Source organism: Candidatus Aramenus sp. CH1 (assembly GCA_022678445.1).
GTDB lineage: Archaea > Thermoproteota > Thermoprotei_A > Sulfolobales > Sulfolobaceae > Aramenus.
In genome coordinates this window covers 1-54,450 of sequence record JALBWU010000006.1, presented here as the reverse complement: position 1 = coordinate 54,450, position 54,450 = coordinate 1, and the positions used below count along the sequence as shown (strand labels likewise).

Annotated in this window: 67 protein-coding genes, 7 tRNA genes and 1 pseudogene (1 of these 75 only partly in view); 22 read left to right on the top strand and 53 right to left on the bottom strand. The window is 48.1% G+C overall.

Features of this window, described 5'->3' with window-relative positions; all coding sequences use genetic code 11:
- The 6 genes in view from MPF33_04970 to MPF33_04945 are tightly spaced (at most 42 nt apart) and all read right to left on the bottom strand, a layout consistent with a single transcriptional unit that may run on beyond the window.
- Positions 1–545: the 5' portion of an RNA methyltransferase gene (locus MPF33_04970; GenBank protein ID MCI2414589.1), read on the bottom strand. 163 nt of this gene lie to the left of the window's left edge; 545 of the gene's 708 nt are visible here — the first part of the coding sequence; the start codon lies at positions 543–545; its stop codon lies beyond the left edge, outside the window.
- Positions 517–1,116, bottom strand: a complete 600-nt coding sequence (locus MPF33_04965) for a class I SAM-dependent methyltransferase (GenBank protein MCI2414588.1) — start codon at positions 1,114–1,116, stop codon at positions 517–519. Before MPF33_04965 ends, MPF33_04970 begins: the two co-directional genes overlap by 29 nt.
- Positions 1,068–1,733 (bottom strand): 16S ribosomal RNA methyltransferase A, encoded by a 666-nt coding sequence (locus MPF33_04960; protein ID MCI2414587.1) that lies wholly within the window; start codon positions 1,731–1,733, stop codon positions 1,068–1,070. The genes MPF33_04965 and MPF33_04960 overlap by 49 nt, the downstream gene beginning before the upstream one ends.
- The gene (locus MPF33_04955; protein ID MCI2414586.1) at positions 1,726–2,367 is read right to left on the bottom strand and encodes a DUF655 domain-containing protein; all 642 of its coding nucleotides are present in this window, start codon (positions 2,365–2,367) and stop codon (positions 1,726–1,728) included. The genes MPF33_04960 and MPF33_04955 overlap by 8 nt, the downstream gene beginning before the upstream one ends.
- Before the next feature lie 42 nt (positions 2,368–2,409).
- Positions 2,410–2,748 carry an RNA polymerase Rpb4 family protein gene (locus MPF33_04950; GenBank protein MCI2414585.1) on the bottom strand — a complete coding sequence of 113 codons (339 nt, stop codon included), beginning with the start codon at positions 2,746–2,748 and terminating at the stop codon, positions 2,410–2,412.
- Positions 2,749–2,751: 3 nt separating this feature from the next.
- Positions 2,752–3,054 (bottom strand): 50S ribosomal protein L21e, encoded by a 303-nt coding sequence (locus tag MPF33_04945; GenBank protein MCI2414584.1) that lies wholly within the window; start codon positions 3,052–3,054, stop codon positions 2,752–2,754.
- A 91-nt stretch (positions 3,055–3,145) separates the two neighbouring features.
- Between MPF33_04945 and MPF33_04940 the strand changes: the two genes are divergently transcribed.
- Positions 3,146–3,246, top strand: a tRNA-Leu gene (locus MPF33_04940).
- 220 nt (positions 3,247–3,466) lie between these two features.
- A tRNA-Val gene (locus tag MPF33_04935) sits at positions 3,467–3,541 on the top strand.
- A gap of 22 nt (positions 3,542–3,563) precedes the next feature.
- Here MPF33_04935 and MPF33_04930 read toward each other — a convergent pair.
- The 8 genes from MPF33_04930 to MPF33_04895 all read right to left on the bottom strand — a co-directional run bounded on the left by MPF33_04930 (position 3,564) and on the right by MPF33_04895 (position 7,933).
- Entirely contained in the window at positions 3,564–3,617 is a 54-nt protein-coding gene (locus tag MPF33_04930; GenBank protein ID MCI2414583.1) for a hypothetical protein, read from the bottom strand.
- A 235-nt stretch (positions 3,618–3,852) separates the two neighbouring features.
- Positions 3,853–3,937: transfer RNA gene (locus MPF33_04925), tRNA-Leu, on the bottom strand.
- A 4-nt stretch (positions 3,938–3,941) separates the two neighbouring features.
- A tRNA-Ser gene (locus tag MPF33_04920) sits at positions 3,942–4,041 on the bottom strand.
- 39 nt (positions 4,042–4,080) lie between these two features.
- Positions 4,081–4,992, bottom strand: a complete 912-nt coding sequence (gene speE, locus MPF33_04915) for a polyamine aminopropyltransferase (protein MCI2414582.1) — start codon at positions 4,990–4,992, stop codon at positions 4,081–4,083.
- Positions 4,992–5,177 carry a 50S ribosomal protein L37e gene (locus tag MPF33_04910; GenBank protein MCI2414581.1) on the bottom strand — a complete coding sequence of 62 codons (186 nt, stop codon included), beginning with the start codon at positions 5,175–5,177 and terminating at the stop codon, positions 4,992–4,994. The genes speE and MPF33_04910 overlap by 1 nt, the downstream gene beginning before the upstream one ends.
- 16 nt (positions 5,178–5,193) lie before the next feature.
- Positions 5,194–5,418 (bottom strand): RNA-binding protein, encoded by a 225-nt coding sequence (locus tag MPF33_04905; protein ID MCI2414580.1) that lies wholly within the window; start codon positions 5,416–5,418, stop codon positions 5,194–5,196.
- A gap of 57 nt (positions 5,419–5,475) precedes the next feature.
- A tRNA-Tyr gene (locus tag MPF33_04900) sits at positions 5,476–5,565 on the bottom strand.
- Positions 5,566–6,013: 448 nt separating this feature from the next.
- Positions 6,014–7,933, bottom strand: a complete 1,920-nt coding sequence (locus MPF33_04895) for a beta-CASP ribonuclease aCPSF1 (GenBank protein MCI2414579.1) — start codon at positions 7,931–7,933, stop codon at positions 6,014–6,016.
- Between the two features lie 73 nt (positions 7,934–8,006).
- On the opposite strand from MPF33_04895, the gene MPF33_04890 reads away from it, so the two are divergent.
- Positions 8,007–9,059, top strand: a complete 1,053-nt coding sequence (locus MPF33_04890) for an NAD(P)-dependent glycerol-1-phosphate dehydrogenase (protein MCI2414578.1) — start codon at positions 8,007–8,009, stop codon at positions 9,057–9,059.
- On the opposite strand, the gene MPF33_04885 is transcribed toward MPF33_04890, so the two are convergent.
- From MPF33_04885 to MPF33_04855, 7 genes are all read right to left on the bottom strand, one after another.
- Positions 9,060–9,752 (bottom strand): peptidylprolyl isomerase, encoded by a 693-nt coding sequence (locus MPF33_04885; protein MCI2414577.1) that lies wholly within the window; start codon positions 9,750–9,752, stop codon positions 9,060–9,062.
- 49 nt (positions 9,753–9,801) lie between these two features.
- A tRNA-Ile gene (locus tag MPF33_04880) sits at positions 9,802–9,889 on the bottom strand.
- A 48-nt stretch (positions 9,890–9,937) separates the two neighbouring features.
- Entirely contained in the window at positions 9,938–11,188 is a 1,251-nt protein-coding gene (gene ahcY / locus MPF33_04875; GenBank protein ID MCI2414576.1) for an adenosylhomocysteinase, read from the bottom strand.
- Between the two features lie 251 nt (positions 11,189–11,439).
- Positions 11,440–11,628 carry a transposase gene (locus tag MPF33_04870; protein ID MCI2414575.1) on the bottom strand — a complete coding sequence of 63 codons (189 nt, stop codon included), beginning with the start codon at positions 11,626–11,628 and terminating at the stop codon, positions 11,440–11,442.
- Between the two features lie 55 nt (positions 11,629–11,683).
- Complete coding sequence (locus MPF33_04865; protein ID MCI2414574.1) at positions 11,684–11,950, bottom strand: hypothetical protein; 267 nt, start codon at positions 11,948–11,950, stop codon at positions 11,684–11,686.
- Between the two features lie 523 nt (positions 11,951–12,473).
- Complete coding sequence (locus MPF33_04860) at positions 12,474–13,106, bottom strand: hypothetical protein (GenBank protein MCI2414573.1); 633 nt, start codon at positions 13,104–13,106, stop codon at positions 12,474–12,476.
- 20 nt (positions 13,107–13,126) lie between these two features.
- Positions 13,127–13,936 (bottom strand): hypothetical protein, encoded by an 810-nt coding sequence (locus MPF33_04855; protein ID MCI2414572.1) that lies wholly within the window; start codon positions 13,934–13,936, stop codon positions 13,127–13,129.
- Between the two features lie 487 nt (positions 13,937–14,423).
- Between MPF33_04855 and MPF33_04850 the strand changes: the two genes are divergently transcribed.
- The 5 genes from MPF33_04850 (at position 14,424) to MPF33_04830 (ending at position 18,802) form a co-directional block, all read left to right on the top strand.
- Positions 14,424–14,783, top strand: coding sequence for a hypothetical protein (locus MPF33_04850; GenBank protein MCI2414571.1), 360 nt, complete (start codon positions 14,424–14,426; stop codon positions 14,781–14,783).
- 435 nt (positions 14,784–15,218) lie between these two features.
- On the top strand, positions 15,219–15,482 hold the full coding sequence (locus tag MPF33_04845; protein MCI2414570.1) for a hypothetical protein: 264 nt from the start codon (positions 15,219–15,221) through the stop codon (positions 15,480–15,482).
- 661 nt (positions 15,483–16,143) lie between these two features.
- On the top strand, positions 16,144–17,364 hold the full coding sequence (locus MPF33_04840; GenBank protein MCI2414569.1) for a phosphoglycerate kinase: 1,221 nt from the start codon (positions 16,144–16,146) through the stop codon (positions 17,362–17,364).
- Positions 17,365–17,375: 11 nt separating this feature from the next.
- Positions 17,376–18,395: a phosphorylating glyceraldehyde-3-phosphate dehydrogenase gene (locus MPF33_04835; protein ID MCI2414568.1), complete on the top strand. Its 1,020-nt coding sequence runs from the start codon at positions 17,376–17,378 to the stop codon at positions 18,393–18,395.
- Positions 18,392–18,802, top strand: a complete 411-nt coding sequence (locus tag MPF33_04830; protein ID MCI2414567.1) for a universal stress protein — start codon at positions 18,392–18,394, stop codon at positions 18,800–18,802. Before MPF33_04835 ends, MPF33_04830 begins: the two co-directional genes overlap by 4 nt.
- Here the strand turns inward: MPF33_04830 and MPF33_04825 are convergent.
- From MPF33_04825 to MPF33_04715, 23 genes and pseudogenes are all read right to left on the bottom strand, one after another.
- A complete protein-coding gene (locus MPF33_04825; GenBank protein ID MCI2414566.1) occupies positions 18,795–20,081 on the bottom strand; it encodes a serine hydroxymethyltransferase in 1,287 nt (428 codons plus the stop codon). The genes MPF33_04830 and MPF33_04825 overlap by 8 nt on opposite strands.
- 24 nt (positions 20,082–20,105) lie before the next feature.
- Positions 20,106–21,339: pseudogene (hmgA, locus tag MPF33_04820) on the bottom strand (hydroxymethylglutaryl-CoA reductase (NADPH)).
- On the bottom strand, positions 21,323–21,733 hold the full coding sequence (locus MPF33_04815; GenBank protein MCI2414565.1) for a Zn-ribbon domain-containing OB-fold protein: 411 nt from the start codon (positions 21,731–21,733) through the stop codon (positions 21,323–21,325). Before MPF33_04815 ends, hmgA begins: the two are co-directional and overlap by 17 nt.
- 6 nt (positions 21,734–21,739) lie before the next feature.
- Positions 21,740–22,825 (bottom strand): thiolase family protein, encoded by a 1,086-nt coding sequence (locus MPF33_04810; protein ID MCI2414564.1) that lies wholly within the window; start codon positions 22,823–22,825, stop codon positions 21,740–21,742.
- Entirely contained in the window at positions 22,825–23,871 is a 1,047-nt protein-coding gene (locus MPF33_04805; protein ID MCI2414563.1) for a hydroxymethylglutaryl-CoA synthase, read from the bottom strand. The genes MPF33_04810 and MPF33_04805 overlap by 1 nt, the downstream gene beginning before the upstream one ends.
- 144 nt (positions 23,872–24,015) lie before the next feature.
- On the bottom strand, positions 24,016–24,411 hold the full coding sequence (speD, locus tag MPF33_04800; GenBank protein MCI2414562.1) for an adenosylmethionine decarboxylase: 396 nt from the start codon (positions 24,409–24,411) through the stop codon (positions 24,016–24,018).
- Positions 24,412–24,581: 170 nt separating this feature from the next.
- Positions 24,582–24,671: transfer RNA gene (locus MPF33_04795), tRNA-Arg, on the bottom strand.
- Between the two features lie 28 nt (positions 24,672–24,699).
- Positions 24,700–25,338 carry a DUF434 domain-containing protein gene (locus MPF33_04790; GenBank protein ID MCI2414561.1) on the bottom strand — a complete coding sequence of 213 codons (639 nt, stop codon included), beginning with the start codon at positions 25,336–25,338 and terminating at the stop codon, positions 24,700–24,702.
- The gene (gene alaS / locus MPF33_04785; protein MCI2414560.1) at positions 25,301–28,009 is read right to left on the bottom strand and encodes an alanine--tRNA ligase; all 2,709 of its coding nucleotides are present in this window, start codon (positions 28,007–28,009) and stop codon (positions 25,301–25,303) included. The genes MPF33_04790 and alaS overlap by 38 nt, the downstream gene beginning before the upstream one ends.
- A 58-nt stretch (positions 28,010–28,067) precedes the next feature.
- Positions 28,068–28,382 (bottom strand): 50S ribosomal protein P1, encoded by a 315-nt coding sequence (rpl12p, locus tag MPF33_04780; GenBank protein ID MCI2414559.1) that lies wholly within the window; start codon positions 28,380–28,382, stop codon positions 28,068–28,070.
- 44 nt (positions 28,383–28,426) lie between these two features.
- Entirely contained in the window at positions 28,427–29,425 is a 999-nt protein-coding gene (locus MPF33_04775) for a 50S ribosomal protein L10 (GenBank protein ID MCI2414558.1), read from the bottom strand.
- A 6-nt stretch (positions 29,426–29,431) separates the two neighbouring features.
- Complete coding sequence (locus MPF33_04770; GenBank protein MCI2414557.1) at positions 29,432–30,088, bottom strand: 50S ribosomal protein L1; 657 nt, start codon at positions 30,086–30,088, stop codon at positions 29,432–29,434.
- A 12-nt stretch (positions 30,089–30,100) separates the two neighbouring features.
- Positions 30,101–30,607: a 50S ribosomal protein L11 gene (locus MPF33_04765; GenBank protein ID MCI2414556.1), complete on the bottom strand. Its 507-nt coding sequence runs from the start codon at positions 30,605–30,607 to the stop codon at positions 30,101–30,103.
- 11 nt (positions 30,608–30,618) lie between these two features.
- The gene (locus MPF33_04760; protein ID MCI2414555.1) at positions 30,619–31,077 is read right to left on the bottom strand and encodes a transcription elongation factor Spt5; all 459 of its coding nucleotides are present in this window, start codon (positions 31,075–31,077) and stop codon (positions 30,619–30,621) included.
- A gap of 6 nt (positions 31,078–31,083) precedes the next feature.
- On the bottom strand, positions 31,084–31,263 hold the full coding sequence (locus tag MPF33_04755; GenBank protein ID MCI2414554.1) for a protein translocase SEC61 complex subunit gamma: 180 nt from the start codon (positions 31,261–31,263) through the stop codon (positions 31,084–31,086).
- Positions 31,264–31,294: 31 nt separating this feature from the next.
- Positions 31,295–32,218 (bottom strand): signal recognition particle-docking protein FtsY, encoded by a 924-nt coding sequence (gene ftsY, locus MPF33_04750; GenBank protein MCI2414553.1) that lies wholly within the window; start codon positions 32,216–32,218, stop codon positions 31,295–31,297.
- Between the two features lie 252 nt (positions 32,219–32,470).
- Positions 32,471–32,911: a prefoldin subunit alpha gene (gene pfdA, locus MPF33_04745; protein ID MCI2414552.1), complete on the bottom strand. Its 441-nt coding sequence runs from the start codon at positions 32,909–32,911 to the stop codon at positions 32,471–32,473.
- Between the two features lie 6 nt (positions 32,912–32,917).
- Positions 32,918–33,178: a 50S ribosomal protein L18Ae gene (gene rpl18a, locus MPF33_04740; GenBank protein ID MCI2414551.1), complete on the bottom strand. Its 261-nt coding sequence runs from the start codon at positions 33,176–33,178 to the stop codon at positions 32,918–32,920.
- A 1-nt stretch (position 33,179) separates the two neighbouring features.
- A complete protein-coding gene (locus tag MPF33_04735) occupies positions 33,180–33,851 on the bottom strand; it encodes a translation initiation factor IF-6 (protein MCI2414550.1) in 672 nt (223 codons plus the stop codon).
- The gene (locus MPF33_04730) at positions 33,848–34,111 is read right to left on the bottom strand and encodes a 50S ribosomal protein L31e (protein ID MCI2414549.1); all 264 of its coding nucleotides are present in this window, start codon (positions 34,109–34,111) and stop codon (positions 33,848–33,850) included. Before MPF33_04730 ends, MPF33_04735 begins: the two co-directional genes overlap by 4 nt.
- Before the next feature lie 4 nt (positions 34,112–34,115).
- On the bottom strand, positions 34,116–34,271 hold the full coding sequence (locus MPF33_04725) for a 50S ribosomal protein L39e (protein ID MCI2414548.1): 156 nt from the start codon (positions 34,269–34,271) through the stop codon (positions 34,116–34,118).
- Complete coding sequence (locus MPF33_04720) at positions 34,268–34,624, bottom strand: DNA-binding protein (protein MCI2414547.1); 357 nt, start codon at positions 34,622–34,624, stop codon at positions 34,268–34,270. Before MPF33_04720 ends, MPF33_04725 begins: the two co-directional genes overlap by 4 nt.
- A 6-nt stretch (positions 34,625–34,630) precedes the next feature.
- The gene (locus tag MPF33_04715) at positions 34,631–35,092 is read right to left on the bottom strand and encodes a 30S ribosomal protein S19e (protein ID MCI2414546.1); all 462 of its coding nucleotides are present in this window, start codon (positions 35,090–35,092) and stop codon (positions 34,631–34,633) included.
- A gap of 60 nt (positions 35,093–35,152) precedes the next feature.
- Between MPF33_04715 and MPF33_04710 the strand changes: the two genes are divergently transcribed.
- On the top strand, positions 35,153–36,316 hold the full coding sequence (locus tag MPF33_04710) for a nicotinate phosphoribosyltransferase (GenBank protein MCI2414545.1): 1,164 nt from the start codon (positions 35,153–35,155) through the stop codon (positions 36,314–36,316).
- On the opposite strand, the gene MPF33_04705 is transcribed toward MPF33_04710, so the two are convergent.
- Both MPF33_04705 and MPF33_04700 read right to left on the bottom strand, forming a co-directional pair.
- A complete protein-coding gene (locus MPF33_04705) occupies positions 36,306–37,355 on the bottom strand; it encodes a phosphate uptake regulator PhoU (GenBank protein ID MCI2414544.1) in 1,050 nt (349 codons plus the stop codon). The genes MPF33_04710 and MPF33_04705 overlap by 11 nt on opposite strands.
- Positions 37,356–37,405: 50 nt before the next feature.
- Positions 37,406–38,395, bottom strand: coding sequence for a DUF711 family protein (locus MPF33_04700; protein ID MCI2414543.1), 990 nt, complete (start codon positions 38,393–38,395; stop codon positions 37,406–37,408).
- 103 nt (positions 38,396–38,498) lie between these two features.
- Here MPF33_04700 and MPF33_04695 point away from each other — a divergent pair, with 103 nt between their 5' ends.
- From MPF33_04695 to MPF33_04680, 4 genes are read left to right on the top strand one after another with little or no spacing between them, the layout of a single operon-like run.
- On the top strand, positions 38,499–38,900 hold the full coding sequence (locus MPF33_04695) for a DsrE/DsrF/DrsH-like family protein (protein MCI2414542.1): 402 nt from the start codon (positions 38,499–38,501) through the stop codon (positions 38,898–38,900).
- 33 nt (positions 38,901–38,933) lie between these two features.
- On the top strand, positions 38,934–39,155 hold the full coding sequence (locus MPF33_04690; GenBank protein ID MCI2414541.1) for a sulfurtransferase TusA family protein: 222 nt from the start codon (positions 38,934–38,936) through the stop codon (positions 39,153–39,155).
- A 46-nt stretch (positions 39,156–39,201) separates the two neighbouring features.
- Positions 39,202–40,086, top strand: coding sequence for a PLP-dependent cysteine synthase family protein (locus MPF33_04685; protein ID MCI2414540.1), 885 nt, complete (start codon positions 39,202–39,204; stop codon positions 40,084–40,086).
- 28 nt (positions 40,087–40,114) lie between these two features.
- Positions 40,115–40,780 carry a serine/threonine protein kinase gene (locus MPF33_04680; protein MCI2414539.1) on the top strand — a complete coding sequence of 222 codons (666 nt, stop codon included), beginning with the start codon at positions 40,115–40,117 and terminating at the stop codon, positions 40,778–40,780.
- Here the strand turns inward: MPF33_04680 and MPF33_04675 are convergent.
- Entirely contained in the window at positions 40,761–40,946 is a 186-nt protein-coding gene (locus tag MPF33_04675) for a hypothetical protein (protein ID MCI2414538.1), read from the bottom strand. The two genes, MPF33_04680 and MPF33_04675, sit on opposite strands and share 20 nt — an antisense overlap.
- Positions 40,947–40,991: 45 nt before the next feature.
- Between MPF33_04675 and moaA the strand changes: the two genes are divergently transcribed.
- Genes moaA through MPF33_04655 form a run of 4 tightly spaced genes read left to right on the top strand, consistent with a single transcriptional unit; the run spans position 40,992 to position 44,566 of the window.
- Entirely contained in the window at positions 40,992–41,939 is a 948-nt protein-coding gene (gene moaA, locus MPF33_04670) for a GTP 3',8-cyclase MoaA (GenBank protein MCI2414537.1), read from the top strand.
- The gene (locus tag MPF33_04665) at positions 41,917–42,966 is read left to right on the top strand and encodes an aminopeptidase P family protein (GenBank protein MCI2414536.1); all 1,050 of its coding nucleotides are present in this window, start codon (positions 41,917–41,919) and stop codon (positions 42,964–42,966) included. The genes moaA and MPF33_04665 overlap by 23 nt, the downstream gene beginning before the upstream one ends.
- A 52-nt stretch (positions 42,967–43,018) precedes the next feature.
- A complete protein-coding gene (locus tag MPF33_04660) occupies positions 43,019–43,648 on the top strand; it encodes a GTP cyclohydrolase I (GenBank protein MCI2414535.1) in 630 nt (209 codons plus the stop codon).
- Positions 43,649–43,669: 21 nt separating this feature from the next.
- Positions 43,670–44,566 (top strand): MarR family transcriptional regulator, encoded by an 897-nt coding sequence (locus MPF33_04655; GenBank protein MCI2414534.1) that lies wholly within the window; start codon positions 43,670–43,672, stop codon positions 44,564–44,566.
- On the opposite strand, the gene glnA is transcribed toward MPF33_04655, so the two are convergent.
- The 4 genes from glnA to MPF33_04635 form a co-directional block, all read right to left on the bottom strand.
- The gene (gene glnA / locus MPF33_04650; GenBank protein ID MCI2414533.1) at positions 44,563–45,987 is read right to left on the bottom strand and encodes a type I glutamate--ammonia ligase; all 1,425 of its coding nucleotides are present in this window, start codon (positions 45,985–45,987) and stop codon (positions 44,563–44,565) included. The genes MPF33_04655 and glnA overlap by 4 nt on opposite strands.
- A gap of 111 nt (positions 45,988–46,098) precedes the next feature.
- Positions 46,099–46,704, bottom strand: a complete 606-nt coding sequence (locus MPF33_04645) for an ATP-binding cassette domain-containing protein (GenBank protein ID MCI2414532.1) — start codon at positions 46,702–46,704, stop codon at positions 46,099–46,101.
- Complete coding sequence (trxA, locus tag MPF33_04640; protein MCI2414531.1) at positions 46,691–47,092, bottom strand: thioredoxin; 402 nt, start codon at positions 47,090–47,092, stop codon at positions 46,691–46,693. The genes MPF33_04645 and trxA overlap by 14 nt, the downstream gene beginning before the upstream one ends.
- The gene (locus MPF33_04635) at positions 47,085–48,443 is read right to left on the bottom strand and encodes an acyl--CoA ligase (GenBank protein MCI2414530.1); all 1,359 of its coding nucleotides are present in this window, start codon (positions 48,441–48,443) and stop codon (positions 47,085–47,087) included. The genes trxA and MPF33_04635 overlap by 8 nt, the downstream gene beginning before the upstream one ends.
- A 28-nt stretch (positions 48,444–48,471) precedes the next feature.
- Between MPF33_04635 and MPF33_04630 the strand changes: the two genes are divergently transcribed.
- Genes MPF33_04630 through MPF33_04615 form a run of 4 tightly spaced genes read left to right on the top strand, consistent with a single transcriptional unit; the run spans position 48,472 to position 51,849 of the window.
- Positions 48,472–49,332, top strand: a complete 861-nt coding sequence (locus MPF33_04630) for a beta-ribofuranosylaminobenzene 5'-phosphate synthase (GenBank protein MCI2414529.1) — start codon at positions 48,472–48,474, stop codon at positions 49,330–49,332.
- Positions 49,323–50,363 carry an SAM-dependent methyltransferase gene (locus MPF33_04625; GenBank protein ID MCI2414528.1) on the top strand — a complete coding sequence of 347 codons (1,041 nt, stop codon included), beginning with the start codon at positions 49,323–49,325 and terminating at the stop codon, positions 50,361–50,363. The genes MPF33_04630 and MPF33_04625 overlap by 10 nt, the downstream gene beginning before the upstream one ends.
- Before the next feature lie 2 nt (positions 50,364–50,365).
- Entirely contained in the window at positions 50,366–50,881 is a 516-nt protein-coding gene (locus tag MPF33_04620; protein ID MCI2414527.1) for a gamma carbonic anhydrase family protein, read from the top strand.
- Complete coding sequence (locus tag MPF33_04615) at positions 50,878–51,849, top strand: radical SAM protein (protein ID MCI2414526.1); 972 nt, start codon at positions 50,878–50,880, stop codon at positions 51,847–51,849. Before MPF33_04620 ends, MPF33_04615 begins: the two co-directional genes overlap by 4 nt.
- Here MPF33_04615 and MPF33_04610 read toward each other — a convergent pair.
- The gene (locus MPF33_04610; GenBank protein MCI2414525.1) at positions 51,846–52,661 is read right to left on the bottom strand and encodes a tyrosine-type recombinase/integrase; all 816 of its coding nucleotides are present in this window, start codon (positions 52,659–52,661) and stop codon (positions 51,846–51,848) included. The two genes, MPF33_04615 and MPF33_04610, sit on opposite strands and share 4 nt — an antisense overlap.
- A 58-nt stretch (positions 52,662–52,719) precedes the next feature.
- Here MPF33_04610 and MPF33_04605 point away from each other — a divergent pair, with 58 nt between their 5' ends.
- Positions 52,720–53,616 carry an ornithine cyclodeaminase family protein gene (locus MPF33_04605; protein ID MCI2414524.1) on the top strand — a complete coding sequence of 299 codons (897 nt, stop codon included), beginning with the start codon at positions 52,720–52,722 and terminating at the stop codon, positions 53,614–53,616.
- Here MPF33_04605 and MPF33_04600 read toward each other — a convergent pair.
- Positions 53,607–54,134, bottom strand: a complete 528-nt coding sequence (locus MPF33_04600; protein ID MCI2414523.1) for a cob(I)yrinic acid a,c-diamide adenosyltransferase — start codon at positions 54,132–54,134, stop codon at positions 53,607–53,609. The genes MPF33_04605 and MPF33_04600 overlap by 10 nt on opposite strands.
- Positions 54,135–54,450 lie beyond the last annotated feature (316 nt).

Here is a 54,450-nt window from a genome sequence, read left to right as displayed (position 1 = left end):
CCTATAATGTTCGCCAGTATTCTCGAATACTTGTCTATTAGCTCTATGGTCTCGGTGGACACGTTGGACTTCCTTTCAGCCCTATCCTTCCACAGCTCGTAAAGGACTATTCCAACAGCGTGGGATAAGTTGAGGACAGGGTACTTGTTGCTAGCGGGTATGTGGAGGAGGAAATCGGTCTTCTCTATCTCCTCCCTCGTTAGCCCAACGCTTTCCCTGCCGAAGACTAGGGCGACCTTTCTGTCGCCTATTAAGTCCTTCAGCTCCCAAGGTCTTATTGACTTCCTGAGGATATCCCCCTTTACGTCTGCTATGCTAGAGGTGGATATTTTTAAGTCAACGCCCTTTAGCGCCTCGTCGTAAGAGCTCACAATGACAGCTCTGTCCAGTACTTCCCTTCCCTTAGAAGAGAACTCCCTAGCCTTGTTTACGTCACACCTCGGATTAACTATGTATAACTCGTCGACCTCAAAGTTCTTGCAGAGCCTGGCTACGAAACCCACGTTGTACTCACCTTCAGGCTCTACTAGCACTACCCTTATCATTAAGCTCTAAAGCTATAAGTTCCTCGAAGCCTATATATTTCTTTTCTTTTCTCGTTATAATGTAATTATTTGAATTTATAGCGCCCATAATGCTCTCCTCGTCATCGAGGCTCGAGTAGAGAATGTATACTCTTTTCGCCTTGACAACATTCAAGAACCGTAAGAGCACCTCTACACCTCTGTCACCTCCCGACCAACTATACTCTATCCACGATCTGTACTCCGACACTGGCAAGTAGGGCGGATTAAATATAGCCACGTCCCAGTACTTGTCCCTAATACAAGTAAACATATCACAGTTGACTACCTCCAGAGACACCCCGTTCAGCTTGGCGGTACAAAGAGTGGCCTCGGTTGCGAAGGGGTTTAAATCGATTGAAAGCACTACACCTCCAAGCTTAGCGGCCTTGACGCTCAGGATTCCCGTTCCAGAGCCCATCTCTACTACCCTCTCTCCTTTCCTAACTTGAATGACGTCAAGCAGAAGCTCGCTGTCCTCTGCCGGCTCGTAGACTTCCTCGTTCACGCAGAGTTTATATCCATAGAGCTCAGTAACTCTAAAATCTCCCACGGTTTGTAATCCCTCACCCTTCTCTCGTTGTCCGACTTAATGTTACAGAGCTCTGCAGCCTTCTTTACCTTTTTGTTGCGAAACCTACTCACGCACTCTATTACTTGTGATACTCGATCATCGTATTTCCTCCTTCTCACAAAGTAAACTATCTGAGAATACACTTTAGGCTTTGGCGAAAAGGCGTCAGGCGGTATTACGTCCATCGGGCGGATGAGGTAATAGTAGTTCAACAGAAAGGATATGTAACTCGGGTACTCCAAAATCTTGTCCACAAAGTCCTTCTGCAAGATTAAGAGCATCTTGTTTACGTCGTTGAGCTCTGAGACTTCAAGGAAAAAGTCCCTAGTTATCGAGTAAGGCAAGGAGGACACTATGCTACCCCTAAAAACGGGCAGATACCTTGCGTCTGAGAGGACAGGGCTAAAACTCCTCAAGTACTGAAGTAGGTTCACGTCTATTTCTATGCATACGTCTGGATTTACCTTTGCACTAATGATCCCCTTTCCGCAACCTACCTCTATTATGGGCCTTGTTAGGCCCATAGAGAAGACGTAATACACGAACTTGTCCACGAAACTCTTATCGTGAAGAAAGTTTTGAGAAAGCTTACTCATTCTTTTTCAATTTCTCCTCCTTTAATCTCTCCAAGGAGCCTACATATATAACTTGCTCTTGTTGCTTCCTGTGGTCTACGTCTGTGGGGTACACGAACAGGTAGTACTTGTCCTTCCTCTGTATCTCCAGGAGAATCCTCTCAGTAATTACGCTGGCAACGTTCCTTAAGGTGGTCCTTTTCTCTATATCACTAAAGCTTGAAAACGGCTCTTTTTTCCTTTCCTCTAAAATTTCCCTGAGCGTCTTCTTTCCTATACCCGGCAGAAGCTCCAGTGAGTGGAGCTTTAACGTCAAAGGCTCAGACTTATTGAAGAACTCCACGAACTCCTTCTCCCTGTCAAGGACAATCTTCTTCACTACCCTAGGTAAAGCGTCCTTAGCCACAGATGTTAGGTCATCGTAACTGACCGTTAGGTCAATTTTTAAATCTTGGACGTTGAATAGGTCAACTCTCTGCTCGATCTGGTAATCGCCCCCTAAGGCCAGAGCCTCCATTAATATGAAATACTCCTCTCCTAATACTTGCGCAATCGGTCTGTTCTTGTGGTTTCTGTGCTTGTCCAAGGGGTTGCCTTCCCTCAAGTAGTCCAATATGTAGACGTACCTCTCCTTAGGTCTCTTTCTCTGTAACATAGTGCCACATAATAATTTATAACCATATCTAAATAAAAAATATCAACTCTTGAGGTGGCTCTTGACAGCGCCAATTATTTTCTGAAGGTCTTCATCTGAGTAGCTACTCTTGTCTATAACGAGGATTGCCTTTAGCTCGTCTATTGTAGTAGGGCATATACTTGCTATCATTGCAATTACTTCTTCCTTTTTCACAACGTTACTTAACTCTGCCTTTAGGGATTCAACTTCCTCAGCGGGGCATTTCTCGACGTTATTGAGGTACTCATAGACCCTCTGAAGTATAGCCGACTGAGAGCCGTTCCTTATTATCTCGTAGATGCACTTCTTTGCCTCTGGATACGATATGAAGTGTTCCTCTACTACCTCTAAAGAAGACATTACTTATCTACCGGAAAACGGAACTAGGTGTTCCGGCCTAACTATTATTGTCTTTTCCTTCTCTCCAAGAGTAACCTTTACCTCGTACGCCCTTCCTCTCTTGGACAACACCGTACCTACCTTTCCTTGATACCTCCTGTGTGGCATCCCGTTGTGAATAGAGGAGTTGACCTTTACAATCACCTTCTGTCCAGGCTGATAATCGTACATTAATCTGCTTAGCGACGGTACACTGCCCCTCTCCCTAGGAGACTTCCTCAGCAACTTACGTGACCTAGTCCTGTTACCCTTCGAGTGCTTTACCATGAACTCTACCCATCTCTAGGTAATATAGGATAGACAAATAAATTTTTGGGAAAGTTATTTAAGGGTACTTGAGCAAAGTTTTATTGAACGTGCGGGGATGCCCGAGCATGGTCAAAGGGGGCGGACTTAAGAGCCCGCTAGGAGATCCGCTGGCGAAGGCCTGCGTGGGTTCGAGTCCCACTCCCCGCACCAATTATACTGTCGGTTGAGATATGGACTTCAAGTGATCGTTTCGCGTTATTGTAATAAGCTATTTATCATTCAAGTTTCAGAATTTCTAGTTCTTCTTGATAGGCCCAACGTCTCTTATTGACGAAATTAAGGGGACATCGAGCTAGTTCCCTAAGGTCTTTTTGAAGAACGCAGATAGCTAATTAATCTTATAAGCCTTTGACATTGATAGAATAATGAAGGGCCCGTCGTCTAGCCTGGTTAGGACGCTGCCCTGACACGGCAGTAATCCTGGGTTCAAATCCCAGCGGGCCCATGCGGGGTTAGTGGGATACACCCTAAGACCCCCCACTGCTATTTTTCAATTTAACGTTAGTCTTAACGACGTCAATTAAGGGGCCTACGTAAAGTTTCCTTCATCTCACCGTCCACGTTCTCTAGCTTATACACCTAATATCGACCTTCCCTCTCACGTATAATGTAGTCGCCGTATTTATAACTCGTCTTCTCTTTCGACATTTTAATTCATTGTATTATGGTCAATGGAAAAACGACGACACCTCTTGAAAATGCGAAAGCTTTAACGGCTCTTAGCTCACCGTAAACGTCTCTCTCATAAGAAGTAGGTGCGGGGAGTGGGACTCGAACCCACGCAGGCCTTCGCCAGTAGGGCCTGAACCTACCCCCTTTGACCATGCTCGGGCATCCCCGCACCGCGCCGGGGACGGGATTCGAACCCGTGTGTCCTACTAAGGACAGTGGGTAACCCGTCTGAGGTCTCGAGCCCACCCCCTTGGTCCGCTCGGGCACCCCGGCACAATCAATATGTAGTACACGCCGATTAAAAAAATTACGTCACGTTGGTATGTAAATGGGCTCGCTCTCTGTGGATACCCTTTTCTGCCTCAGCATCTCGTTCCTTATGTACTTTGGAATACTGAATATCATCCTGTGGGTCTCGGCGTCGTAAAACCTTAAGTCGCCGTTTATTCTCTCCCTTATCTTCTTGTCTAGATCCTCCTTTAGGAGATCAAGGGGATTTACGTAATCCGAGGCGTACACGAAGCCCCATAGGCCGTCAAAGGCCGGAACGTAAACTATGGATGCTACTGCAAATTGGAATACCTGCTTTAACGTATTGTAAATCACGGTAAAGGACTCGGTGTTAAAGGAAGGCGAGGTAGCTTGAGTTACCATCCCACCTCCTGGCTTTATTAGCCCCTTAACCTTCTCGTAATACTCCTTTGTGTAAAGCTTATACGAGGAGTTGCCAAGTATAGGGTCCGTCAAGTCCATTATTACCGCGTCAAACTTGTCCTTAGCGTTCATTACGTAGTGATAAGCGTCGGAGATCACCACAGAAACCCTTGGATCGTCAAAGGACCCTCTGTGCCACTCCTGAAGGTACTTCTTGGCGAAGTTTACAACCTCTTGGTCTATGTCCACCATAACTGCCTTCTTTACACTCTTGTGCTTGAGCACTTCTCTCAGGGTAGCGCCCTCTCCTCCGCCTAATATCAGGACGTCCTCTGGAGCCCTTATACTAAGTAGAAGTGGGTGAACGAGAGTTTCGTGGTAGATAAACTCGTCGTATACGGTGGACTGGATCTTTCCGTCTATGATTAACGTCTTTCCAAACTTAGTGAGCTCCGCAACCATTACCCTTTGGTATGGAGACTTTATGTCCTCAATTACCCTCTCTATTAAATGTCCGTGGAACTCGGAGTAGCTTTGCCACTCTATATGCCAACTCCAACCCATTTGCATTATACTAGTCTTACCCCATTCACCTTTTTGTTCTGCCAGGAGTACCTCCTGATCTTCTTTGACCTCCCGAATCCGCAAGCAGCGCAGTAGTGCTTGGCCACGTTGTACGAGTGCCTACCGCACCTTCTGCACCTGATGTGAGTGTAGCTGTTGTTCATTTTACCGAACGAAGGAGTGCCCTTCACTGCCTAACACCTTTTATTACTGTATAGGGGAGATTAATATTACGTTGTCCCCCCTTATTACTATAGTTCCTATCTTCTTTCCGCTACCGTCTGCCTGGATCTCCTCCGAGTCTGAGAGGACTAGGTTCATGTGCTGGTCGTAACTCCTTAAAGTGCCCCTTACTTCCTTACTGCCCTTTAGCTTTACTAAGACTACGCTACCTAGGGATTCAGCTAGAAGCTTGTGTGCGGTTTCTGCCAAAGTATCACCTATTCGATAAGATAGATAGGTGATTTATAAATTATTTGACAATCAAAGTCCCGCCGCGGGGACTTGAACCCCGGACCACCCGGTGACCGCTAACCTACCTACAGCCGGGCGCTCTAAACCGGGCTGAGCTACGGCGGGACACCGCTAGTAATCTAACGTCAAGATGGAATAAAAAGCTTTCTCAAAGTCTTTCGCGTCATTGCATTCTCGACTGGCTCTATAGCCGTAGAGACCGAACAAAGCTATTGGCCTATAAACATAGGGGCTTCTCCGCCTAGTCTTTATACGTTACTGTCTCCAGTATTCTTGCCGTAATAAAACGAGTTTATGGAAACCACTAGGATACATGTTTTCCTTTATGTCACAATCCTCGTTTACTACGCCTTATAGCTAGCCTCGAACCTTAGAACCTTTATAAATACATACGTTCAGCTCAAGCCCAGCCCGTTTATCTAACCTTTTGTAGACCTTGAATCGATAACCTAATCGCGCTTTTCCTAGCGGGCTTTCGAGTCCCACAGAGGTACATTATCGCCTAGGTCATCGCACTGCGTCTTCAGAATCACCAAGCCCTTGCGTTTTTATGTCAAGTTACCCTTAAGCTGTCCAGTATACTGGGCGCGTGGATGTTGGAGTTCTTTATCCCCAGCCTCTCCTTCTCCCTTGGGTTTTCAATAATCCTCATAAATGCCCTTATGGAGGAGGCCTCGCCGTGGTTAAGCACAATGTTCCTAGGCTTTGGTGTTAGATCCCTGAGGAAATTAAGCAGCTGCCTCCTGTCAGAGTGTCCTGAGAATCCGTCGATTGCGTACCTCTCCATCCTTATCGTTATGTTCTCTACCCTTCCGTCCCTGTTTATCACTTGGACCTCGCTGGCCCCGTCTCTTACCTTCCTACCCAACGTCCCCTCGGCTTGATAGCTTACGAAGACTATCGAGTTCCTGGGGTCTGGAGCCAACGCCTTAAAGAACTCCACTGCAGGCCCGCCGTTGAGCATTCCAGAAGTAGCTAGAATTATTGATGGCTCTCCCTGCGCTATGTCCTCCCTGTAGCCTTCTATCCTCTTGAACACGTCTGACACAAACGGGTTCTCGTCTCTGTACAGGATCGAGTCCCTGACTTCCCTGCTGAGCCACTCTGGGTAAGCGGTGTGTATTGCAGTTACCTCGTCGAATAGCCCTGTCACGTAAACGGGTACCTCAGGTATCTTCTTGTTCTTCATGGCGTCGTTTATTACGAGCATCATCTCTTGACCCCTTCCAACGGCAAGTACGGGGATGAGTACTTTCCCTCCCCTGTTTATCGTGTTTTGGATTACTCTCACTAGTTCCTCCTCCGATTCCTCCCTACTTGTCTGGGTCTGGGCACCGTAGGTGGTTTCCATTATTATGGTGTCTACCTTAGGGAACTCGCTTGTAGCCCTATCCAAGAGCCTTGTCCTAGCGTACTTAAAGTCCCCAGTGTATACTATGTTGTGTAGGCCGTCGCCTATGTGAAGGTGGGCCATGGCGGAGCCAAGGATGTGGCCAGCGTTGTAGAAAGTTAGCCTGACATCGGGGGCTATGTCCGTCACTTCCTCATAGTCCAGCGTTATTGTGTGGAGAAGTTCTTTTCTAACCTCCTTTGCCGAGTAGGGCAGTGGCCTTCCCTCCTTCTCTGCAACGTCAAGTAGATCCAACTGCATCAACGCCATCACATCCCTAGTGGGAGGGGTCACGTAGACTGGACCTTCGTAGCCGTACTTGAAGAGGTATGGAACCATTCCGCAGTGGTCCAGGTGCGCGTGGGTTACCACTACTGCGTCCAGATCCTCTAGCCTCAGCTGATCTATGTCGAGCTTAGGGTACATCCTCTCCCCAAAGCTGACGCTGGGGTTCACACCGGTGTCCAGCAAGACCCTGCTCTCTTGGGTCTCCACCAACACCGCAGACCTCCCTATCTCCTGGAAGGCCCCTAGCGCTGTGATTCTAACGTACCTGTCCTTGTATATTACCTCCCTGTGTATTCTCTCGCCGAAGGTCTTGAGGATCTTCGATCTGTACTCCGTCTCGTTGTATATGTGGGTTATTATGCTCTCAACGGTCTTTGACTTTATCGGCGGTTCCCTTACTATAACAGGCCTCCAAAAGGTCTCTAGGAATATCCTTTGTTGGATTGTTCCCCCTTTTCCGATTACTAACCCCGGCCTCTTTGCCTTTATTAGGACCTCGCCGAGGTCCTCGTCAAACTTTATGTCGACTATCTGCGCCTCCTGAGGTACAATGTTCTTTATGATCTCCATAGCCTCCTTTTTGTCCTTCCTGATCGAGCTATCGGCCTTTATTACAATCCTCTTCTTTATCTCCTTAGCTATTTTCTTAACGGCGTCCATGTTCCCCGAGAGGAACGAGGGGTTCTTTACGTATACCGCTATCTCTGGTCCTTCAAATTCTATCCTCGTTATCTGAGCGTCCCTTGGTATGCCAGTGTATATGGACTGTATTATTGTTAACCTACTATTAGACACTACACTCACCGAGAAGTAGAGATCAACAAATACAATCCTCACTCTTTAATATTTAAAACTTGTCTTTTAATGTATGGAAAGCAACGAACACATAATTGACCTGCCAAAGAGGATCTACGTGGGCAATGGTATTATCAACAAAATAGACGAGTACTTCGAACAACTCAACTTGCCCGCGCCCTTTCTCATAGTCACAGGTCCCAGCGTTAGGAAGACAGTCGTAAGCAAAATCTTGGACAAGATAGGGGACAAGAGCGTAGAGGTAGTTGAAATAGAGGAGGCAAACATGGACGAGGTGACTAGGGTGGAGGAGTTCTCAAAAAAGCTCAGATCTGGAAGCATAATTGGCGTGGGCGGGGGGAAGAGCATTGACGTGGCCAAGTATGTAGCCTTTAGGCTAAACCAGGACTTCGTAAGCGTCCCAACCGCTCCTTCCCACGACGGAATAACTTCTCCTTTTGCCTCAATTAGGGGACTTGGGAAACCCGTCTCAGTTAAGGCAAAGGGACCAATAGCCATAATAGCTGACATAGATGTGTTGAGCTCTGCGCCCAGAAGGCTCATAAACGCGGGCATAGGGGACATAATTGGGAAAATCGTAGCTGTAAGGGACTGGAGGCTTGCCTCAAAGCTCAGGGGAGAATATTACGGGGATTACACAGCGTCCTTGGCCATTCTATCTGCAAAGCACGGGCTGAGCTGTACGAGGATCATAAACAGGGACTTGAAGTACGGAGTAAGGCTACTCATGGAGGCCTTAATAAGTAGTGGTGTAGCAATGGGAATGGCCGGAAGCACTAGACCAGCTAGCGGTTCTGAGCACTTGTTCGCCCACGCAGTCGAAATGCTATACCCAGGGCCTGCATTACATGGGGAGCTAGTTGGAGTGGGTACTATTATGATGGCCTACATCCATGGCATCAACTGGAAGGAGATAAAGAGGGCCCTAAAGAGGATAGACTTCCCGCTTACAGCCAAAGAGTTGGGAATACCCGACGAGGTAATTATAAAGGCTTTAACCATAGCCCATACAATTAGGCCAGAAAGGTACACTATACTCGGAGATCGCGGATTAACGTGGAGCTCCGCGGAAAAAATAGCAAGAGAGACGGGAGTTATCGAATGATCAGAAAACGGACTTGTCGTACTTCTCTACAAAGCTCACAGCTGACTCCGGCAATACAAAAGTTATAATGTCCTTAGCCAACATGAACTTCCTCATTTGTATGTCCTCGAGGAGGAATATCTCCTTAGAGACGGCGAAGTTAACGCTCTTCTTGTCCTCAGATAGCTCCAGCGTCAACTTGGGATTGCTCCCGAACCATCTCTCCATTAGGGCGTTTATTTTCTCCTTCTCGTCAGTCAATTGCTTAACGACCTTAACCTGGTAGACTATCGTCTTCCCAGCGTACGGGTGATTGAGGTCTAGGATGACCCTCCCACCACTGACGCTCTTCACGGTGGCAAGCGAACCGTCTTGAAGCCTCACCAGCATGTTAGGGTAGGGGTTTATCCCCTGCCTCTTCACCTCTCCCAGCGAGAGAATCTTTACCTTGCTGGGATCCCTCTCGCCGTAAGCCTTTTCTGGGGGCACTTCTATAACCTTCTCCTCGTTAAGGTTCATGTTGTAGAGGGCCTCCTCTAGTCCCTTGATTACCCTGTGTTCGCCCAGAATAACCAGCTGAGGTCCGTACTTCTTGTCCGGGTTGTAGATGTTGGCCTTTTTTGCCTCCTCTTCCATCGTTGTGTCAATTACCTCGTTAGTGTCTTTGATCTTGGCAACGTATTCTATATAGAGAAAATCCTTGTCCTTAAACATATGGGTCTAAATCCACTAAAGAGTATGGATTTTAAAATTACCGTATAGGTGGGCCCGGAGGGATTTGAACCCTCGACCACTCGGTCTCTCAGCCCAGCATATGAGCCGAGCGCTCTACCTAGCTGAGCTACGGGCCCACCATTAATCTTCTAAAAAGTTATCCTTTATAAGAGTTGTGCAGGCCATCAAGTGCCGTATTTCCACTGCTTGGCGTACTCCTTCTGCTCCTCTGTCATGGATTCTATTTCGATTCCCATTCCCTTCAGCTTGAGGTAGGCCACCCTTTCATCGATCTCAGATGGTACGTTGTAGACCTTCCTCTCGAGCTTGCCCCTGTTCTCCACTATGTACTTAACGGATAGCGCTTGGTTAGAAAAGCTGAGGTCCATTACCTCGCTTGGGTGTCCTTCAGCTGCCGCCAAGTTCACTAAACGTCCCTCTGCCAGGAGGTAGAGCTTGTTCCCGTTGGGTAACGTGTACTCCTCAGTATAGGGCCTTATTGTCCTAGAAGACACGGCCATCTCCTTAAGCCCCTTTACGTCTATTTCGACGTTGAAGTGCCCTGCGTTGGCCAGTATAGCCCCGCTTTTCATTAAGGGGAAGTGCTCCCTGGATATCACGTTTATGTTCCCAGTGGCAGTAATGAAGATGTCCCCTACCTTTGCCGCCTCCTTCATCGGCATTACGTCAAAGCCGTCCATAAGCGCCTCAAGAGCCCTAAGAGGGCTTACCTCTACCACAATCACCCTAGCACCCATGCCCCTCAGCCTAGAGGCTATCCCTCTCCCTACCCAGCCGTACCCAGCTACTACAGCCACCTTCCCTGCAATGAGTACGTTGGTAGCCCTAAGAAGTCCGTCTATGGCGCTCTGCCCAGTGCCAAATCTATTGTCGAAGAGGTACTTGGTAAAGGCGTTGTTTACAGCGATCACTGGATAGAACAGTACGCCCTGCTCCTCCATTGTCTTGAGCCTAACCACCCCAGTGGTAGTCTCCTCTGTGCCCCCCAAGATCTTTAAGTCCCTGTGTTTCTCGTGGATCACGGCGTGTAGGTCGGCCCCGTCGTCCATGACCACGTTTGGCTCGGGCTTAATTATCGCCTCAATATTATCGTAATACTCCTTCTCGCTTTCCCCTTTCCACGCAAAGACATGTATACCGTCATGCTTCACTAGGGAAGCTGCCACGTCGTCTTGAGTAGAGAGAGGGTTACTCCCCGCAAGCCAGACCTCCGCACCTGCCTCTTTAAGCGTCCTCACTAAAGCTGCCGTCTCTTTTGTGACGTGGAGAACGGCAGCTATCCTTATGCCCTTAAGGGGTTTGGACTCGGCAAACTCTTTCCTTATGCTCATTAACGCAGGCATGTGGATTTCCGCCCATTCAATCTGTTTTCTCCCTTGTTCGGCTAACGAGAGGTCCTTTACGTTATACTCCATGAGTTAGATAGAGACAATGGCGTTATTAAATTTATAAAATAAGGCAAAAACTTCCACGGCGAAGAGAATACACGTCAGTGTGCAAGAAGACGCTTGGGTGGGCAAGGCTTACCTACTCCGTGCCCTACGAGGGTTCTGCATAGGTCTAAGGCGTTACTCCCCTTTAAGGGAGATACTCCGTGATGTGAAGAGAAAGGAAAGAGGTTTTCTCAAAGCGTTGACAATTTTCTTCACTCCTAGTTTCATAATGTTTAGTGCACCATTAACATCGCTACGAAGTTTATGGCCAAAAGTACAGTTAACGACCCTCTAGGCCTTCTCTTTACTTTAACGTTATGGTAAGCGCAGAGCCGTGAAGTATTGTACTCAATCACTAGGTACGTCTTTACGCCGTACTCGTGGAGTTTGTTCACTAATGCGCCAACTTGCGAAAAGACCAAATTTGAAGTGAGCTTGTTACCCTTATCCTGAGAGATGAAGTAAGGATAACCCCGCTTAAAAGGCGAGGTTTGTCTTCTTATTTATCAGAGGACGTCCTGGGAAGAGCTTGCTCGTAATAGATGGAGATATCAAGTCGTTCCCAGAGAGCGTAGAACTGAGCTTAGCCTCTACTTCAATGTCCTTAAATACCTCTTCTGCTCTACGAGTCTGTAACGTTAGGTTTAGTCTTTCCAGGTCAGAAAGAATGTTAAAGTCTTTGCCTCTAAACCATTTCATGAGACCTTCTTCGATAACAGGAAATAAGCTTTTTCCCTCCTTCAAGATGTGTGGATATAGTGACGCCATATGGATAAAAACGTCATAGTAAATCACTTCCATGTAATTTGATTTATTGTATTCTTATGAACGCAATAATTACCCAGTTAAAATATTCCTACGTGTCCCTTCCTAATAGTGCAAAATGTATCGACAAACTTTACCTTCATAACGGCACTATGACCGCACATCCTTCAAGGCAGAAAACGCTACTTTCATAGCTCTACAGTCGGATGCAGTAAGATTATTACCTTATTTACATTATGCTCAAACTTATTTAGTGAATTGGCAAGTGAATATAGATTAATACCTCCATTACTTACCACAATGGCGTCGTTATAGTTCCTGGATAGATAATAGTTCATCCTTCTATCCATTCAGGGTATTACAATCTTGGCCATACCGCCTTCATGCAATATATAGTTGCTATAGTTACAGACTAAAAACCGAAGGCCCGTGACATATAGAAAGCTATATCGCTTAAGGAGAAAGCATCGTAGAAAAATGGTAAAAAAGAAAAACAATTACCTTAATCGTTGGGGGGAAAGTATAAATCTATTGTAGGAATCACGTAAAACTCCATTTGCATTACTGACTGATTTAAGAGCTTAAATACTACGACTAGATCGGTATTGAGTAATAGAGTATTTAATGCAGCAGCCGATTTTGGTGGGCCACGAAGTAGGAATGTTACTTTTCCTCCAGAAATTTCGTTTATTGTAAGCATTTTAATTTTTACTCCGAAGGTGAGATAACTAGAACCGTCCTCATAGAATACTGTATCATTTACGATTGACACATTAGCTAGAGGAGTATTAAAGAACGCACTTGGTACTGTACTCATTTCATCTATTGGTACGTAAAGTAAGAACCAATCCTTCATTGCTTTAACTTTAGATAAGTTTAGTAAGACAAAAGCTGTAACTAGGGTATAATTGCTAGTGTTAAAATAGTAGAACTTGATTCCATTTTTTATTATGAAGGAATAGTTACCTACTACAGGCGGTTGAATGTAGTGAGGAACAGAAGCGAAAGCAGGGCTATTAAGTTCAGAAACATTAAATGAATGGCCCGTAACTTTTTGGACAACACTATATAGGAAGGCACTCTCAACAACTACTACTGCAATTAATATTAACGAGACTGTTTTCCAGGTGTTCATAAACAAATCACCCACCTAACCTAAACAGACCCCACAGGTAAACAAACCTCCCATCCCACACCACATCCCACACCAACACATGCCTCACTCCGAGGGAAGGCGGTCTCCCAGTAATGCCCAATTGTCATTACTACAAATTGAATTGGATATGCATTAGAATAGTAGCCATTTGACCCCTCTGCAGCAGGTGTTAATATAATTGTATTTGTAGGCCATATCCAATCAGTCTGTGCTACTGGATTGGGGCCAGACTGATTGATAGCCCACTTCCACTCCATAAAATAATTCATATTAGCACCCGGTGGCAAATACGTTTGACCTTCAAGTCTATAGACATAATATGTTTCTGCGACACTTGAAGTAATACAACCACTAAATGAATTGAATACATTAATCGCTACCTTTGCAGTTGCAGTTGTAGTAACACTTCCAGTCATGTCGCATTCCCAATAGCCACTTGGATATACGCAATAGATAAAAGTATTAGGCGGTAATTTAGTAATGTTTATGTACTGAACCATCGTAGGTCCATTAGGATCAGACAGCCCACCGTCATCTTCATACCAACATCCGTTAGCCGCTACACTTCCAAAATTAACCACAATTATGGGCAACTGCGTTACGCCAGATCCCGTAATATGAGTACCATTCGCGTAATATACGTTTAGTCTATCTTCAGTTATATGATGTGGATTACTGCCGTTGTATACAGCCCAACATGTTGAAATCACGGTTCTAACATTCTGTGTTTCTATAGGGGGATTTGTGGTTCCCGTGCTTGCATTTGTTATAGTCGTCGCTAATTGAGATAATATTAAGATGGCAAACACCCCCAACAACCCCATAACTTTGTGGAGATACTTCATTTCATTTTTATTTATATAGTCAACCTTTTTTTCCTTAAAAAGTTTTTATGATACACGGATCTCTTTATTCACGAAATAAAAGGATTCATGTTTAAAGTATGATCTATTTTTAATATAACAATGCGTTAAATTTAAAAGAAAACAGAGAAAAATTTTTATATAATATTGAACTTGATTTCCTATCTAATTAATACTGGGTCTGATAAGTAATAAGACAAACCTCGCTTGGCGGGTTAAGGTTTTAACATGAAAACGATTTCCTTTTATGGAACTTTCTTTGGTGAACTAAAGATGAGGAGCCAGATTACTCCCGCAATGCCGGAAGCGTCAAAACCGCAGTTGTGAGGCTCTTCCCTAGTGGGTAAACAGAGGAAATTGAGGAAGTTGGCAGACGCAACAGCAAAGCTGTGGAACGAGATTAACTACGATAGACAACAATCAAGAAAAGAAAGTGGACCTCAATGACGCGTGGGAGAAGTACAAGAAGGTTCTAGGAGTTAACGCTCAAGCAGTTTTACAGAAGAACAACTTGGTCGTCCTTCTTCTCCTTACTAAAGAAAGACCTACCGTTCGTGAATCACGTCTTATCGCCAAGCTATTGGAAGGCGGTAAGAGGAAATTAATCCTAGTAGTTAGGCAAGATCGCTACGAAGTTGACGAGGAAAAACGCGTCATCTCTCTGAAGGATTGGGAAATGAAGATGCCCTTTGAAGGTAGGTTAAGGTGGTTTGGAGTACAAGGTAGGCTGGAGATTCACGTTGAAGATAACAACTTTTACGCCCACATTTCGTTGACGTTGGTAGGACTGTAGCAAAGAAGAGCGGTAAGCCAATGAAGGACTCTCTCGTCGTCCACGGCGAAAGAGAAAAGATTCAGTTGAGAAGCCTAAAGGTGACAGAGTAGCCTCTATTGACCTTGGCGTAAACGCGTTGGCTACTGTCGTTGTTGAGAACGTACTGTTCTATTTTATAGGGGTTCAGCAGTTAAGAGCGAACTTCTACTTTTCAGGAGAGGATCGCGAACTCGACGAGCTGAAGAGCTAGGCTGAGAAGGTTAATGAATTAAACGCTAAGGAAGAAGTACTGAGGGAAAGGAAAAGGCTTTTCTCGAAGATTCACCTAGGCTTCATCATTTACAGAACTTTAGCATCTCACTTGGCTAACTCTTTGTGGTCTCTCGGCGTCTCCACAGTTTACTTGGGCTATCCTTACTTCATTTCTAGGATGGTAACAAGCTCACTTCAAATTTGGTCTTTTCGCAAGATGGCGCATTAGCGAACAAGTTTTACGAGCACGGCGTAAAGACGTACCTAGTGATTGAGCATAACACTTCGCGGCTCTACGCGTATCACGGCGTTAAGGTTGACAGAAATCCCAAGGGGTGTCGTAAACTTCACAGCGACGTTAGCGGAGCGTTAAACATCGTGAAACTAGGAGTGAAGAAGATTGTCAACGCTTTGGCTCTTTCCTTTCTCTTCACATCACGGAGTATCTCCCTTAAGGGGGAGTAACGCCTTAGACCTAGGCAGAACCCTCGCAGGGAGGGGAGTAGGTCAGAGATCTAGTGAAATCTAATTCATCGATAGGCTGAACGTAATTGATATTTTTATACCTATGTAATGGCACTATATGTGTGAGCTACAATTTTATTTATCTCCATAAAATTCAACTTTATATCAAAACAACCAAATACCAAAACAACCAAATTGTTGTCCACACACGGCTACAGATAACTGAAGTAGTAAATTCAGGAGTACTTTAGGCCTTTCTCTTATTATATTCGTTAATGTTGCTAATTGTTTCCTCGAACAAATCTTACACTATCAAGAAAATAAAAGCCAACTATGAGTATAATAGGAAATAAAGCCAAAACTTAACGAGTTATTTGCGAGTTTTTATGGATAAGGAGAGCTATAACGGCGTAATACACGAGTCACAGAGATTTCAAGGCACAAATCTCAAAGGCAAACTCATTATGGTAGAGGGAAGGAGTTTAGGTCCGTTTATCTCGAGTCTTAGCTACTAAGGGCCTATTTTACGTATTTGGAAGCGCCCGTATTTATCGGAATGCCTCTCTCTCCTCACGGGTTTAAAGACTTCTGTGCACGTACAAAAAGCCCCCAGTAATATTAAAATTCTATATCTAGCTAAAATATAGCGGGGATTTATTTGGTGATTAAAATAAACGACCTCGCAATTCCCACCTTAGACGACGTGGATTTTTCAGCCAAGAAAGTACTGGTGAGAATAGACGTCAACTCCCCAATAGACCCTAAGACGGGGAAGCTCCTCGACGATTCCAGACTTAGGGCGTACAACAGCACCATCAAGGAGCTCGTCCAGCGAGGCAATTCTGTAGTCCTCATCTCCCATCAGGGGAGGCCAGGAGATGACGATTTCGTCTCTTTGAGGGAACACGCTGAGGTGCTCTCCAAGTACCTAGAGACCAACGTTGAGTTCGTGGAGGATGTGATGGGGCCATACGCTAGGGAGAGGATAAAAAAGATGGGCAAAGGCGACGTAATACTTCTAGACAACGTGAGGTTCGTATCAGAGGAGCTAATAGAAGCCTCCCCGGCACAGCACGCCAAGTCCTACTTGGTTAGGAGGCTTTCTCCCCTTTTCGACGGTTACGTTAACGACGCCTTTGCCACTGCCCACAGAAGCCAAGCAAGTCTAGTCGGTTTTCCGGTCGTGCTCAAGTCGAGTGCGGGCAGACTCATGGAAAGGGAGATATTTGCGTTGGCTAAGATATTCAACCCCGAGGACTACCCCAAGGTCTTCGTCTTGGGAGGCGGGAAGGTCTTGGACAGCGTGAGGATTATAGAGAACTTGGTGAAGAAGAGGATGGCCGACAGGATCCTAACTGGAGGGCTTATAGCCGAGCTCTTCGCCGTGGCTAAGGGCCTGGACATAGGGAAGGAGAACATGAAAGTCCTAGAAAAGCTAGGCATCCTATCCCTAGTCCCCAGGGCAAGGAAGATACTCCTTGCAGGGGGTCCGATAGAGATCCCAGTGGACTTCAAGGTGGAGAAAGACGGCAACGTGATGGAGGAGCCAGTAAACAGGATAACTGGGGTTATAAAGGACATAGGCAGCACAACGGTAGGGATATATTCCTCCTTCATTAAGGAGGCTAAGGTCATAGTAATGAGGGGGCCAATGGGTGTGATAGAGGATGAGAGGTTCAGTGAGGGGAGTAAGAAGTTGCTCGAGGACGCCCTTGAGAGCCCAGGGTACTTGATCATAGGTGGAGGCCACATGATAAGCGTGTTGGGCAACGCTAACGTAAACTCCTCCAAAGTACACGTCTCTACTGGGGGAGGAGCACTGCTTTTATTCTTGGCCGGCGAAAAGCTACCAGCCTTAGAGGCTCTCTCAATTTCAAGTTAGGGGATGAAAGTATGATAAGGGTAGCCGTAAACGGTTACGGGACGATAGGTAAGAGGGTAGCAGAAGCAGTAATGCTACAGCCAGACATGCAACTTATAGGGGTAGGGAAGACTAGCCCAAACGCAGAAGCAATAATTGCGCAAAGGAAGGGGATTAGGATTTTCGCCCCAGAGGATTCACTGAAGAAGTTCGAGGAGTCGGGGATCAGAGTGGAGGGCACCATACAAGACATGGTGAAGCTTGCGGACGTCGTAGTTGACGCCACCCCTAACGGCGTGGGCGCAGAATACAAACCACTTTACGAATCTCAAGGTAAAAGAGCCATATTCCAAGGGGGAGAGAAGCCAAACGTAGCAGAGGTATCCTTCTCCTCGCTATGCAACTACGACGAGGGCATAGGGAGGAAGTACATTAGGGTAGTTTCGTGTAACACCACCGCGTTACTGAGGACCATCTGCACCCTCTCCAAGGTTGGAAAGGTAGAGAAGGTAAGGGCTACTATAATTAGGAGGGCAGCGGACCCTAAAGAGATCAAGAGGGGTCCCATAAACTCCCTAGTGTTAGATCCAGCTTCTGTACCAAGTCATCACGCAAAGGACGTGAACACCGTGCTGAAGGACCTCAACATAATTACCACCGCTGTGATAGCCCCCACAACGCTAATGCACGTCCACTCCTTGAACGTTACCTTTAAGGAAAAGGTAAGCAAGGAAGACGTCATCAACGTGTTGCTCAACACTCCAAGGATAGTGATGGTTAGTCCTAAGTCGAAGGTTTCCTCCACTGCCGAGGTAATAGAGGTTGCAAGGGACTTAGGTAGGGCAAGGAACGACATAAAGGAGGTAGTTGTGTTTGAGGACTCCGTCTACGTCAACGGAAACGAACTAATCTTAACTTATGCCGTACACCAGGAATCCATAGTAGTCCCAGAGAACGTTGACGCGATAAGGGCAATACACGGCATACCGGCGGGGGAGTCCATTAGTACCACTAATAAGACCCTCGGAATAATTGGGGGATACCTAATATGACCTACGAGCCTACCTACAAGGTAAGCTTATGGTTTAGGAGAGTGCTAGTGCCTATCGACGGATCAGAGAACAGCATGAGGGCGCTGGACCTAGCTGAGGACTTCAGCTTGAGATACGGCTCTAAGGTTACGGTGATCTATGTGTGCCATAACTGCGACGACGCTGAGGTCATAAAGAAAAAGGTGGAGGAAAGGATTGGCAATAAGATAGAGTACGAGCTCAAGGTGGTTAACGCGGGAAAGGATTCCAGCGTAGCTAACGAGATACTGAAGGCAATTTCTGAGGACACATACGATGCCGTAATACTGGGGGCCAGGGGTACATCAGTAAACAGCGACATTAACATAGGCTCTACGGCGTTGTCAATAGTAGTTAATGCCCCCATCACAGTCATAACTGTCAGATGATCAATGGTATAGTCTTTGAGGACTTCAGGTCGACGTTGAAGGCGTATTTCACGTCAAGGAACTTGCTCCTAAGCTCCAAGACCTTTCTCTTTATTTCCTCGGGGTTCTTTCCTTCTACTGTCTGTTTCATGAGCTCAGCTATCTCCTCCATTTCCCCTTCCTTCATTCCGTACCTTGTCATCTCCTGGACTCCTATCCTTATACCGCTTGGGTCGTTTACAGCTTCGGGAGGGTCATAGGGAAGGAGGTTCTTGTTAACGATTATGTTGACGTTTTCAAGCATCTTTGCTACTTTAGCTCCTCCACCGAAGTTCTTCACGTCTACTGCTATCTGGTGGCTCTTAGTGAAGCCCAGATGTTCAGCGATCACCTTGAACCCCCTCTCCACTAGGGCCGTCGCCAAGGCCTTAGCGTTCTTGACTATTTGGCTTGCGTAGTCCTTCCCAAAGTACTTCATTTCTATCGCAGTAACGGCTGTTGCCGGGAGCCTGTGTAGGTGGTGGTTGCTTACAAACCACGGGAAGATCGTCCTAGATACTTGTTTATACAACTCCTCGTCGTTGGTAACCAACAGTCCTCCCTGGGGCCCTGGGAAGGTCTTGTGAGTCGACGCTGTCACGACGTCGGCTCCATCTTCCAGGGGGTTTGGCCATACCTTTCCAACCACTAACCCATAAACGTGGGCAGTGTCGTACACTAGCTTTGCGTTGACGGAATGGGTCGCGTCAGCTAGTTCCTTGGTAGGGTGTGGGAAGAGGAAGAGGCTAGCTCCAAGGACTACAAACTTGGGCTTTATTTCTTCGATCATCTTCACTGCCTTGTCTACGTCTACGTTCATCTTGTCAACGTCAAAGGGCATTTCTATGTGCTCTATTCCCAAGGCGCCAAGAGTTCCATACTTAGTGTGGCTAACATGAGCCCCGGCCTGCACCCTGGTTATTAGGGCCTTATCCCCTGGATTCGCCAGAACCCTGAAGACAGCTGCGTTGGCAATTGTCCCACTTGTTGCTCTTAAGTCGGAGTACTTACTGGGGGTAATCTCGTTTATTAGGTCCATGGTCATCGTCTCTATTTCGTCAACGTACTTAGTCCCTTGGTAATACCTCTTGTACGGCTTTCCCTCAGCGTACCTTGACATGAAGTCGCTCATGTAGACGGCCTCAGCCAGTGGGCTCATGACGTTCTCAGAAGCGATAAGGTTTATTGTTTCAGTCCTCCTCCACTTGTTCTGTTCCCTCGTTATTTCAATTACCTTTTCTAGTTCCTTAGGAACATCCATGGGGAAAAAGAGGAAAGAAACAAATTAAGCTTTTATGTTTCTGCCTAGTCTCTTGTGGGCTCTCCCCAGTTCCTTATTTGCCAGAGCGGCAAGCAAGTTCAACTCCCCTGCTAATACGGCTGCAGCTATGATTTCAGCGAACTTTTTGGCGTTAGCCCCTGGAGGATTACCGCTCCCCTCAACGCCCATGATGCTCAAGGCCTCTCTTTGGGTCGGTAGCCTAGTCCCACCCCCCACTGTGCCTATTTCGAGCGACGTCAACGTCACAGACACGTAGAGGTCTCCGTCTCTTACCTCAGTCCACGTGTAGCCAGAGCTACTTTCCACAACTTGTGCCATGTCCTGCCCTGTAGCAAGGAAGATTGCAGCTATTATGTTGGCGAAGTGAGCGTTAAACTGGAATACGTTTCCAGCCCTTGCGCTCCCCAGCCAGTTCTTCCTCAAGTTGACCTCGTGGATCAGTTCCGCGGTAGTGTGAAGGTCTTTCTCCACTACCTCCTTGGGTATTGTTATCTCCGCTGACACCGTTTTTCCTCTCCCAAAAACGCTGTTTACCATGGACTGCTTCTTGTCGCTGCACATATTTCCGCTTACTGCGACGCATTTTGCGCCTCTGAAGTTCTCCTCAATGTACCTGCACACTTCCTCTGAAGCTAAGGTGGCCATGTTCATCCCCATGGCGTCCCCGGTCTCAAACACTAGCCTTAACCACACGCTGTTGGCAAGGGAAAATATTTGGACGTCCTTTAGCTTACCGTGGGACGTTGTGCTCTCCGCTACTTCCCTTATCTTTTCCATGGACGAGTAGACCCACTTCACGAAGTCGTGGGCGTCTCTAATGGACTTGAACTTGAACACTGGGGCCCTAGCCATTCCGTCGAAGAAGATTTTGGTAGTTACATCTCCTGCCTCTCTGAGGGTCTTCATACCCCTGTTTACGCTGGCTATTAGAGCTCCTTCAGTAGTAGCTAATGGGACGAAAAAATTCTCCCTTAGCGTAGTCCCCGTTTATCTTGACCGGGCCAGCGACTCCAAGGGGTACCTGGACTCCACCTATCACGTTTTCGGCGTTTCTCCCCTTCACTTCAGCGTAGTCTATGATCGTGGAGCCAATTGACGGTAGCTTCGCTCCCGTCATCCTCTCTAGGGCTAACCTTCTGGCTACCATGGCGGCGTTTGCTTCGAGGTAATTGTCAACTTCGTGTAGGGAAATTTCTCCCTTAACGACCTTTTCCACGATTTCATCTATTTGGCTCATTCTCCACCAACCTAAACTTGACGCCATACTCTATTAAACCATTAGTGGAGTCTGCTCTAATCCTCCTTATGGTGGCCTCAACTCTAGCTCCGTCTCTTAAGTTTTCGTCTACGTCCGTTAGCGGTGCCACGATCTCAATTCCCTCGTCGAGCTTTATCAGCCCAATATAGCTTGGCTGCACCTTTTCCATTCCAGGAATGGACTGGTAGTTCACGGTGTAACTAACCAATGTTCCCTTACCTGACAGCTTAACCTTTGTGACCTTAGTAGAGCCGCACTTGTTGCACACATTTCTGGCTGGGAACATTACGTTACCACATGAGGTGCACTTGGTGGCAATTAGCCTGTACATTGTTTCCTTGTTTCTCCATACTTGGGGTGGGAAGATCTTCATCCTTTCTCACCTGGAGAGATATGCCAAGAAGGAACTGTAACCCAAGTCGTCAGTGGAGACCACTAGTGCCTTCTCTGCTCCTTGGACCCTCCTCCCTGGAAAGTCACCGGAAAGTTGCATTGCGGCCTCTATTAGCTGGTATATTCCCGTAGCTCCGCCAGGGTATCCCCTAGACTTAAGCCCTCCGCTGAAGTTAACTGGTACTCCCTCTACTTCCTCCAGTGACCTACCCCTAGTGAACCCCAGCTCCTCAAGTATTAGCGCAGCCTGTATGCTATAAGAGTCGTGGATCTCTAGGTAGTCGAATTTGGGCTTGCCCATCTTGGCGAATGCTCCCCTTAGGCTTGGGATTCTGTCCATCTCCAAGTGACCCGAAGAGGAGGACACTTCCTTAACCTTTACGTCGCCTTCTCCTATTTTCTTCGCTACCTCCTCCGACGCCAATAGGACTGCTGCCACCCCGTCTGCCCTAGCTGCGGTATCGAAGAGCCTCAAAGGCTCAGAGACGAGTTGGGAGTTCTTTGCAGTGTCTCTATCAACCTGGAACTTTAGGTAAGCGTAGGGGTTTTCGGAACCGTACTTGTGCATAAGGTAAGGCCAATTGACGAAGTAGTCGTAATCGACGCCGTATTTTTTCATGTAGCTTTTCATCCTGAGTGCCGAATAGGACTGTGGGAGTATTCCAACCCTGCTCTCGTACTCCTCCTCCATGTTCTGCAGGAGGATCTCGTTAAGATAGGAGCTAGGAAAATCGGATAGCTTCTCTGCCCCAATAATTAGGGCGGTCTTTACGCTACCGCTCTTGATCATTTTATAAGCAGTGTAGATAGAGGCTCCTCCACTTGCGTCTCCGCTTTCAACTCTAAACGAGGGGGAACCGAACCCAAGGGCTCTTGTGATCTTTGAGGACAATAGGACCTGGTTAGCGGTCTTCTCAGAGTAGCCGTTGGCTATCAGCACGACGTCTGGTTCAACTTTCTCCTTGAGGTTCTCGAATAGGCTCTTCGCCGCTGCTAGTCCCAGTTCAGTCAAACTGGCTTCGTAATACCTGTCTACCCTTATCATTGAATACGAGGAAACAACTACTTCCATCATTCGTACACCTTGTACTTGTTAGTGTACTTAGCGTAAGTGGAGTAGCTTACTAATTTCTTGTTCTGTATGTAGTACTCTACCGATGGGCTCAGCTTCTGCCTCTCGAATACTTTATCGGTCACTAGGAAGCTATAGGCATCCGCTCCAGCCCCGCTACCGAAGGGAGCTACCAGTATCCTTTGTCCGGGCTTGGCCATGTCAAGTACCTTGGCAAAGCCAAGAAGTGCAGACGCGTTGTAAGGGTTTCCTATATACGGGGAGACGAGTCCCTGTTTTACCTTCTCAGCCGGTACGCCCAGCTTTTTGGCAACTTGAAGTGGGAACTTGCCGTTTGGCTGGTGGAAAACGAAGTAGTCGAAGTCAGACAGCTTTAGTCCAGACTCCTCCAAGAGCTTGTTGACGGCGTTGATTATGTGGGCAAAGTATGCAGGCTCCCCAGTGAATGCCTCCCCGTGGAGAGGATATGGCATTCCATCCCTCCTCCAAAAGTCCGGCGTGTCAGAGGTATACGAGGCTACCGCCTCAGCTATAGCGACGGACTCGTTTGCCCTTCCGACAACGAAGGACACTGCTGCCGCCCCAGATCCCAACTCCAAAACGTCACCAGGGTTAGACTGAGCAGTATCAGAGCCCACAACTAGAGCGTATTTGACTTGCCCTGCCTCTACCATCGAGAGTGCCATCTTTAGCCCAGCTGAGGCAGCCCTGCACGCAAACTCCAAGTCTGCTGAGAGGGAGAAATTAGAGATGCCAAGCGCGTCCACTAAGAAAGAGGAAGTCGGCTTGACCGCATAAACCTTTGACTCTGAGCCGAAAAGTACTACTCCTATTTCCTCCGGGTTTACCCTAGCCCTGTTAATAGCGTTAATTGAGGACTCAAATGCCATCGTAGTTGAGTCCTCATCTGGGCCCGGGACGGACTTTTCGGAAAACCCCAATGTCTTAACAACTTCGCGCTCTTTTCCCCAAGTTGAGGCTATTTCGTCGACTCTTACTCTGAATTTAGGAACGTAACTTCCCCAACCTACTATTCCGCTAGCCATCTTTTCTATGCTGGAAGCCGTTTTTTAAAACTTTTCTACAATTGTCTATACCCCTATAGACAGTTGTCGATAAAAATAAAAACACTGGCAAATTAAAAAACTCGATGATGAGTCCAAAAAACTCGACTTGTGAGAGAGCCCAGCTCACTCTGAACTCCTATCAGCGTAGAACACTTGGTATTTCCTCGGTTTTAGATTGTCCACTATGAACTTGAACGCCGCCTGAGGGTCACTGTTCTCCCCGCACGTGTATACGTCAAGCGTAGCGTAGTTGTACTCGTTCCATGTATGGAGAGCTATGTGGCTCTCTTCCACGAGCGCTATAACAGATACTCCGCCCTTCTTGCCTCCGAAACTCCACGCCTTAACTTCCACGAGGTTCATCTTAGCTATCTTAACTGCCTCTAGAACAAGTTCCATTAGATATTCCTTGTCGTTCAGTATCGAGGGATCTATGCCATATAGGTTCCCAAAAACATGCTTCCCTATTATTCTATCTTCTGTGTAGAAAGGAGTTTGGAACGAGGCTTGTTCTGACATCTTCTTTTCTTGTGCCCCCTTGCTAAGATTCAAAACCATGAATTTATAAATCTGACTTTCGTTTTTCTCCTTGGAGATAACGATTTCTGCTCTAAGGTAGTATTACGAAATCCGTACAATCCCCTGAGGCACCACGAGTGCATTACTGTGCTAGCAGTTTCAAAATAGTGTGGCGGACCCGGCGGGATTCGAACCCGCGACCACCGGCTCTCTTCGTGGCTTAGGAGGCCGGCGCTCTATCCTGGCTGAGCTACGGGTCCACTCCTTTAATAAAGATAACAGCCCGTTTTAAATGTTTTCTCGGCCAAGTAACGAGCTAATCTCGACCAATGGGATGTTGCTGTCCTTCAAGAAATCAAGGAGAAGGTTTGCTACCTTCTTGGCCTTCATAGCTACGACGAAGTCGTTGCTTACTACAGCCTTGTTTCTCAGGATGACCTCTTTGTCCGTTTTTGTCGTGGTAAGAGCCCTAATGCCTCTCCTTCTGAGCTCGTTTGCTATTTCCCCACTGTGGCTTACCTGTGAATCTAGGAGTATCTCAAACACGATCCCCTTCCACTCACAGTACTCAGAGAAAAGTATCAAGACGTCAAGGACCCTATTGTCTCCCTTTTTCTTTCCTAGCCCTAAATCCCGGATTAGCCCATCGTCACATAGGAAGGCCATGTCGTTGTCGATGGCGTTGAGCAAGGTGATCGCCACGTTAAAGCCGTCAATTACCACTTCCTTCTCTTGTACCATCTTTTTCCTAACTTGGGATATCTCTTCCTCGCTGTGGACGCATCTGTAAAGGAGTAGCCTCTGAAGCTCGTTCAAAAAATACCTTGAGGAAATTACGTTGAGGGCTACCTCCCTACTGTAGCCCCTGTTTAGAAGGTACTTGTAGTCCTTAAGTGCCTCTCTTAATTCCCCGCTTAATAGCGTCAATTACCTCACTTTCGTTGAGCTTAGCAAAGCTCACGTTACAGTACGTTCCTTTTCCTCCTCCCTTTCCCCCCAACTTCCTCAAGTTCTCGAGTATCCCGTCGACCTTTAAGTCGTTGGACGTGGCTACCTCTAATACGTACCTGCCGTTGACGCCGTAGAAGTTAACAGCTACCCTGGAGGGCTCTAGCGTGAACCTCCTCATGACCTCCTTAGTGACCTCCTGGTCGTCTACTCCCTTTAGCACCAGTATCTGGACGCCGTCAAATACCTCCTTGCTCGAGTTCTGTAGGAGGTACTCTACGTACTTTCTTCTATACCCGCTCAGGAGCTCTTCTGTCCTCCTCTTTTCCTCAACGAACCTCTGTAACCTCAACTCTAATTGGCTCTGGTCCACTCCTAGGATCTCGGACACCTTGTTTACCTTTTCCTCGACTTTCCTCGCATAGTCGGACACCATGTCTCCAGCTACGTATTCTAGCCTTATTACACCGTCTTGGATTTTCTCCACGTTGGTTATCTTAATTGCCCCTATTTCGCTGGTGTTGGATACGTGAGTGCCTCCACAACTTTCCACGTCCCAGTCCTTAATCTCGAGTAGCCTTATTGTAGCCTTATTGGGGACTCCTCCTTCGTATATTGAGACCCCGAACTTCATTTCAGCTTCCGTCCTGTTCATCTCAATGGGCCTCACGGGTCTCCTGTCGTTTACGACGAAGTTTGCCATGTCCTCTAGCTTCTTCACTTCCTCTGGGGTTAGCATCTTGTAGTGGGTTATGTCAAGCCTAGCCTTTTCTGGGCTCTTCTCAGCTCCTGCCTGCCATACGTGATCCCCTAGCAACTTCTTCGCCGCCGCCAACACTACGTGTGTTGTTGTGTGGTGCCTCATTAGCCTATACCTCCTCTGCCAGTCTATCTCCCCCTTTACAGAATCTCCTGGGGAAACCTTTGGCTCCCTGTCTAGTACGTGTACTATTACATCGCCCACCTTCTGCGTGTCTACGACATTGTACTTCTCCTTATCTGCAATTATTACCCCCTTGTCTCCCAGCTGTCCGCCGCCCTCAGGGTAGAACACTGTCCTGTCTGTGACCAAGTAGTTCTTGTACACGCCTACTACCTTACCCTCAAATGCCCTGAGGTATTGGTCCTCGTAGTAAAGCTTCCTTGTAGGGGACAACTTAGATGCAAATTCGACCACGTCTTTAGGTAGCTTAGCCTTTTCCTTCTCCCCCTTAATCGGCGAGATCTGATGCCTCTTTGCCACTAGAGCGTAGAAGTTAAACGGTATCTGCACTTCCTTACCCTTTTTTTTGAGCTCCTCCGCCACGAACTCTGGGGGTATCCCTTGAGAATCGTAAAGCTGGATCAGATCCTCAGTAGTTATCTCCTGTTTCCTTGCCAGGGAAGAGGCTATAGAAGACGCTCTGTTCACTGTCTCCCTGAACTTCTCTTCCTCGTTCTCGATAACGTCAAGGATGTACTCCTTGTTCTTTAGGAGTTGCGGGAAGTCCTCTGCCCAGTAGTTGATCTGTTCTAGTACTAACTCGGAAAGTCTGGCGTCGGATCCAAGCATCTTAATCGTCCTTAAGGCCCTTCTAATCAGTAGCCTCCCCAGGTAGCCTTCGCCGGAGCTTGAGGGAACTAGCCCATCCGCGAGCATCATGGCGACAGTCTTTGTGTGATCAAGTACTTGGAACACCCTAGCTGCCCTAGTTAGTTCCAGGTCTACTTCCTCGTACTTCTCCCCAACTGCCCTGGCCACCTCCTGCCTGTGGATCTTTATGGTTTCCGGGTGGTCTGTATCTATCCTGCCCGCTAGCTTTGCAGCCACCTTAAGCATTTCCTCGTTGACCGGGGGTTGACCAAGCTTCTTGAAGAACGTGTAGACCACGTTGCCGTATATGGCGTGGAACGAAGTGGGCGTCTTCTGCGTAAACCAAGCAATTCTCTCTATTCCGTACCCCGTGTCAACGATCTTCAGCTTTAAGGGAACGTATTGTCCGTCCCTTATCTCGTACTGCATGAACACTAGTGTAGCTAGCTCCAGACCTCCTACTGTGACCTCAAAGGAAGGGCCAGCGTTGCCTCCTCCTTCCCACCACGACTCCTTGAAATTTAAGAGCTCCTCGGGTATCTTAAGCTCCTGCGTAAAGAACTCCTTTGCGTACTCCACTGTCTCGTCCTTCCAGTACACGAACTTATCTGGGTAATTGAAGGCGTGGTGACCTCCCATTTCAAATGTAGTCAAGTGCCTTCCGAAGGTTACCCCGACGTTGTCCACGTCTTCCAGCCTTATGCAGGGCTGGGACACTACCAGGGGGTTTGCCGGAGGAGGTACCAGTCCACTGGTGACGTGAGGCTGGAAGTCCACTATGCTTGCAATGGTTAGGTAAAGGTCGTCCCTCCACCTTGCCAACACGGGCTTAGGGGGTATCACCTCGTGGCCACGCTTTTTAAAGAAGTTGAGGAACAAGTTTCTCGCTTCTCTTACGCTCAGCTTGAGGTCGGAAATGTTCATGTCAAGAAAGTCGTAGTCAGAGCAAGGTATGTCAGCGCAGTTATCTCTCTCTTTGTCCTTTGTCCAGAAAGGAGTCTTGCACGACTTGCATATCTTCCTAGTGTAGTTGTTTTCGAACAGCCTGACCCTGTACTCGCTTTCGCTTACGTGCATGAAAGAAAGGTAACTAAACGAAAATTAAAAAGTATGCATAAAAAAGTGTGAACTCTTTTTAGCCGAATAGGGAGGATAAGCCTCCAGCGATCTCTTCTTCGCTTGGTCCCTTCTTCTCCTCTTCCTCTTTCTTCTCCTCTTTGGCTTCCTTCTTTTCCTCAGCTGCAGCAGGAGCTGGTGCAGCAGCTACTGGCATGGCCGCAGCGTTCTTTAGTACCTCGTCTATGTTTACTTCCTTTAACGCAGCCACGACGGCCTTTATCCTTACGTCATCAGCTTGGACGCCGGCAGCCGTTAAGACGTTCTTCAACGACTCTTCAGTTATCTCCTTCTTTGCCGCGTGTAATAGTAAACTTGCATATATGTACTCCATATCTTATCACCTTAGTTAAGTTGGTGACCGTATAAAAAGCTTTGTTATCCGAATAGAGAAGACAAGCCTCCTCCGAGTTCTTCTTCGCTTGGTCCCTTCTTCTCCTCTTCCTCTTTCTTCTCCTCTTTGGCTTCCTTCTTTTCCTCAGCTGCAGCGGGTTTCTGCGCCACTTGTATGCCTAGGTTCGCCTTATCGTTGATAGCAGCTGCCAGAGCGTAGGCTTTGGCCATAGCCTTAGAGAACACAACGCTCGCCGTCTCCTTTGTCACGAAACCTATTTCCCCTGCCAAGTTCAAGGAGTACATCTGGGCCTTGGTTATGCTTATCTTCAGCACCTCTGGTACTGGGTACGCAATCTCAACTCCTAGGCCTAGGGCATTCCTGTAGGCCTCTAGCACTTGGGCCTTGTAATCGTCTACTTTGATCACCAGCTGGTCTTTGGGGATTACTAACCCTTCGTGGTAAGCGGCCTTTATTGCCAACTTTATGTAAACCGGCATTATACCCAGCTTTTGTAGTATGGGTATTGCCTCAGCCGGGATTGGGTCTCCCGGTTTGGCTATTACTGTGTCCTTTACTACTGCTATTTTACCGTCCTGAACTCTGGTCTGTACCTTTAGCTTGCCGAAAGTGCTCAGTATGGGACCTGCTGGCATCCCAGTGTCTCCTGCAGGGATTACCACTTCTTCCTCTGCTACGTCTCCTGGAACTGCGTATCTCTTCAGCTTAAACTTGTCTATGTTCAGCGCAAGTGTGAACGGGTTGTCGTTGCTGAACAAGAAACCGTTGGTTCCGGTCAAATATTGGTCTAACTTAGGTACGTCAATACCAGCCTCCTTTGCAGCCAGTCTGAATAGGGTGTTCTTAGAGACCTTTATGACCGAGTTCTTCCTGAACTTTTTCCTTATTTCGTGGAACTTATCAGCCGGAAACTTGTTGAGGTCTATGATGAGCACGGTATTATACGTCTTAAGGAGTTCAGTTAGCTCCCTTACTTCGTCCTTTTTCCACTGGGGGATTTTCCTCTGTTGTAAGGACATCATGAGCTATCACTTCAGCTTGATCTCCACTGGTTTACCCATTGTGGTTTTTATGTATATAGCTCTTACGTTAGATGGACCCTTAATCTTGGCCTCTATAGCGTTTAGTACTGCAACAGCGTTCTGGGCGAGGGCTTCAGGCTTCTGGTCTTCTGTGCCTATGAAAACTTGAGTCTGTGGTTGGTCTTTGGTCTTGACAATTGTAGACCTCTTGAACCTGAGAACGTACTCAGTAACATCTGAGGAGTTAGGTAAGGGAGTGGGGAACTTACCCCTGGGACCTAGGGCAGGTCCCAAAACTCTTCCTGCGATCGCCATGGACTCTTGGGAGATGAGGAACCAGTCGTTACGCGACGCCAACTTTTTCACTGCCCTTTTCTGTCCAGCTAGCTTCTGGAGTTCCTCTTTGCTCAAGATTACCTCTGGCTCCGCTTTCTTTGTGGACTCGGTTTGCTCAAAGGACGGAACCACTAGGACCTTCTTTGGCTTTGAAGGAGGGTTGGGCAAAACCACTATTTCCCTTAACTTTAGCTCTCCCTTCTTTATGTCCAGGTCCTTAAACGTTACTATAAGTTCCACGCTCTGCTTGAAACTCCTCTTTGGGTTGTTTTGCTCAGAAATGGCCAGGGAAACTGTCTCTGCTATTTTTTCCTGAGGAACGAGCATGATCAATCACCTTTAGCTACTTTCCCACTTCTCTTCATATTTAGATAATAAGTTATCGTATTTACCCTCCTCGACTTCCTTGACTAGGTCCTTAGGGCTCTTTCCATTCACTGTGAGCCCTATGGTATAGGCTGTGCCGAGTATTGACTTAACAGCGGACCTAAGTGTCTTAGCGGTGAGCGATGGTTTCTTAGTAATTGCCACGTCAATCACGTCCTCCATGGAGATGTTTCCTATTTTCTTGTGCATAGGGTCTCCTGACGGCTCTTGTGCGCCAGCTTTCCTCAAGAGGAGGGAAGTGGTGGTCGGGATTCCAACGCTGATCTCGAAGCTCTTCGTGTCCGTGTCTACTTCTATTGTGACTGGAACTGACATACCCTTGAACTGGGCAGTGACTTCATTTATCTTCTTTACTACCTCTCCTACGTTGAGCTTGTACTGTGAAAGGGTAGGGCCCAGAGGGGGGCCTGGCTTTGCGTTACCACCTTCAACTACTATTTTAAGCGTTTTTTTGGGCATACATTATCACCTTAACTCCTCTTCGAGGGCTTAACTTGATCTACGGGCATAGTTACTTGTAATGGAAAAGCCGATTCTAAAATATTTAACACTACTTCTCCCTTAGCTTGGTCGTATCTGACAACTTGCGCTTGCATCCCCCTGAAGGGGCCAGACACTACCTCTACGAGGTCGCCCTCCTTTACGCTCGGACCTGCGACCTTCTTAGCTATGAGCTTGGCTATGTCGTCCTTAGGTACGAGACCAGGGGCTATCCCCCTAACGTGCCTTATTCCAGTTATGAGGAGCTTAATGACGTGAGGTCCCCCAGCCTCAATTACGACGTAACCCTTAAGCCTGGGAAGTACCAAGATGGAGTAAACGTCCTTTAAGTTGTTTGTCCTCACCCTCTCCTCTAGCATCAATGCTACGTTTACTTCCTGCCCCCCAGTCACCTTAACCGCGTAGTAGTTCCTTGTTTTAGTCTCCAATCCCGTTCACCCAATGAGGTAAGTCACAGCCAACTGGATAAGGAAAGCTAGGACGCCAACGAATATCATGACTGCTAGGGTAACCTTTAAGTTCAGCATGAAGAGGTCCCTGTCTGGCTTTTTGGACACAGAGACTATCTTCCTCCACTCCTCTGGTAACTTTTTGATCTCCTCGATAATGTCCATATATAACTCATGGGACACTTAAATTATTAATTTAACGGAAAAGCCTTTCCAAAAACCAAGATGGGCTAAAGGGAAGCAAGTCATCGTACTCCTGGCCCACCCCTATGTAGATTACTGGTTTCTTCAACTCGTGGGCTAAGGACAGCACTATCCCTCCCTTAGCGTCTGCGTCCACCTTAGTGAGGATAACCGCGTCGTACCCTACGGCCTCCTCGAAGAACTTAGCCTGTTGTAGGGCGTCGTTTCCTGCCAGAGCGTCCAGCACTAGGATCCTGAAGTTGGGCTTGGCCACCCTCATGATCCTCTTTAGTTCCTCGGTGAGGTCCTTGTCAGTGTGCATCCTCCCTGCTGTGTCTATTAAAACTACGTCTATCTCCCTGCTCTTAGCTGATTGGATCGCGTCAAATGCAACAGAAGCAGGGTCACCGCCGTACTTACCCTTGACAATGGGGACCTCAAGCTTCTTAGCGTGGATGGCCAGTTGTTCCTGGGCAGCCGCCCTGAAAGTGTCCGCTGCGGCTATTATCGCGGTTAGTCCGTTTTTCTTCAAGAGGCTCACGAACTTCGCTATCGTTGTAGTTTTTCCCACTCCGTTGACGCCAAAGAAAACCACCACGAAAGGCTTAGGCGAATTCTTGATCTTCTCTACCACGTCGTAGCCTAGGGTATTAGAGGAGAGGATCTCACTTAAGGACTTTTTTAACGACTTTTTTACTAGCTCTTCTACGTCCTCGCTCCTGCTTACCTTCTGCCCTATCAATGAGTTCTTCAAGTCCTCTAGTATCTTGTCTGTAACCTCCATGGACACGTCGCTTTCCAGCAGCTCTAGCCTTAGTTCCTCTATTAGGTCAGCTATGTCCTCCTCCTTGATCTCCTTGAACCTCAGCCTGCTGAAAATGTTTATTCTGTCAGATAGTCTTTGCTTCTCTTGCTTGGCGGGCTCCTCTTTCTTCACTTCAGGGGGAGCAAGCTCTGGTTGTAAGGTAGGTTGGGCTACTTGAGCGTCCTTTTGTGAGGGGGATTTTTCTGGTGGCACTTGTGCGTTAATTTCGCTCTTCTGTTCAACCTTTTCCTGCTCAACTTTCTGTTCGGTTATTTGAGGGGGCTGAGGGGCCTCTTTCTCTTCTGTCTTTTCAGCATCTTCCTCTTTTCCAAGGAGTTTTTTAGAAAAATCAGAAAACGCTTTCTTTAGTTTGTCGAAACAAAATTATCCACCTTTTTGCTGTTGAGCTTGTATGCTCTTGAGGATTTCGGCTATCTGGGCGTAAGCGTTGGCACTCTCCGTTAACCTCTTGTTAACTTCTTGAAGTGAGGTATTTAACTCGTTCTCCCTTTCAGATAAGATCTTGACCGCTATGTCAGGCGTGACCTCAGCGTAATATGAGAGGCCCAAGTACACCAAGACCTTGTCTATAGACACTTGGGACGTCTTGAGCATTAGGAAGTTTCTCTTGTCCCCTGACAAGTACATCTCCTTCTGCGGGTTCTTGAGCTCCTCGAGGGCGTCCTTTGCGCTCTTGATGGCTGAAAGGGAGTCCAAAAGCTCAGCTTGTAACTTCTGTAGCTCGTCTATCTGCCTCTTCAGGAGGTCGGCTTGAGCTAGCAAGTCCTCCAAGGATATTACAGTCCTTCCCTTTTCGTCTGACATGGCTTTTCACATAATAACTTTGTTTAACTTAGAAATATCTCTTATGTATTTATCTGGAACATGTTCCGGGTTTACCTCTTTTACCTCTTCGATCTTAATGTTAGCCCTCTTGATCTTGTTCTTACTTCCAAAGTCGCTGTACAGCTTCTCTATAGCCTGCTTCTCGTTCAACGCCCTGACGTACTTCACGAACTTCTGCTTTGTCGGGAAATTGGTTACGTTAAATATCGCGGTTCCCCTTATTTCGTAAGTTTTCACTTCACTCATCTCAATCACCAAATGCTCTCTGGATTCTTAAAATCTCTGGACCCGTAGTAGATGTTCCTACTAACACTCCTTTATAGTTAGCGATTAATCCACTCCTTATGAACGCGCTACCGAAGTTCACGGTGCCAACCTCTATTTTCACCTTAAACAGCTTTGAGAGCTCATTAACTTCCTCGTCCGTGGCGTCTATGTGTACAAGCCCCCCTTTAGTGGTGACGACTCCCACTGAGCCCACGGTTATCACGTTGGCAATTGTGCCTCTCCTTATCTCGTCTACCTGGAGGGCCTCCTTTATCTCCTTTATCTCCGCGTCAGCGAGCTCTGGGTACACAAGGGCTCCCCTGTCGTTTGCCAAAATGATGTTGCCTAAGGCTGTGGCCCTCAGCTGGAGGACCTCAACCCTTACGTCCTTCGCCCTCTCCTTTATCTCCTTAATCTCCTCGTCCTTGGCTATCTTTGGCAGGAGTATGGCGTTGGAATTTCCATTCATGAAAATGCCAAGTAAAAAACTATTTGCTATGCTCGTCTCAATGATCTCGGTGTTAAGGTTGTTAACAATGGCCTCCTTAGTAGAGTTGTCGATGTTTTTTGGCACAAAAGTGTATTTATTGTTAGTAAATATGTAAACTCCTATGTTGTCCGTCCCAAAGACGCTGATCCTCTGGATATTCATTTCTCTTTAACTGCGTATTTCACTAAAAATGTTTTTTCTCCAACCTTTGTAACAACCACTCTGACCCTTGAGTCGACCTTCTCCTTGTTTCTTGCTATTATTGACGCCAGCACGGGGTCCAAGATTACCTTTTCCGCGCCGAAGTGCCTAGCAACAGTCTCCCTTATTATGCGTAGGGCCCTCCTTGCCCTATTCGTCCTTTTTCCCATTATTACCTTCCTCAAATTTATGACCATTTCGAAGTTGTCCTTTTCCTTCATGGTGTTACACCTTTAGGTCGTTTCTCCTCCAATCCCTCCTAATGGGGTTTAACCTAAATTTGCCATTTGTCCTGATAACCACCCATGCTGGAACGGGGCTGTTCGACTTTAATGCCCTTGCCAATCTGTTCTTTTTTCCAGCTGGCTTGTTCCTGCTCATTTCCATCCCCTTTCCCTGATCTGTATTTTGAAGTCCCTTTTATTTTGATTGGCTATTTGGGCAAGTATCTCCTTTAGCTCATCGTCGGTAATGGGCACTTGGATCCTGCCAGCTTGAGCTAGGGCTATGAGCTGGTCTTCTAGGGAGGAAGCGATCTCTGGCCTCACTAGCTTTACGTTGTTTAGCCTTTGCCTAGCCTCAGGCGTCAAGATGACCCTAAGTATTGCCTCCTTTCTAGCCTCTAACTCAGCCTTTCTGCGCTGCTCTTCCGCTGCTCTCTTGCTCTCAGCTTCTGCCCTCCTCCTCAACAATTCCTGAAGCTCCTGGTCTTCGTACTCGTCCGAGGAAGACATAGCCTATCACTCTAGGTATTTCTTCAAAGAAGGATTCTTATCCGCCAAGTCTATAAATATTTCGTATGCTAACTTGTCTAAAAGCGACCTTCCTCTAGGCGAGAGCGTTCTTCCCTCCTTGGTCTTCACGACTAACCCAGCCTTCTCCAGTTGCTGTAGTATCAGTCTTGCCGAATGCGTGGGAGCTCTAGCTGTCCTAGGAGGACGAGTTCCCCTCCTCTTTAAACCTCCGTAGATTACTTGAGCTTTACTAAGGCCAAATGGACCGTTTAAGTACAGTTTTCTCATTAAAGAAGCAGTCCTTATGTACCACCAGTTGTCGACGTCATCTGGCAGTCTTTCCTTGAAGCTTGCCGTCTTGGCAAAGTAACTCCATTCAGGAGGCTTAACTTCCCTTACGTTGTTCTTTATGTAATCAGCGACCTTGTTAATCAGAACGTCTGCTGGAACCATGTTAACCGTGATCATTTTGTTTCATATCTAGCTCATCTCTAAGGTTTAAAAGTTAATCTCATACAATACTTGATGATGAGGATCTACATACCTTCTGAAGAGGAGGTTTTGAACGGGAAGATAACTGACGTTTACTTTGACAGGACTTTAAAGACCTTAACTCACCTCGGAATAAAGGACGCTAGGGTAAGGATGGAGGTTCACTCATACGGACTTCCCACGGGCTACTCGTGGGCCGTTTTTGCGGGGCTAGAGGAAGTCCTCAAGATGTTCGAGGGTAAGCCAGTTGACGTCTACGCAATGCCAGAGGGTACCTTGTTTAAGGAAATTGAGCCCGTCATGATAATCGAGGGGAACTACTTGGACTTCGGCATTTACGAGACAGCGTTCTTGGGGATATTGAGGCATGAGAGCAGTATAGCGACCAAGGCAGCTAGGCTAAAATCGTTGGCTTTAGATAAACTTATGATATTCTTTGGCTTGAGGGCACTTCACCCTGCAGTCTCCGTAGTGGCGGATAGGTCTGCCTACATAGGGGGCATGGACGCTGTATCGGGATTGATGAGTAAGGATTACTTGGGACTAGAACCCTCAGGTACCATGCCTCACGCGCTTATGCTCATAGTTGGCGAGGACGAGAAGGCGTGGAAGGCCTTTGACGAGGCAATGCCCCCCTTTGTTCCAAGGATAGCCCTAGTTGACACCTTCGAGGACGAGAGGTTCGCCTCCCTTAAGGCGGCGAAGCTTTTGGGCGATAGGCTATACGGAGTTAGGCTTGACACTCCTTCCAGCAGGAGGGGTAACTTCAAGAAGATAGTCCAGGAAGTAAGGTGGACTTTGGACATAAACGGGTATAGGAACGCGAAGATAATAGTGAGTGGTGGAATAGACGAAGAAGACGTCATAGCCCTTAAGGACTACGTTGACGGGTTCGGAATAGGAACTAGCATAGCGTTCCCTCCAAGCGTGGACTTCAGCGCGGACATTGTGGAGAAGTTTGTTGACGGCAGGTGGATCCCATTCACCAAGAGAGGAAAGTGGCCTGGAGCCAAGCAGGTATGGAGGTGCGGAGGACTAAACGACAGGATAACCCTGCTCGAGGAGAAGGTAGAGGGCTGCAGGCCTTTACTCAAGAAGTACATGGAAAACGGGAAAATAATAGAGAGACTGCCATCTATTCACGAGATCAGAAAATACGTCCTAGATCAGCTCAAGGAGATCTCGGAAGTCAATCGATAACTATCTCTTTTAAGTTCTCTATGCTCCTGTTAAACGCTATCTCAGCTATTGGTTCCATCCTCCTAATCGCGTTGTACAGCCTTAGGTTAAGCGTCCTAGTCACTACGAGGGCCCTCTGGGAGTTGAGTTTCCCTATCTTTTCCTCTATCCCTATTGCCTCGGTTATCAGGACGCGCCTCAACGTCTCCAGCTCGTCTATTACCTCATTTACCAGCTTTACGTCTTCCTTACCTAGGACCTTTATCACGTGGTCGATCACTACCGACGTCTGGTCTATGAGCATGTCAATCTTGTCCCAAGAGCTCTTAATCGCCTCTAGGTCCTCCGGATGCAGGGACAGCAAGTCGTTTGCAGCGTCGCTTATCTCGTCCGCAGCTTCCTCTATTGCCTTCATCAGTATTCTGTTCCCCACTATCTGTATCCTCTTCACTCCTATCATGTAAGCTAGGCTTCTATTTACTTGCGCTATCAGCAACTGCCTCAAGGAAAGGTAATACAGCCTATCCACTTCCTTTTCCAGTTCCACTACTTCCTGCAAGAACGTCCTGCTAGCCTCTTTTATCCCTAAGTTCAAGTAGTGGAGCATCTGCTTTAGCGTGTTACTCAGCCTATTTATCAAGCTGTTCATGTTGTACTTTGTCGGGTCTAGGAAGGACTGAATCTGTATGGTAGTGAGGTCTTGGGATATTATCTCTAGGCCTATCAAGCTCCTCACAGCGTCCTTAACTTTCCTCAAGATCTCCTCATTAAGCGGACCGTTGGACGACTCTACTGTTATCTTGTCGTAGCCCAGCACGTACAAGCTGTATACCGTCCTCCCCGCCAGATCAGCGGGAGAGGTAGACTTTACAACCACTTTTACCTCCTTCGACGCGTTTTCTGACTTTAGGTTTGGCGGGTACACCTTTAGGCTACCGTCTTCGTCCACTTCTAGGTATATGCTCTCCCCTGGGTTTAAGCCAACCTCCTTTACCCACTCGGCAGGGAGGGAAACCATCAACGTCGACTTTCCAAATTTTTGTACTCTTCTAACTTCCATGATGAATCTCTATATAATTAGGAAGTATATAAAAGTAATTTAAACTTAATCTATACTACTTTAATGCTTGGTATTATCCCAAACATTTCCGTTTTTATACTTTCCTCACCTCTAACGGGTATTATTCTGATAGCATAAGGTCTTCTTTTTACGAATTGAATAGCTATTGAATCTTTTATTAGGTTTTCAAAGAGCTCCCTGTCCTCTCTTACTCCCACCATGTCTATCCCAGAGGCACAAGAGAAGGTCAGCTGGAAGAGGTTCGAAAGTGTAAGGGAGCCCTCCAGTACCCTTTCCCTTAACACGTTGTCCTCGGCTACGGGCAACATTGTCTCGGAGAAGCCTATGGGCGTTATCCTTGACTTCCACGCCTCAGCAAAGATCTCCCTATTTACCTCTCCAACCGCCCACGTGTTGCCAAGGGAAAATATTTTTCCGCTCCTCATCTCTATTATTTCTCCCACGCTCTCCTCCATCCAAGGGGACAAGGAGATGTCTATCCCAAGGAATCTGGCCTTCAAGATCTTTGAGACTTCGTAGCCGTACTGGTTTGCCGTCTGAAAGGCCTTAGAGGTCTCTCCCTTAGAGTAGTCCTTGACGTAAAGCAGGGCTAAGGCAAACGAGTCTACCACCACGTTTGAGGTGGAGGCAGGGAAATAAGGTGTGTTCAAGAAGTCGTCGTTGATGAGGACTGCGAACCTAGTAGCCTCTTCTGGCTCCAGCTTGGTAAGCAGCTTGGCCACTTCCTTAGCCCCCTCAATAGTCCTAACTAGCACATTGCAGAAGACGTTGTCGTCTGACCTCAATGCGTCCACTACATCGTTTAATCTGCTGTCTTTCTCCCTGAGACCGCACAAGCTAACAAGTATTTCTCTGTCTTGTGGGAGCATCTCAATTAGTCTGGAGACGCTAAGGTCGCTCTCGGGGAACGAGATCCTCTTAGTCCACGCGTTCTTAACTTCCTTAAGCTTCTTTTCGTAGTGTTCCACCTTTTCCTTGCTCAAGGACGAAAGCATCAGCGTGATTGCCCTTATCTGCACCTCGCGTTACCCCTTTGTCGCTCTAAAGTCAGGAGTATCGCCTAATATTTTAACTGTTTTTATGTATAAAGTTTTAAAGGCTAGGATCTAAAGAACTTTCAACATGACGAAACTCACAATCCTAATAGCGGACGACAGCTTCCAGAAGTTCTACCACGCACTAGTTTTAGCCATAGACGGCAGGGCACTCAATTGGACTGTGAAGTGCTTCGTGACGTCCCAAGCTGTTATCTTGTTCACGAAGAAGGTGAGGGGTAGAGCGAAGCTCAAGCTAGGTTTTCTAGCAAACCTATACGTAAGGAGGAAGATGAAAGACGTAGGGGTTCAGGAGACTGAGAAGTTGCTTATGGACGCTATAAGGGAGGGAGTGGAGTTTTACGTCGACGAGGCCGGGATTAAGCTAGCCGGTTTTAGCAAGGACGACCTGTTAGACGGAGTCAAGCTCTCGGGAGCCGTTACGTTCCTTTTGGAGGCAAAGGACTCGGATTTAGTTGTAACTTTATGAAACGTTTTAACCGCCTCTCTGTAATTTGTAGCTATGAAGGAGATAGTGGTAACCGAGGCTTGTCCGTCCGGCTTTATAAAGATAATGGACGAGTGGAAAAAGGTGAAGGGGGAAGAGGAAATAATAGTTAGGACGCCGTGGGGAGGGATGGTGGAGGATCTCCAAAATTGGTGCAAGGAGACGGGAAACGTGTTTTTGGGTTACGAAAAGAAAGATAACGAAGTAATCATAAGACTAAAACTAATAAGAAGATAGCGATAAATATAACATTGTCCCATGATATCGTGGGTAGATGCGTATTGTGTCAAGGGAGTACCACGTATTCGAGAACCCCATAGAGCTACTAGAGGGGATGTGGCCAACCCCTCTCCTAAAGTTAAGCCTAGGAAAGGAGTTGTGGGCGAAACTGGAGTTCTATAACCCTTTTAGCAAGAGCATCAAGGACAGGACAGCGTGGTACCTATTTAAGCAAGCGTTGGAGAGCGGGAAGGAAGAAGTAACCGAGGCAACTTCTGGAAACGTTGGCGTCTCCCTGTCGGCTTTTTCTGCAATATTCAGCAGGAAGTTTACAGCTTTTATTCCATCGCTTGCCCCGAAGACCTTTAAGGTCGCTATGAAGGTCTTGGGCGCCAACGTAATCCAGGCAGGTAGTAGCACAAACGAGCTGTTGCCCTTGGTGAAGAAGTACTCCTCCATGACCTCAGCTCTCCACCTAGACCAGTTCTCCAATCCGTTAAACGTTAAGGCCCACTACGAGACTACAGCAAGGGAGATAGACGAACAGCTGAAGTCAGTTGGAAGGAGGGTGGAGAGGATCATTGCCACTGCGGGAACTGGCGGTCACTTAACCGGGCTATCCAAGTACTTTAAGGAGCGTTACCCAGACGTGGAGGTAATAGGCGTTCAACCTGCCAAGGGGAGCAGGATACCGGGGATAAAGAGGCAGGAAGGGGATGGATTTGTCTCTCAAGCCTCTGTAGACAGAATTATGGACATCACGTTGGAGGAGGCGTTTGAGGGGGTAAAGAAAGTGGCCAAGAGTTCCGGGATACTGATAGGGCTTAGTGCAGGCGCTACTGTAGCCGCTTACGAGAAAATAGCTGACGAAAGGGTCACGGTGCTAGTATTCCCAGATGACATGTTCAAGTACATTGACGAGATAGCGGAAATGCTGGACATAAAATAAATACGTGGTCAGCCCAACTTGGAGTTATATGAAATTGGAAGAGTTTTTCAGGGAGGTATCAGCCCAGTCTAAGGTTGTCAGGTTAGAGGAAGGCAAGTACGTCAAGAAGTGCTATGGCTCCGGCGTCTCTCTAAAGTGGTACTTTATCCTCTCCATTTTTAAGTCCTACCCCTTTGTTGGAGACCCAAGGGAGAGGATGGGGAGGGAAATAGAGTTCTTTACTCACAACTGGAACGGAGTTAAGGTTCCAAGGATCGTAGACTTCGATTACGACGAGGTGTGCCTACTGAGGGAGTTTGTTGACGGTAGGGTCCCCACTTCCCTTGATGACGTAAGTAAGGTGGGGAAAGCGCTAAGGCACATCCACGACTCAGGCTTCGTAATGGGGGACACAAAAGCGGAAAACTTCCTCATAAACGACCACGTCTACGTAATTGACGCAGAGCAGTCCATTAGGACTGACTCAAAGGAATACAGGGGGTGGGATCTGGCGGTCTTTCTCCTCTTCTTAAGCTATAAGTACTTGTACGACTTGAAGGACTTTGAGAGGTTAACTAAGTCCTTCTTACTAGCGTACTCTCCAGATAAAAGCGAGCTCTTAAGCATAAACAGCTTAAAAAACGTGACCTTACTTAGCCTCTTCCCCCCGATGCACCTAGCTACCGTTAGGAAAACTATTGGAGAACTTTTATAGTCAACGAACCGTCCTTCCTCTCTATCGCTATTTCGGACTCGCTTATTTTAGTACCGCACGCTGGACACCGATAGAAGTACTTTATCTTCTTGCTGTTCCCGCTGACTTCAGCCTCTGCCATGAAGTCCATCCTTATTCCGCACTTGGGGCAAAGGACGTTTTTCATACAACTTTTTTATCGTAAAAACAATTATAAAAGTAATGAATTGCGATGATCGACAGGTACGGTAGGCCGTTGGAGGACTTGAGGATAACCCTAACCCACGTGTGCAACTTCTCGTGCTTCTTCTGTCACATGGAGGGGGAGGGGCTGGACAAGCTACAAGGGCTTGGACTGGAAGACATACTCCTAGTGGCCAAGGTCTCAAGGGAATTCGGAGTGAGGTCAGTAAAGCTGACCGGCGGGGAACCAACGCTTAGGAAGGATTTGCTTGAGGTCGTGGGGGGCATTAAGGGCCTAGGTATTGGGGACGTCTCGATGACCACAAACGGAGTCCTCTTGGGCAGTTTAGCAGAGAAGTTAAAGGAAGCGGGCCTTGACAGAGTTAACGTAAGCCTGCACGCCGTTAGCAGGGAGAAGTTCAGGAAAATAACTGGGGTAGATGCTTTCGACAAGGTGATATATGGAATAAAAAGGGCAGTAGAAGTGGGCTTGAGGCCGATTAAGCTGAACTACGTTGTCAACAAGAAGAACGAGGACGAGGTGTTCTCCTTCCTAGAGCTGGCCCAAGGACTTGGAGTGGACGAGGTACACTTGATTGAGCTCCACCCAGTGGGGCTGGGAAAGGAGTACTTCTCCTACCACGAGGGATTGGGAAAAATAGAGGAGTTCCTAAAGCGTAACTCGCGTAGGGTAGAGGTGAGGAACAAGCACTTTAGGCCAAGGTACTACTTGGACGGCGGGCTTGTCGTGGAGGTAGTGAAGCCTTACGCTAACCCGGTCTTCTGTGCTGGGTGTAACCGAATAAGGTTGACCGCTGACGGTAAGCTGAAGACGTGTCTGTACAGGGACGATAAGGTAATAGACATAAGACACGCTTTCGACCCTAGCGTGGACAAGAGGGAAAGGGAAGAGTTGGTCAGACACGCGTTTCAGATAGCAATGTCTATTAGGGAGCCAAACTTCAAGTACATATATGAGACTGGACAAGCTCGCTAAGATAGTAGATAAGGGTTGCGGAGCGATTTTCGGCAACTCTAACGTTTTCTACTTCACTGGGTACAGTGGAGCAGGTGCCCTCGTTTACTGTGACGGAGTCTTCACCCTACTTGTACCAGCCTTGGAGGAAAATAGGGCGCTGGACACAAAGGGAGTGGTGGTTAAGGTGTACTACCCTGCCAAGATAAGGGGGGACATACAGTACTCCTCGGCCATGGAGGCTCTCGAAAAGATAGCTGGCAATAACCCACTTTCGGTAGACGTAAGCTACATGGACGTCAATACCTACATGAAGCTGACCAGCAAGTTCCAGATAAGGGACATCTCGCAGCAGGTCTCCTCGCTAAGGGCTGTTAAGGATCCAGAGGAGCTGGAGAACATCAAGGTAGCAGGAGAGATAACATCTATTGCCATGAAGATAGCGATGGAAAGGGCTACGGAGAAGGTAAACGAGAAGCAGTTGTCTGGGTTGATAGACTACACAATGAAAAACGAAGGAGCTGAGGACTATGCCTTTCCTTCCATCGTGGCTTCTGGCGAAAACTCTGCAGAGCCCCACCACATTCCTACTAACAGGGTGATAAGGGAGGGAGACAGCGTGGTGGTGGACATCGGGGCAAAGTTCAACGGCTACTGCTTCGACAGTACTAGGACTCTCCTCGTGAAGTCCTATTCTGAGGAGCTCAGGAAGGTATACGAGGTCGTGTTGGAAGCTCAGTTAGAGGCAATAGACTCTGTAACTGAAGGAATTAAGGCATCTGAGATTGACAGGATAGCCAGGAAGGTGATAGAGAGGAGCGGATTCGGAAAATACTTTATCCACTCCACTGGCCACGGAGTTGGGATAGACGTCCACGAGAGTCCTTATGTTTCCTTTAACTCAAACGATGTACTAAAGGAGAATATGGTGATAACTGTGGAGCCCGGCATCTACATCAAGGGTAAGTTTGGAGTTAGAATTGAGGACACCTTGATAGTCACTAAGGGGAAGCCAGTAGTACTGGAGACCACTTATAAACTGTTGTGAAGCCTCTTTTAAATCAATGTATTTATACCATACGTCCCTAATTGTTTAGGGTATGGAGACATCAATAAACGAAGAAAAGCTAGTTGAAGAGATCTCGAAGAGGATAAGGGAGATCTTAGAACTTCTCGGAGAGGATCCGAACAGGGAGGGAATAAGGGAGACTCCAGTAAGGGTCGCCAAAGCATTGCTGGACATGACGTACGGACTTAGGAGTCCTCAGCCATCAATAAAGGTGTTCAAGCTTAGGGATGAAGAAGGGCTGAACTACGACGATGAGCAGTTGATACTTGCGAAGGATATACAGTTCTCGTCGCTATGTGAGCACCACCTCTTACCCTTCATAGGTAAGATACATATAGCCTACGTTGTTGGAGAGGAGGCAAGGGTAGCTGGGTTCAGTAAGCTGATAAGGATAGTTAACTACTACGCGTCGAGGCCCCAGATCCAAGAGAGACTTGTAAACCAGATTGCCGACGCCATAATGAACAGCGAGATAAAGCCAAAGGGGGTTATCGTGATAGGTAACGCTATCCATATGTGCGTATACGTAAGGGGAGTAAAGGACAAAGAGGCAAAGTTGCTTTCCATTGCCACTAGAGGAGTGTTCAAGAAGAACAGGACTTTGACTAACAGGGTTTTAAGGCTTCTTGAGACCTCGGAGAGAAGTTCAAGTTTAATATAATGTTTTTCGTAAATTACCTTAATGAAAGAAAAGGGGAAGGACTTACTACTTAGGATACTCGCAGAACGCGGTTCACTTCCTCAGTCGGAGCTCGTAAGGCTCTCCGGCCTCTCCAAGAGCAGGGTATCTGAAATCCTCTCAGAGCTAGAGAGGGAGGGCTTAATAGACAAGAGGGTGCTTGCAGGGAAGAACTTGGAAATATCGCTAAAGAGGTCAATAAGGATAGGCATAATTAGGGCGGCGGAGTACCCATTTGTTATTCCCTTCTACAAGAAGCTGAAGGAAAACGGCTTCATTCCAAAGGTGGTGGTCTACGAGAACGGAGTAGAGCTCACAAAGGACCTCGCCCTCGGTAAGATAGAAATAGGCTTCTCGCCGGTAGTGACCCAGCTGATCTTCTCTAAGGCCTTTCCTATAAAGATCGTAGCTGGAGGGGCAAAGGGAGGAGCGGGAGTGGTGGGCGAGGGTTGCAAGGTGGGATCTACTGTCCTTTCGAGCATGGAAGTGTGGACGCTCTCTGAGATAAAAAACGCCCAGATAATACCCTTCAACTCGCCAGAGGAGATGATAAGGGCGTTGAGGGAAGGGAAGGTCGGCTCTATAGCAATTTGGGAGCCATTCTTCTCTACGCTTAGGGCTGACGGCTTTAAGGTCTCCCACGTTTTCGAACCTATGCATTGCTGTACTATGGGTGTGAGGGAGAGGATAGACGACGAGAAGATAAAGAGGATTTACGAGGAGTCGTTTACTTGGTTCCTGGAGAGTAAGGACAGGTGGATTCCAGACTACGCTAATCTGCTAGGGGAGGACTACAACGTGATGACTAGGGCAGTACAGAGCTACACTTTCGATAGCTACCTAGATCTAAGAGAAGTTGAGAGGAACTTGAAAAAAAGCGGGATTTACATACCTTCTTAGGAGTCTAAGTAGTAGTACAGCTCCATTGGGTGTGGGTACATCTGAAGGGTCTTGGCCTCTTCTCTCTTTAAGTCTATGTAAGTGCTCAGTATTGACGAGCTGAAGACGGGCTTCAGGAACTCGCTGTCGCTCTCCAGTTCGTCTAGTGCTTCGTCCAACGACCTCGGTAGGTCCTTGATGCCTAGGGCTTTCTTCTTCTCTGGAGACAGATGGTAGATGTTCTCGTCTACTGGGTCTCCAGGGTCTATCTTCTTGTTTACCCCATCCATTGCTGCCATCAGAATGGCGCTGAACGCTAGGTATGGGTTGCACGAGGGGTCAGGAGCCCTGTACTCTAGTCTCTTTGCCTTCTCCATGCCCTTGTAGTAGGAGGGTATCCTAATTATGGCGCTCCTGTTACCCTTGCTCCAAGCCACGTACACAGGAGCTTCAAATCCTGGTACTAGCCTCCTGTAGCTGTTGACAGTAGGCGATACTATTGCTGACAAAGCCCTTGCGTGTGCTAATATACCTCCAACCACGTACCTACCGAACTGGCTCAGCTCGGCGTACTCGTCGTTTGGATCGTACATGAGGTTCTTCTTACCGTCCTTGGTCCACAAGCTGAAGTGTGTGTGCATCCCAGTTCCGTTATCGCCGAACATGGGCTTGGGCATAAAAGTGGCAATCATCCCGTGCTTAGCAGCCACGTTCTTCAAGACGTACTTGAGAGTCTGTACCTTGTCTGCAGTGTCAGCTAGCGTGGAGAACCTAAAGTCTATTTCTCCTTGGCCCGCAGTTGCCACTTCGTGGTGGGTAGCCTCTATCACGAACCCGAAGTACTTAGTCAACGTGTTGATCGCCTCAAGTCTAACGTCAAATAGTTGGTCTACTGGAGGTGCGGGGTAGTAGCCTTCCTTGTACCTTATTAAGTGGCCGTTGCTGGTCTGCCAGGGGGCTTCCCTAGCGTAGATCTTGTAGCCAGTCCCGCTCTGCGGCAACGCTACGTCAAGCTCCACCTTGTCGAAGACGAAGAACTCGAGCTCTGGCCCGAAGTAAGAGAGATAACCTTGTTCACTCTGGTACCTCTCAGCCTCCTCGGCAATGAACCTGGGGTCTCTTTCGAATCTGCCCCTCGCCCCTCCCCAGAATACTCTAGTTATAACCCTCGCTACTCCTTGACTCCACGGTACTAGTGCCATGGTCTCCGGTATCGGCTGTAGGACCATGTCGCTCTCGTAGATAGTAGTGAAGCCCTTTATACTGCTACCGTCCAGCTTTCCGAAACCGGTCTTAAAGCTCTCTTCAGTGAAGTCAGCCGCAGGTATGGTGATATGCTGGAGTCTCCCGGGTAGGTCAGTAAACTGCAGGTCTACCCACTGGATCTGGTTTTCCTTTAGAAAGTTCAGTGCCTCTATTGCATTGGAAGGCATGTCTGACAATTCGTTAAAGAGTATAAAAGCTTAAATGGAATATCTCATGAAAATTATTTATTTATTTATATGTTTTTCTGAAAACTTAACTTAGTTAACAATAGCTTGTTAAGGTTATTGCTAGAAAGTTTTTTGCAAGACGCCCTGTTGTATGACGTAATGTCTCTCGGCTAGTTCGGAGTCACTTGCGTCCTGCGTAGTGAATATCATCTCAATGCCGAGTTTTTTCAAGATGCCAATTACCCCTGCCATGATTTCCCTCTTTTCGCTTATGTTGGAGAAGGCTTCGTCCACTAGAATCGCCTTGGGCCTGGACAGTATTGCAGTGGCTATTGCAACCCTTTCCCTCTGCCCAAGGCTCAAGTTCTTGACCTTTCCCGAGTAGTTTATGTTGAAGGCTTCCCTAACTTCTTTGACCTCCCCTTCACTTACCTTAACTCCTCTTACCTTGGCTCCCCACAGGAGGTGGGATTCCACGCTCTTTTCCGGGATATAGCTCTCCTGGTTAACGAAGCTGATTCCCCTTTTTTCTGGGGGCAACCTAGTTACGTCTCTGCCTTCCACCTTTACGTAACCCTCGTCGGGCTTCAAAAACCCAGCCAATAAGTAAAGGAACGTAGTCTTCCCGCTTCCGTTTTTCCCAGTGATACAAATAATTCCGGAGTCCTTGAAGTTAGCGTTTAGTTGAAAACTCCCCAACCTCTTCTTCACGTTAGCCTCTATCAAGGTACTTCGCCAGAGTACCCTCCAGCGTCTCCTCGTCCACTGCGCCCACTAGCGAGTCTACCAGGTTACCGTCGACGAAGATCAAGGTGGTGGGTATGTTGAGTACTTGGTATCTGTCGGCAGTCTTCGGGTTCTCGTCTACGTTGAGCCTACCAAAGGTGGCCTTGCCGCTGTACTTTTCAGCCACTTTCTCGAATATTGGCTCGTAGAGATGGCAAGGAGAGCACCACTCGGCCCAGAAGTCGATAGCTACCACTTTGTTCTCCTTGAGCACCTTGTCTACGTTGTCGTCTGTTATTGTGATTATCTTGCTCTTCTTCACGAATTCCTCTGACTTCTTTTCCAGCCTGCTCGAGACCTCCTTGATTAGTGCGTCTAGTTCACTCAATTTTATCCACTATATACACTCTCTTTAACCTCTTATAAAATGCAACCTTGGAGTTGACGTAGTTTAGGAGCTCCTTCTCAAGTCCCTGCTTTTTCTCCTTTACGACTACCTTGGCGGATGGTTGTGCACCAGCGTTACCTGCGTCTTCTCCAAAGACGTAGGCGTCTACCACTAGCGGGTGGCCCTTCAGTATTACCTCCAAGTCCCTGGGGAAAATTGGATAGCCCTTGTACTTTATCATCCTCTTCTTCACGCCTTTGAAGTACAGGAGTCCTCTCTCGTCAGCTGAGACTAGGTCCCCAGTTTTTAACCAGCCATCGTGGAAGACCTTCGCCGTCTCCTCCTTGTCTTCGTAGCCCAGCATTAGCCAAGGTGCCTTGACCCAGAGCTCCCCAACTTCCCCTGTCTTTGCCTCCTTCCCGTCGTCCTTCACTACCTTTATCTCGACGTTTGGCAGGGGCTTTCCGATGCTGATTACGTCTCCCATATCCTTGGGCTGATAAGTCACCACTAGGCCCTCCGTGAAACCGTACTGCTGGACGATGGTCTTGTCGAACTTTTGCTTAAACCCGTTAACTGTTGACGGGAACAGGGGAGCTGCAGTACTTATGCAAACCTCCAGTGAGTCGAGCTTACCTTGCTCGTTTATGAGGGCGTCGTAGACCATAGGGACAGTGGCCAGAAAGTTAATGGAGTACTTGTTTATTGCCTCAATGGCTTCCTTTGCGTTGAACTTCCTCATCACGTAGATAGACCCGCCGTCCTCTATTACCTCTCCTAGCACGCTATTGCCCAATACGTGGGCTACTGGCACTGTCAAGATTGCGGAAACTCCCTTGAGGCCAATTGCCGTATAGAGGGCAGAGGCGTTTAGCCCAACCCTAGTTGCAGAGTGCAATACTTGCATCGTCCTCCCAGCAATTCCCGCGTAGTAGTAGACAAGCCCGGCCTCGTTGTCCATGTACTCGTAAGGTTTATTAAACACCTCCTTCTTCATCTCATCGCTCCACAGCTTGTACCCCTTGAGGACCTCTTTTTCCCTAGTGGAGGTCTCCTCGTCGGCGAAGACTAGGTCGGGTTCCGAGTCCTCCAGGATAAACCTCAAGTCCTCGGCAGAAGTTAAGGGGTCAACTGCCACCATCTTTGCCCCTGCCCAGAAGGAGGCTAGATAGTGGATAACCGACTTGGGGCTGTTGAACTCAAAGTGGACCACCGTATCCCCAGGCGAGATCGCCGAGGCCACAGAGACCACTTCCCTGGCAACTTGCTCGTAAGTTAACGTCTCGCCTAGTATAAATACCTTGTTTGGCCTCTTCTTATACCACTCGTAAAACTTAAGAGCAAAGCTCATAATCAACTAAACGCCAGTTTGCTTAAAAATGATAAAGGTCATCGGGTTGTCCAGAGTCCACATCACCCTCTTTGACGTGGAGGGAAAGTACGGGAGACTAGATGGGGGTATGGGAGTTGGACTTAAGTTCCCCAGGGTAGTAGTTAAGGAGGGGGTCTGCAGGAACTTTGAAGTGGAAGGAGTACCCAAGGTTGGCTACTGCGTCGAGGAGGACTACGAGGAGCACGTGGGGTTGGGTCACACCACGCAGTTCCTGCTCGCGTTGGGAAAGCTGGCCTTCGAGAGGAGCTTCACGAGGAAGACAGCTGTGGAGATAGCCAAGTTGTTGGGCAGGGGCTCTACCTCTGGGGTAGGAGTACACGTGTTCGAGGTCGGGGGCTTTGTGGTGGACGGGGGGCACTCCAAGAAGGTGAAAAAGGAGTTCCTCCCCTCGGACTTCTCTAGGGCACCCCCGCCTCCCCTCCTCATGAGGGTGGACTTCCCGTGGTACGTATACGTTAACGTGCCAAGGGGAGGGAGGAGGATCTTCGGGAAGGAGGAACTCCAAGCCTTTAAGGAGGCAAAGGTTGAGGGCGTAGACGCCTTGATGAGGGTGGCCTTCATGGAGTTTGTCCCATCAGTGGTGGAGGGAGATCTGGACGGCGTCCTCGAGGCCCTAGACGTAATACAGGGGCTTGGGTTCAAGAGAGTTGAATGGGGGTTGCAGACTGAGGAAGTGAGGTCGCTCTCAAAAACCATGAGGTCAAAGGGCTTTCCCAACGGTCTCTCGTCCTTCGGCCCCGCCATCTTCACCTTCTGTAAGAGGAGGGAGTGCGAGGAGCTGAAATCTACTTTTGGCGGTTTTTACACTGAGCCTAACAACGAGGGTGCCAAGGTGGTATGGAGCTAGAGTACGACGAGTTCGTAATGGAGGACCTCAAAGAAGTCTACGGCGAGTACCTCAAGGACTTTCTAGAGGCCTTGGGCAGACCTAACCCAAGGCTTTACTTGAGGGTCAACACTCTAAAGACCACTAGGGAGGAGCTCCTAGAGAGGTTACCTCAGTTTAGACCGGACGAGGACTTCCCAGAAGCGATTTACGTCCCAGTGGCTGGGCCCAACAAACTGGAGATGAGGGACTCGTACGTGGTAGTCGACAAAAAGACAGCGGAGAGCGTCATGTTAGGCGCAAACGTGTATAGGCCAGGAGTAAAGAAGATAGTCGCAAAGGGCAAGGAAGTGTCTGTAGTAAGCGAAAACGGCGTCCTAGTGGGCGAGGGGGTACTAGTGAACTCGCCGACTGGAGTAGTCGTGGAGGTCACTAGGTCGCTTTACTCCTCAGTAAAGGTTGGCGAGCTTAGTGAAGTAAAGGAGGGCCTTGTTTACTCCCAAGGTAAGGCGTCCATGCACGTGGCAAGACTCCTCGACCCACAGCCCGGAGAGACTATAGTGGACATGACCGCCTCCCCTGGCGGGAAACTGACCCACGTTTACCAGCTGGAACCGAGGGTGAGGTTAATTGGCCTAGACCATAGCGAGAAGAAGGTGGAGAGGATGAAGGGACTTCTGACGGTAATGGGGGTTAAGGCGGAGCTCTACGTCAAGGACTCAAGGTACGCGAAGGATCTCGGCTTTAAGGACGTCGACAAGGTGTTAGTAGACCCTCCCTGCTCGGCCTTGGGCGTTAGGCCAAAGGTGTACGACAGGAAGACCAAGAGGGATATAATGGTGCTCCACGATTACCAGAGGCAGTTCCTCAACTCGGCGTACGAGATACTCAAGAAGGGAGGGGTAGTCATTTACTCCACGTGCACCGTAACGGCCTGGGAAAACGAAAAGGTAATCGAACATCCCGGCTTCGACGTGGAGTTTACATTGAGGCTCCACCCGCACCTCCAGGGGACTACTGGCTTTTTTATAGCCAAGCTAATAAAAAAATAGTGATGCCGATTCAATCTTATTTAGGCAAGAGGCCTAGAATCTCGGACAAGGCGTACTTACATGAGACCGCTTACGTGATAGGTGACGTCGAGATAGGGGACTTCACGAGCGTCTGGCACTACGTCGTGATCAGGGGGGACAACGACGCTATAAGGATAGGGAAAGAGAGTAACGTACAAGAGAACACGAGCATACACACTGACCCAGGCTATCCGGTGGAGATAGGGGACAGGGTAACCATAGGCCACAACGCAGTAATCCACGGGGCCAAGGTGTCCTCTAACGTGATAGTTGGCATGGGGGCAATCCTGCTGAATGGGGCTAGGGTGGGGGAGTACAGCATAATTGGGGCGGGGGCAGTAGTGCCCCAAAACGCCGAGATCCCCCCGTATAGCGTCGCCTTAGGGGTTCCCGCAAAGGTTGTGAGGAAGGTCAGGGAGGAAGAAGTAAGGTTGATACAGGACAACGCCGAGGAGTACTTAAACCACGTCAGGAGATTCCTGGGTGAGAGGCCGTGAACAGGGACCTGAAAGCTGTGAAGTGGTTCCTCAAGACCCAAGTGCTCAGGGACCCCTTTAATCCAGCCTACGCTACGTTCAAGGTGACGTCAAGGTGCAACTTGAGGTGTACCTTCTGCAACCCAGACTACTACACTGGGGAGCTGGGCGAAGGGAGCACTGAGAGGATAAAGAGGATAATAGACAACTTGAGGGACTCATCAATTGTCGTGCTCTCCTTTGAGGGAGGAGAACCCACAATAAGGCCAGACATACTAAAGCTCCTGGAGTACGCCCACGACGGCTCCTTTTACGTTATGCTCACTACCAACGGCTACAGGCTAAGGGACGAGGCCTTCCTCTCTAAGTTGGCGGACAGGATAGACTTCCTCCATTACTCTATTGACGAGTACCACTGGAACGTCAAGGCATTGGACGACTTGTGCAGGCTGAGGCAGTACGGGCTTAAGGTTAACGTCCAGACAGTGGTCACTAGGTACAACTTACACAAGCTGGAGGAAAAGGTCAAGAAGGTAAGGGAGTGCAACTACAAGATCTTAGTGTTGCCGGCAGTGGACTACCCAGACTCTAAGGTAAAACTAGCCCCGGACAACTACGAGCTGTACAAGGTGTTGTCTGAGCTGAAGAGGAAGTATGGCTCCACCTTGAACAACTCCTGGGGCTTCATAAACGCGCTTGTCGGGAAGGTGCCAAAGAGGTTGATGAGCTACGCAATAACTGTGTACCCTAACGGTGATTTACCTTACCCTGACGACGTTAACGGCGAGGTTGTGGGGAACTTAGCAGAGGAGAAGTTGGAAAAGGTGCTGTCCTCGCCCAAAGTGAAGGAACTGCAGAGGAAAATGTTGGAAAACCAGGCTAGGTTCGAATACCTCCACCTCCAGACCGCGTCGTTCAACAGCGTCAAGGACTTAGCTAGCTACGTAAAGGACATGGTGAAGTGGAGGTTCACTGGGAAAGCGTCCTAACTAGAGAACGCCTTTTTGTACGCCTCCTGCAAGTCCTCCAGGACTAGGTGGGTGTATATCTGAGTAGTCTTTATGTCCTTGTGACCCAAGAGCCTCTGCACCGCGGGGAGGGGCATCCCCTTCCTTATTGCGTTAGTGGCAAAGGAGTGCCTCAACATGTGTGGTCTCAGACCGTTTATCCCTATCCTCTCCCCCAGTCTCCTTATGGTCTTGTACAAAGCTTGGTAGGTCATGGGGAAGAGGAGTCCCGAATTCACTCTCTTCAAGTACTTCTCCAGGAGGGTCTTCGTCTCGTCAGTGAAGAACACGACTCTCTCTTCGCCGTTCTTGGTCATCCTCAGCCTTATCATGTTCCTTTCCAGGTCCACGTCCTCCACCCTAACGTTGAGGAGCTCGTTGGCCCTCATTCCAGTCTCGCTTAAGAGCCTAACTATGAGCCTCGTCTTGAGGTTCCTGGCGGAGCTTACCAACAGCTTGATTTGTTCTTCATTCAACGCCCTCACCTCCTTTCTCTTTGCCCTTGGAAGTGCCGGTCTAACGTTAACCCCCAGCCACTTCAAGAACCCCCTCACCGCTATGACGTAATACCTAACTGTGGTTGGGTTTGCCCTCTTCGCGAGGCTCAGCACCCATTTATTCACGTCGTCTGAGTTGACCTTCCTCGGGTCTTTCCCCACGAAGTCTAGGAACTCCTTGACGGCAGTGCTGTAGAGCTTTACCGTCCCCTTACCTGCTCCGGTCACTTGAAGGGCAGTGATAAACGCCTCGTAGGGGTCTCCTTCTTCTGGAGGGGAGCCGAGTTCCAGCTTCACGTCTTACCCCTTGTCTGGGAAGGGTTAAAAGGGAAAGGACACGAAAGATATTGGGAACATGATACTCATAGACAGGGAAAAGCTCGACCAGATAATGACCCCAGAGAGGGCAGTGCAGGCGGTAAAGGAGGCGTTCCTCCTCTACTCCTCGGGGAAGATAACGCAACCCTTGAGGCAGACGATGACCGTGAAGGGCAACTGGTGGGGCGTCATGCCCTCGCTCTCCGACAACGCCTTCGTGGTCAAGGTGGTCAACGTGATAGAGGTAAACAGAGAGAGGGGGCTTCCACCAGTCCAGGCCGGGGTCTTAGTATTCTCTCCAGACACTGGAGAGCCCCTAGCCTACGTGGACGGCACGGCACTAACTGCGGTGAGGACTGCTGCCGCTAGCGTCCTCTCCACGGAGCTGTGTTACGGGAGGAAAGTGGGGACGCTAGGGATAATAGGGGCTGGGATAGAGGCAGAGTACCACGCAAAGATAGCCCTAGGCTATCTCTCAGTGTCTAGGTTCCTCATAACGGCGAGGAAGAGGCACTTCGAATTGGCTAAGAGGGTGGGAGGGGAAGCTGTGGAGCTTGAGAGGCTACTGAAGGAGTCTGACGTGGTCTTCTCCCTGACCTCCTCGAAGACTCCCGTGGTAATAGGCAAGTTGTTGAAGGAGGACTTCCACGTCTCCAGCATAGGCGCCTACACCCCAGACGCCAGGGAACTCGACGACGACGTCATAAGGAGGGTGAAGACTTACGTGGTGGACTCATTAGAGGCCGTGAGTAAGGAGAGCGGTGACTTCATTCAGCCGAAAGAGAGGGGGCTACTGGAGGGAAAGAGAGTAGTGGAGATAGGTAGGCTGTTGGCGGAGGGAGGCAAGGTGGAAAGGCCTTCCCTCTTCAAGACCGTGGGGATAGCAGCCCAAGACAACATTACGGCTTATTACGCATATAAGTACTACTTCTGAGCCTTCCCCTTCCACACGACGTTCTGGTGCCCCGTCTTGAGGTTTACCCAGAGGGCGAGGACGAAGAGGAGGCTAGAAAGCCTGTTCAAGTACTTCACGTGTACCTTCTTGGCCTTACCTTGGGTGTAGAGCTTCACCACTGACCTTTCAGCTCTCCTACACACGGCCCTAGACAGGTGGAGGAAAGATGCTGGAAGCGAGCCCCCAGGGAGGACGAAGTTGTTCAGAGGCGGAAGTTCCCTGTCCAGCTCCGCGATGGCCTTCTCCAGCTTGTCGATTTCTATCTTGGAGAATCCCATGTCGAAGCCGGCTATCTCTGAGGAAATGGAGAACACGTCGTTCTGTATCTTCTCTAAGATCTCCTTGACCTCTGGGTAGAGGGAAGAGACCACTCCCAATAAGGAGTTGAGCTCGTCTAAGTCGCCTAACGCCTCCACCACCTCGTCGTACTTCCACACGCTGCCCTCAGAGGGGACAAAGGTCTTGCCCGAGTCCCCAGTGCCAGTAAACCACTTCATAGGATAACCGTAGATGAGGCGGTAAAAAACGTGGAGGGTTCGCTCTAAAAGCTAGGGAAGTACGAGTCATCCAAGGGGTTTTACGTAACCAAGCTTTAATGTACCTGCTTGGGGCTAAAGTGGGACTAAGGGAACAGAAGACGCCTTAATGTCGTTTAGGGGCAGAAGTACCCAAAGAGCTAAGAGGTTCAGTTTTTACCTTTAGCTGACCTACTCCCTGCCCTGCGAGGGTTCTGCATAGGTCTTGAGCGTTACTCCCCCTTAAGGGAAATACTCCGTGATGTGAAGAGAAAGGAAAGAGCCAAAGCGTTGACAA

Excerpts from the sequence above, each read along its gene's own strand:
- MPF33_04960 (MCI2414587.1), bottom strand. The coding sequence starts at position 1,733 with ATGAGTAAGCTTTCTCAAAACTTTCTTCACGATAAGAGTTTCGTGGAC.
- MPF33_04955 (MCI2414586.1), bottom strand. The coding sequence starts at position 2,367 with ATGTTACAGAGAAAGAGACCTAAGGAGAGGTACGTCTACATATTGGAC.
- MPF33_04950 (MCI2414585.1), bottom strand. The coding sequence starts at position 2,748 with ATGTCTTCTTTAGAGGTAGTAGAGGAACACTTCATATCGTATCCAGAG.
- MPF33_04945 (MCI2414584.1), bottom strand. The coding sequence starts at position 3,054 with ATGGTAAAGCACTCGAAGGGTAACAGGACTAGGTCACGTAAGTTGCTG.
- speE (MCI2414582.1), bottom strand. The coding sequence starts at position 4,992 with ATGCAAATGGGTTGGAGTTGGCATATAGAGTGGCAAAGCTACTCCGAG.
- MPF33_04890 (MCI2414578.1), top strand. The coding sequence starts at position 8,007 with ATGGAAAGCAACGAACACATAATTGACCTGCCAAAGAGGATCTACGTG.
- MPF33_04885 (MCI2414577.1), bottom strand. The coding sequence starts at position 9,752 with ATGTTTAAGGACAAGGATTTTCTCTATATAGAATACGTTGCCAAGATC.
- ahcY (MCI2414576.1), bottom strand. The coding sequence starts at position 11,188 with ATGGAGTATAACGTAAAGGACCTCTCGTTAGCCGAACAAGGGAGAAAA.
- MPF33_04860 (MCI2414573.1), bottom strand. The coding sequence starts at position 13,106 with ATGAACACCTGGAAAACAGTCTCGTTAATATTAATTGCAGTAGTAGTT.
- MPF33_04835 (MCI2414568.1), top strand. The coding sequence starts at position 17,376 with ATGATAAGGGTAGCCGTAAACGGTTACGGGACGATAGGTAAGAGGGTA.
- MPF33_04830 (MCI2414567.1), top strand. The coding sequence starts at position 18,392 with ATGACCTACGAGCCTACCTACAAGGTAAGCTTATGGTTTAGGAGAGTG.
- MPF33_04825 (MCI2414566.1), bottom strand. The coding sequence starts at position 20,081 with ATGGATGTTCCTAAGGAACTAGAAAAGGTAATTGAAATAACGAGGGAA.
- MPF33_04815 (MCI2414565.1), bottom strand. The coding sequence starts at position 21,733 with ATGAAGATCTTCCCACCCCAAGTATGGAGAAACAAGGAAACAATGTAC.
- MPF33_04810 (MCI2414564.1), bottom strand. The coding sequence starts at position 22,825 with ATGGAAGTAGTTGTTTCCTCGTATTCAATGATAAGGGTAGACAGGTAT.
- MPF33_04805 (MCI2414563.1), bottom strand. The coding sequence starts at position 23,871 with ATGGCTAGCGGAATAGTAGGTTGGGGAAGTTACGTTCCTAAATTCAGA.
- speD (MCI2414562.1), bottom strand. The coding sequence starts at position 24,411 with ATGTCAGAACAAGCCTCGTTCCAAACTCCTTTCTACACAGAAGATAGA.
- alaS (MCI2414560.1), bottom strand. The coding sequence starts at position 28,009 with ATGCACGTAAGCGAAAGCGAGTACAGGGTCAGGCTGTTCGAAAACAAC.
- rpl12p (MCI2414559.1), bottom strand. The coding sequence starts at position 28,382 with ATGGAGTACATATATGCAAGTTTACTATTACACGCGGCAAAGAAGGAG.
- MPF33_04775 (MCI2414558.1), bottom strand. The coding sequence starts at position 29,425 with ATGATGTCCTTACAACAGAGGAAAATCCCCCAGTGGAAAAAGGACGAA.
- MPF33_04770 (MCI2414557.1), bottom strand. The coding sequence starts at position 30,088 with ATGCTCGTTCCTCAGGAAAAAATAGCAGAGACAGTTTCCCTGGCCATT.
- MPF33_04765 (MCI2414556.1), bottom strand. The coding sequence starts at position 30,607 with ATGCCCAAAAAAACGCTTAAAATAGTAGTTGAAGGTGGTAACGCAAAG.
- MPF33_04755 (MCI2414554.1), bottom strand. The coding sequence starts at position 31,263 with ATGGACATTATCGAGGAGATCAAAAAGTTACCAGAGGAGTGGAGGAAG.
- pfdA (MCI2414552.1), bottom strand. The coding sequence starts at position 32,911 with ATGTCAGACGAAAAGGGAAGGACTGTAATATCCTTGGAGGACTTGCTA.
- rpl18a (MCI2414551.1), bottom strand. The coding sequence starts at position 33,178 with ATGAGTGAAGTGAAAACTTACGAAATAAGGGGAACCGCGATATTTAAC.
- MPF33_04735 (MCI2414550.1), bottom strand. The coding sequence starts at position 33,851 with ATGAATATCCAGAGGATCAGCGTCTTTGGGACGGACAACATAGGAGTT.
- MPF33_04730 (MCI2414549.1), bottom strand. The coding sequence starts at position 34,111 with ATGAAGGAAAAGGACAACTTCGAAATGGTCATAAATTTGAGGAAGGTA.
- MPF33_04725 (MCI2414548.1), bottom strand. The coding sequence starts at position 34,271 with ATGAGCAGGAACAAGCCAGCTGGAAAAAAGAACAGATTGGCAAGGGCA.
- MPF33_04720 (MCI2414547.1), bottom strand. The coding sequence starts at position 34,624 with ATGTCTTCCTCGGACGAGTACGAAGACCAGGAGCTTCAGGAATTGTTG.
- MPF33_04715 (MCI2414546.1), bottom strand. The coding sequence starts at position 35,092 with ATGATCACGGTTAACATGGTTCCAGCAGACGTTCTGATTAACAAGGTC.
- MPF33_04710 (MCI2414545.1), top strand. The coding sequence starts at position 35,153 with ATGAGGATCTACATACCTTCTGAAGAGGAGGTTTTGAACGGGAAGATA.
- MPF33_04705 (MCI2414544.1), bottom strand. The coding sequence starts at position 37,355 with ATGGAAGTTAGAAGAGTACAAAAATTTGGAAAGTCGACGTTGATGGTT.
- MPF33_04695 (MCI2414542.1), top strand. The coding sequence starts at position 38,499 with ATGACGAAACTCACAATCCTAATAGCGGACGACAGCTTCCAGAAGTTC.
- MPF33_04690 (MCI2414541.1), top strand. The coding sequence starts at position 38,934 with ATGAAGGAGATAGTGGTAACCGAGGCTTGTCCGTCCGGCTTTATAAAG.
- MPF33_04680 (MCI2414539.1), top strand. The coding sequence starts at position 40,115 with ATGAAATTGGAAGAGTTTTTCAGGGAGGTATCAGCCCAGTCTAAGGTT.
- MPF33_04675 (MCI2414538.1), bottom strand. The coding sequence starts at position 40,946 with ATGAAAAACGTCCTTTGCCCCAAGTGCGGAATAAGGATGGACTTCATG.
- moaA (MCI2414537.1), top strand. The coding sequence starts at position 40,992 with ATGATCGACAGGTACGGTAGGCCGTTGGAGGACTTGAGGATAACCCTA.
- MPF33_04665 (MCI2414536.1), top strand. The coding sequence starts at position 41,917 with ATGAGACTGGACAAGCTCGCTAAGATAGTAGATAAGGGTTGCGGAGCG.
- MPF33_04660 (MCI2414535.1), top strand. The coding sequence starts at position 43,019 with ATGGAGACATCAATAAACGAAGAAAAGCTAGTTGAAGAGATCTCGAAG.
- MPF33_04655 (MCI2414534.1), top strand. The coding sequence starts at position 43,670 with ATGAAAGAAAAGGGGAAGGACTTACTACTTAGGATACTCGCAGAACGC.
- MPF33_04635 (MCI2414530.1), bottom strand. The coding sequence starts at position 48,443 with ATGAGCTTTGCTCTTAAGTTTTACGAGTGGTATAAGAAGAGGCCAAAC.
- MPF33_04630 (MCI2414529.1), top strand. The coding sequence starts at position 48,472 with ATGATAAAGGTCATCGGGTTGTCCAGAGTCCACATCACCCTCTTTGAC.
- MPF33_04625 (MCI2414528.1), top strand. The coding sequence starts at position 49,323 with ATGGAGCTAGAGTACGACGAGTTCGTAATGGAGGACCTCAAAGAAGTC.
- MPF33_04620 (MCI2414527.1), top strand. The coding sequence starts at position 50,366 with ATGCCGATTCAATCTTATTTAGGCAAGAGGCCTAGAATCTCGGACAAG.
- MPF33_04605 (MCI2414524.1), top strand. The coding sequence starts at position 52,720 with ATGATACTCATAGACAGGGAAAAGCTCGACCAGATAATGACCCCAGAG.
- MPF33_04600 (MCI2414523.1), bottom strand. The coding sequence starts at position 54,134 with ATGAAGTGGTTTACTGGCACTGGGGACTCGGGCAAGACCTTTGTCCCC.